The following is a 50,958-nucleotide window of genomic DNA, read 5'->3' as shown; positions in this document are numbered from 1 at the left end:
GGGCAGGTTTAACAGCGCTTGGATTGAAACTCAATTGGTGCATAAAGATAAAAATTCCATTCGTGGAACCTATAATCATGGTCAGTATTTGGAAGGAACAAGGGAAATGATGCAGTGGTATGCGGATATATTGATGAGTTAGAGCATAAATCAAACTGAATAATATCATTTAGCCACCTTTGCTAATATTCGTAAAGGTGGTCATTACCTAGACTTTATTTTTTCCTAATTACTGATATCGAGCTATAATTTAATCTGCTGCGACAAGTACACAGCCACCAGAACATCCACAAGCGACTTTATGGCCTTTTAGCGCGACAGGAATACCATTAATTTTCATTAAATTATCCCCTTCAACGATAGTTCCTGTTTTTTACATGAAAGGCAATAAACCGAGTCGCCCACACAGGCGACTTCTTGGACTTGTTTGGCAAGGGAGGATCCCGTAAGCACTGTACCACCTGTGTTGGTGGTATCATTTTTTAAAATAACTTTACGACCATTAACTGTGCTACGCATGATCATCAACCTTAAGACCTAGTACATAGTTACATTAGTTTATTTATTCTTATCTCAAAATACAATTAATTAGTATATGTACAAATCTAGAAAACTTTCTGCTCCAATACTGCCTAAAAAAGATTTGTCTCAGCAGACCAACCAATCGCAGGTTTTTCATTATCAACAATCTCTATAAATAAGCATAAACTGATACTTGCATTATATAACTCTTTAATTTTAATAAGTTCATTTTTTTTATCCGAAAATTTCTCAAGTATTTTTTTCGTTTGAATTTCCACGTCATAGGATTTTTCTTTATCTGTTCGAACTATCCAGTAACTGGTTGGATGATAAAATTCTCTTTTTACATTTAAATTCCGCTCACCTTTTACGGCTACTTTACTAGGATTAATATTTAGCATCTCAGTTATTTTCACGATATCTAATTTTTCATCACCTGAAATTGAAAACTCCGCCTGAACTGTTGTTTTAGTCATTCTATAACTCCTATCAGTTAATATATTCGCCAGTAGGTATTCCTGAACCTTTTCCACCTTTCCTAAAGATCCAGACTTGTCCAGAATCTTTATCTACATAAAGGTCATATTTTTTATTTCAGCATTACTGCCTAAGAATTCACTTTGTATTTCATGCGCATCAACACCTTTATCTTTTAAATATTTATCATCTAACATTTTACTATTTTTAGGTTTTTCTTCACCATTATCACCCGCACTTTCACTCAGGTAAACATAAACCACTGGTAATGATGGTATTGGCGTAATTAAAATATAATTACGTAAATCTTTCGCATCCGGTACAGGTGTAATGTATATCTGTGGCTGCCCTTCATTAATAGGAAAGCCACCCGCTGACGTAATATCAAGAGCCTCAGGGAGCTGATTGCTACCCGTATGCGGTCTAATATCTAAAGGCAGTGACGGTGGATGCCCTGTGTGAATTCGACCTTCCTCCTCATGGATTTGGGATTGAATACCCACAAAATTACCATTTTTCGCATAACTGATAAAAACGTCTTCCCCGTCATCGGTATAAATTTGTACACATCTGCTGTACTACCCGCATATCGTAAGCCTTCTGATGCTTGATAAACCGCCAATGAACGGACTTTTTGCGCCTCCGCTTCTGAAGCGAGTTCCATCATCCTAACAGGAACTTGGTCTTGCCCACTCTCCGTAGAGGTATGATAGCCGACTACTTGACCATCTTCATCGATTCCCATACGTATTCGAGTGGCCGCGGTTCCCTTAGCGAGCGCCTTTTCTTTTAAATCCTCATAAGTCAGTAAATCACTTGAGTCACTCGATTCTATACGAGTAAAAAACCCTACATATCCCATACTCACAAGGATACTCAGTGCTGATAGTAAAGGAGCATTCACTTTTATTGTAGGTGATACACGAGATGTTGAGTAATCATCAAAAAACTTATCCGAGGATTGCCAGGTATTTTGACTCTGAGCTGCGCCGCCCGATACCGCCATTTGCTGAAGAAATATCATCGCTAACGGGATGAGTATCAATGGATTGGCTTCAGCCGTCGAAATACCAAATAAAGACGCAATGGTAAATTCTGTAGGTTTAGCTTGTTCGGACGGTATCAGTTTGGGTTGTACCTGATCGATGACAATGTAACAATGGTTCTGTGAAAGTGACACGAACCGATCTCCATCAATGTTACTCACCGATCTCCTTCATGGTAATACGCAACAGGCGTTCATGATCCCTTTAAACCGATGAGCGAGAATACGGTGAATAAAGCCGGACATATTGATGAACGTCGATTAATGGTGCAATGGTGGGCAGATTATTTGGATGCGAATCAGGAGAAAACAATATCTCCTTTTGACTTTGCCAAGTTGAATAATCCAATGAATCACTAAGACTTTAGCTATGTCATATAAGAGATCCATTTGCAATACGAGAAGTGAAATGATGCAGTGGTATGCGGATTATGTTGATGAGTTAGAGCATAAATCAAACTGAATAATATCATTTAGCCACCTTTGCGAATATTCGTAACGGTGGTCATTACCTAGACTTTATTTTTTATTCTGAGTACTGATATCAAGCTATAATTTAACCTACTGCGACAAGTATACAGCCACCTGAACACCCACAAGCGACGTTATGGCCTTCTAGCGCGACAGGAATATCATGAATTTTCATTAAGCTATTCCCTTCAACGATAGTCCCTGTTTTTTACATAAAGGGTAATAAACCGGGTCGCCCACACAGGCGACTCTTTGGGTTTATTTGGCGAGAGAGGAAGCCGTAAGCACAGTACCTCCGGTATTCGTAGTATCATTTTTTAAAATGATTTTTCTGCCGTTTACGATACTTCGCATCATTGCACCATTTATCTGATATTTGAATATTCAAATTTTTCTAACTTAGCTAGTTCAAGAGTAACTTCATTAAGTAATTCATTGATATTTAAATCAAATTTTTCCGGAATAAGGTCTAGTACATCCTCAAGTTCACAACCTTTAGAAATGATTTCAGTAACATGTTTGGATACTTTATGCTCTGAAAAAAACTTAACGTAATAAGGTTTAAATATTAAATTATTAGCTTCATCTATAGATAGTGTTTTTGATTTTAGCCCAGTCAAAACACCCAAAATAAATACAAGTGTAAATTTATCTATGCTAGTACTTTCTATTTCATAAAAAAATTTTTGTTTCATATAAATTCCTAATCGATTATAAGGATTATTTTGATTTATATAAAAAATTAGCCGAGTGGGAAGCATTTTATTTTTATAAATCAACATATATTACTAGTATTTTAACATATACTGATAATTATTTTAGGAGGTTTCATCATCAGAAAAATTTGCATCTTTTGCTATTACTATTCCAGAAAGACCTACACTAGAATTTATATAGTATAAAAAACAACCTAAAGGCAATGCTTTTTTTATTCCGAACTCATCTTTAATCCATATAGGGATCTCTTTATATTGCTCTATCTCATATATTATATTTTGTTTTTCGAATTCAGACAAATCCCAATAAATTACTTCTTTAAACCGTATTTTTTTCTTATTTGATAAAAAAAACTCAAGAACTTCTTCTTTATCTGCATAAAAAATTCCATGTATATTTTCATCATGAACATTTACTGTGTTAATCATTGATGATTTCTCCGGGTTATAGTGGCCTTCCATTTGATCGGATTTTATTTGGTGAAAACTCTGATGGATATTCCCAATCATGAACATGCGGGTCTCCTGCGCCTTGATCATAACCATAATCGATATCTTTTACTGGCTTACCTTCTGAGTCATCTTTACTTACTTGTTGTAATTTATTTGTTTCTGGATTTTTTATCAAGGTTGTATTCTTCGGCTAATTTCCCATTACTAGTAATACTGATAAAAAATGCTATTAGCAAAAGAGGTATAATAAACAACCTTACGTTACAAGTTATTAACCGGCCTAAACACATATCTATATTGATAATGCATTATAATGTACCTACCCTAAAATTATAAGATAAGCACACTCTATGTTTATAATTTAAAGTGAACTTCACAATAAAAACCATCGTTACTTGAAAGACATGATATTAACTCATAAACAATTTCATCACCAAGTTCTTTTTTAGAATAAATAGTTAAATAACTATACTCAATAAAATGAACGAAATTTAAAAACACTATTTTTATATCTTCCTCACTTAAACCTTTGGCATTGACCTTAATTACATATTTGTTTCCGGTTTCATTAATTGTTAAAGAGTGAATTTTATCTTTAGTAATATCAAGATCACTAATATTATCTATGGATAAAAAATAATCCGAGATTTCGAAATATAAACCTTCAATTATATCTAATTTCATGTTTTTTAGTGTTTCAAAAATCATTATTACCTCGACTTAGAAATATATTTAGTATCATTAATGTTCTTTGGATGAGAATAAACAGTTATAATACACTGTGAATGCTCATCAGTGAAAACTGTATTACCTCTTTTGTCTTGGTATCGCCATGTCTGTTCTCCTGACATAGGATCAATTTGTTTGGTTTTACTTTTCTGATTATTATCTATAATATTATCAATCTGTTCAGATGAAAACCCTCTTTCTTCAGCTCTTTCTGCTCCATGCTTTGTGTATGTGCGCCCTTTAGGTGTTACATCGCCAGCTTTTTTTACTTAAATAAACATAAATCACTGGCAATGACGGTATCGGCGTAATTAAAATATAATCACGTAAATCTTTCGCATCGGGTAGCAGGTTAATGTATATCTGTGGCTGCCCTTCATGGATTGGAAAGCCGCCAGCTTGTAGTGGTCAATAAAAATTGGTCACGGTTTTAGAGTTTTTCCAATACAATCGCTCTAATTTATTGGGTGTTAATCCACCATTATATTGATGAGGTCTGAGTTGACTATAATACCCGGTCATATAACGGATTATTTGGTACTGAGCTTCAGTAAAACTTCGATAACCTGTCTCGGCACCCACTCTGTTTTTTTAAGCTTCTAAAAAAACGTTCCATTGGTGCATTATCCCAGCAATTACCTCACCGAGATAAACTTTGTTTTATCTGATAACACCATAGTAACTGACGGTAATGACGGCTTGTATAATGGTTTCCTTGATCCGAGTGAAACAGAACATTTTTAGACTTACCTATTGATTCAAAAACTATTGATAGCGCTTTTCGTTAACTGACTATTTGATGATAATGACATTGCCCAACCAATCGATTTTCGGCAAACAAGCCCATCACAACAGCTAAATACATCCAACGGTCACCCGCCCAAACTTGCTCCGGCTTTGTCACTGCAAACTGGGTGCTAAATAATTCGGTATTTCCACATGTTCTTGTGCTGCTTTTTTATACCGATATTTCGATATTTGACAGCTCACTACAGGAAGATCACCAATTTGGCAGGTAAATACGAGTCCTGAATACAGTTTACGATTAGCAATTGCATCGTAAATATCTATTTTCTTAGATTGAGAGAGCTGAGATGCGGTGGACTCAAGAACCGATTTAAGGCGCTGTGGCTCTGGCCTGTTTAATAGAGATTGCCAGTGTTGACCCGCTTTTTCAGCATCAGATAAAGGGTTCTTAGGGATTGATTTTGACATAAGAGGCTTTATCTAGCGATAGCAAAAAGATCAAAAAAATCCCCCAGTAAGATAACCCTACTGAGGGATTGATTTAGCGATTAGCTTGGTTAACCAAGCCTAAGCACAATTATAGAACGTCAACGCAGTTCAGTTCTTTGAACGCTTGCTCTAAACGAACAACCATGGATTCTTGACCTTTACGCAGCCATACGCGTGGGTCATAGTATTTTTTGTTAGGCTTGTCATCACCTTCTGGGTTACCCAACTGACCTTGCAGATAACCTTCGTTCTTTTTGTAGTAGTTCAGGATACCTTCCCAAGTTGCCCACTGAGTATCTGTATCGATGTTCATTTTGATAACACCGTAGCTAACAGCTTCTTTGATTTCAGCAGCGCTTGAACCAGAACCACCGTGGAAAACAAAGTCTAGGCTGTTGTGAGGCAGGTTAAATTTCTCAGAAACATAGTCCTGTGAATTACGTAGAATTTTTGGTGTTAACTGTACGTTACCTGGCTTATAAACACCGTGAACGTTACCGAAAGAAGCAGCGATAGTGAAACGAGGGCTGATTGCGCTCAGTTTCTCATACGCGTAAGCAACGTCTTCTGGTTGAGTGTACAGCGCAGAGCTATCCATACCGGTGTTATCAACTCCGTCTTCTTCACCACCAGTACAACCCAGTTCGATTTCCAGCGTCATATCGATTTTCGCCATACGAGCCAGATACTTAGCACAGATCTCGATATTTTCTTCCAGAGTTTCTTCAGACAAGTCAATCATGTGTGAAGAGAACAGAGGCTTACCGGTTTTCGCATAGTGTTTTTCACCTGCGTCTAGCAAACCATCAATCCATGGCAGCAATTTACGTGCACAGTGGTCAGTATGCAGGATCACAGGAACACCATAATGCTCAGCCATTTGATGGACGTGTTGAGCACCTGAAATGGAACCTAAAATAGCCGCTTGTTGGCCTTCCGCTTTTAAGCCTTTACCTGCGATAAAAGCAGCACCGCCGTTAGAAAACTGTACAATAACTGGAGCACGTACTTTCGCTGCCGCTTCAAGTACGGCATTAATTGAGTCTGTACCGACACAGTTCACCGCTGGCAATGCAAAGTTATTTTCTTTGGCAACTGCGAAAACTTTTTGTACATCATCACCTGTGAGAACACCCGGTTTTACAAAATCAAAAATTTTAGACATTTGAAAAGGTCCTGTGTTAAACAGGCTGCATCGGCAGCCTGTTGTTCATGACAAATTAATTACGCTTTAGCACGTTCTTCCAGCATCACAACTGCTGGCAGCTTTTTACCTTCAACAAACTCAAGGAAAGCACCGCCGCCAGTTGAGATGTATGAAATTTTATCCGCGATACCAAACAGATCGATAGCCGCTAATGTGTCACCACCACCCGCGATAGAGAAAGCTTCACTATCGGCGATAGCACGAGCAACGATTTCTGTTCCTTTACGGAAGTTAGGGAATTCAAAGACACCAACAGGGCCATTCCACAGAATGGTTTTGGCATTTTTCAAAATTTCAGCCAGACGCTCAGCAGACTCATCACCTAAGTCCAAAATCTGCTCGTCATCTTTAATTTTTGAACTGGATTTCAGTGTCGCTTCGGCAGTTTCAGAGAACTCTGTCGCCACACGAACATCAGTCGGAACTGGGATATGGCAGTTTGCCAGTAATTTTTTCGCTTCAGGGATCAGGTCCGCTTCATATAAAGAGCGACCAACGTTGTTGCCTTCTGCCGCGATAAAGGTATTTGCAATACCACCACCAACGATTAATTGATCGGCAATTTTAGATAGAGAATCTAATACCGTTAGTTTTGTTGATACTTTTGAGCCACCTACGATAGCGACCATTGGGCGAGCAGGGTTATCTAATGCTTTACCTAATGCTTCAAGTTCAGCACTTAACAGAGGGCCTGCACATGCAATCGGAGAGAACTTCGCCACGCCATGCGTTGATGCTTGAGCGCGGTGAGCAGTGCCGAAAGCATCCATAACGTAAACATCACATAATGCAGCGTACTGTTTTGATAGCGTTTCGTCGTCTTTTTTCTCGCCTTTGTTAAAGCGTACGTTTTCCAAAACGACAAGTTCACCCTCTGCGATATCCACACCACCAAGGTAGTCTTTTACAAGACGAACAGGATAATCGATTTTGTCGGCTAGATAGTCAACAACAGGCTGCAGTGAAAATTCTTCATTGTACTCGCCTTCAGTCGGACGACCGAGGTGAGATGTGACCATGACTTTAGCACCTTGCTTGAGAGCAGTTTCGATTGTTGGTAATGAAGCACGGATACGTGCGTCAGAAGTAACTTTGCCATCTTTTACAGGAACGTTTAGGTCAGAGCGGATGAAAACGCGTTTACCCGCTAGGTCCAAATCGGTCATCTTAATTACAGACATGGTGAATCCTCTTGTTGATTCTCTATAAAGTTTTCATTAATGGCTGTTTGGGTATCAGTTTACCCTACCGTCTGTCAGCCGTTAATTAGTTGAAACCTGTTGCTGCCATCGCTAATGTTGTATCTAGCATCCGGTTAGCAAACCCCCACTCGTTATCACACCAAACAAGGGTTTTAATTAAATGCTTGCCGCTAACTCGCGTTTGCGTCCCATCAACAATCGCACTGTGTGGATCATGATTGAAATCCATCGAGACTAACGGTAATTCAGTATAGTCTACTATACCACGAAAATGACCATGTGCGGCGCTTCGCAACAGTTCGTTTACTGTAGCCACACTAACATCACTGTGCACGGTAACACTCAAATCGATAGCTGTCACATTGGTTGTCGGCACACGTACTGATATCGCCTCAAAATGGTCTTGGAATTTAGGAAAAATCCGCGTAATTCCTGCTGCCAACTTTGTATCAACAGGAATAATAGATTGGCTAGCCGCTCGCGTTCTTCTTAAATCATGATGATACGCATCGATCACCGGCTGATCATTCATTGATGCGTGGATCGTTGTCACCGTACCCGATTCAATCCCAAAAGCATCATCGAGTAATTTAATAATCGGGATAATGCAATTTGTGGTACAAGATGCGTTTGAAACAATTTTATCTTCAATCGTTAAGTTATCATGATTAACACCATAGACAACTGTCGCATCCAAATCATCCGTACCAGGGTGAGAGAACAGTACTTTCTTCGCGCCTGCTTCAAGGTGTGCTAAGCCATCTGCACGGGAACCAAACACCCCAGAGCAATCAAGTACGACATCAACCCCTAGCTCTTTCCAAGGTAAGGCGCCGATATCAGGCTGATGGAAAAGACGAATGTTATCGTCGCCAACCTGTAACAACGCACCATTAAGACGGACATCCCAAGCAAAGCGCCCATGGCTAGAGTCGTACTTGAGCAAATGAGCAATCCCTTCAGGAGTTGCTAGCTCATTGACCGCGACAACGACTATTTCAGCACGCCGCCCTGACTCGTATAACGCCCTTAGTACACTCCGCCCGATCCGGCCAAAGCCGTTAATCGCCACTTTTATTGGCATCCTACACCTTGAATTTCAACAAAATCACACGGCTGATAAGGATAACTGACTCACACAAACTCTACTGCTGATTTTAACTGTCAAACATCAAAAGTGTGCTTCACTCGACATTTTTGAAATTTTTTATCTCAATCACAGCAAAGACTGAAACGGTTCAGCTAATTAAGAATTAGATTAAGGGATATATTCACAGAACGCAATAGTCAAACCCAATGAAATGCACAAAAAAACAACGCCCCTGCACCAAAATTGATACAGAGGCGTATTTTCACTCGTGATTACTGCCTATCTCTAGGCCGTAACCGCAATTATTTCAGCAATGATTTCGCTGCTTTTACCGCATTTTCAACAGTAATACCGAACTCTTTAAATAGCTCTTCGGCAGGTGCAGACTCACCAAATGAGTGCATACCAACGATAGCACCATTCAGACCTGTATACTTAAACCAGTAATCTGCAATGCCCGCTTCAATCGCAACACGCTTAGTGACGCTTGAAGGTAGAACAGCTTCACGGTATGCCGCATCTTGCTTATCAAATACTTCAGTTGAAGGCATTGAAACAACACGCACTTTATGACCTTCGCCAGATAGTTGATCCGCAGCTTTCACCGCCAACTCAACTTCTGAACCTGTCGCAATAAAGATAAGCTCAGGCTGACCTTCGCTATCTTTCAGGATATAAGCCCCTTTCTCGATTTCAGCTAATTGTTTCGCTGTACGAGGTTGTTGCTCCAGATTTTGACGGGAGAAAATAAGCGCACTTGGGCCGTCTTTACGTTCAATAGCGTATTTCCATGCCACCGCTGATTCAACTTGGTCACATGGACGCCATGTATTCATGTTTGGCGTCACGCGCAGGCTAGCTAATTGCTCAACAGGTTGGTGAGTTGGACCATCTTCACCCAGACCGATAGAGTCGTGAGTGTAAACAAAGATACTACGCACTTTCATCAGTGCAGCCATACGCACCGCGTTACGCGCATATTCAACGAACATTAGGAATGTTGCACCATAAGGAACAAAACCGCCATGCAGAGCGATACCGTTCATGATTGCTGACATACCAAATTCACGGACACCGTAGTGGATATAGTTACCCGCTTTGTCTTCGTTCAGTGGTTTAGAGCCTGACCACATTGTCAAGTTACTTGGTGCTAGGTCAGCAGAGCCGCCTAAGAACTCAGGTAAGACTTTACCGAAGGCTTCTAATGCATTTTGTGATGCTTTACGGCTTGCGATATTCGCAGGGTTCGCTTGCAGATGTTCAATAAATTTTTTCGCTTCTGCATCGAAATTCGCCGGTAGCTCACCCGCCATACGACGTTTAAATTCTTCAGCTAATTCAGGGAATGCTTTTGCATAAGCGGCAAATTTTTCATTCCAAGCATGTTGTTTTTCTTTACCTGCATCACGCGCATCCCAAGCTTTATAGATTTCTTGTGGGATCTCGAATGGGCCATATTGCCAATCCAGAGCTTTACGAGTCGCCGCAATTTCAGCATCACCTAATGGTGCACCATGGACTGATTCAGTGCCTGCTTTATTGGGTGAACCAAAGCCGATCACGGTTTTGCACATAATCAGTGTTGGCTTGTCTGTTTCGCGCTGTGCTTCAGTAATAGCAGCATGAATTTGGTCAGCATCATGACCGTCGATATCACGAATAACATGCCAGCCGTAAGATTCAAAACGCCCTGCCGTATCGTCTGTAAACCAACCTTGTACATGACCATCGATAGAGATACCGTTATCATCGTAAAACGCGATCAGTTTGTTTAACTTCAGCGTACCAGCCAAAGAACAGGCTTCGTGGGAAATCCCTTCCATCATACAACCATCGCCCATAAACACATAGGTGTGGTGGTCGACGATGTCATGGCCTGGACGGTTAAATTGAGCAGCTAATGTACGCTCTGCAATAGCAAAACCAACTGCGTTTGCGATACCTTGCCCTAATGGACCGGTTGTGGTTTCAACACCTGGAGTATAACCATATTCAGGGTGGCCAGGGGTCTTAGAGTGGAGCTGGCGGAAGTTTTTTAACTCATCCATAGATAAGTCATAACCCGTCAGATGCAGCAAGCTATAGATCAACATTGAACCATGGCCATTTGACAGCACAAAGCGGTCACGGTTAGCCCAGTGTGGATCTGCTGGGTTATGATTCATATAGTCACGCCACAGCACTTCAGCAATATCAGCCATGCCCATAGGCGCACCAGGGTGCCCTGATTTTGCTTTTTGAACCGCATCCATACTTAGAAAGCGGATAGCATTAGCAAGGGTTTTACGAGTCGTCATTAGTATACTCCAGGTCGGATAAAAACGTACTTAAACCAATTTTCACAACGCAATATGGAATTGTTGCACTTTTTCACAGACAAGCTATGAAACTAACGCAATTTGCTCCACACAGCAATTATTCGCTACATTCGTGCCCGCGAATCGTCAATAAATTAAACTATTTCAGAGCTGAATCCTTTCCATTGCGCAAAATATCACTTAAAGATGATTTTTTTGCGCAAATCATTACCCTTATTAAACCTGAGTTTACCATCAGGGATCAAGGTGATTTGTCATTCTTATGCATTTAGGGATAACAATAGTGATTATTAGCAAATTTTGCTATGAAAAATTGGTGGATTAGATAAGAGATAAGCGTGGCTCTACACATCGAAACAAAAAATCCCTATTCGTTATACGACTTGGTTATAATCTCGATACAACAGGAGCACGCTAGCCGCCAAAAAATGAGTATATTTAGCTCAAAAGCGCTGAATAATCCAATGCAGATAGGAATGAAGAAGAGATATCTGCTAATAAATAAAAATAATGCATTAGAGGTTTAATTGTGGCATTTGAAATTTTTCGCAATATTGTGCACTACGGCTTTCATTTTTTAGTGACAATCTTATTTGGCTATCTATTTTGGCGAAACTAGCTGAAAATTAGCAGCATTATTGATGATAACAACCATGACAGTCGATTTAGATCATTTACTGGCCTATCCGATTTTTGAGCCTAATCAATAAAGTATTGGTTTCCATTCGTTACACACTGGTTGGGCGGCTATCGCATATGTGATGATATTTTTACTACCATCATGGAAATTAAAAGCAATTGCGGTGGGGTATTTATTCCATCTTTTTACCGACTCACTGGATTGTTATATGGGAAATTTAAAACAAAATACCACCTATATCGTTCTCATTGAGAAATATCATATGCACAGCCCCCACTATCACTATATTAGTGGTTAGCCATATACAAACCAAAATCGGCTATTTATGATAATAAATATCAATAGTCATAAATAGCCAAATTCTACATTTTATTTATATCACTAAAAACAATAAATATCCTTGGAGCTACTTGCCCATGCTCCGATAAAAACCAACATATGCATTAGCAAATAATTGGCAGCCAAATTTGATACCTTCTTTAATCATAAATTGATATTTTGGTTCATCCCAATATTGATTGACTACTTTCAAAAAATCTTCTGAGTGCTCAATATCCAGTTCTCGATGTAAACCATAATGGGTGATCTTATCTTCTGGCAGCCAACCCTCTTTAGTTATAGCTTCAAATATCATGCACGATACATCAACAAACGTTCTCTCAATACCTGCATACATAGAAGCAGCAAAACGAAAATCACAAAAAGCAGAAACTCCACGTAATGCTTCATTAAAGATCCGAGCATTCGGAGGGGGGTTCTGTAAGTCAATACTGGATATATCACCGCCTAAACGTTCGATCAAAGTTAAGATTGTATTTCCATGTACATTTTCCTTGATACCTTGACCATGTTCTTCCCAAAGATTACCCACCAAGGCAATTCGTGAAATGGGGTCGGATATATTGGCAATAATTTGTGCCATTGGCCTACTGAAAAAATAAACCATCGATGCAAATTCTAATTGGCTATTTAAAAATTGTTCATGGGTCATTTCACCAGAAGTCAGAGATTTAAAGTAGGGATTTTCAGGTAGATTTAAATCAAGTATAGATGATTCCAATTGATTTTTTAATTCTATATTCAATGACATACATCAACCTCCAAGTTTATTTTCAGGGAAGAATACGTTTTTTATCAAACAAGATAAAAGTAAATTAATCATTTCCTTTAAAATAACCATGGCATATTTCAGTTACATTGACTTATATTTAATTATATTAATCATTAATAATTTATTACCCTATTAATTTACCAATAAAAATAACATCATGAAATATACAAATTTAAATAATTCTAATTATTAACAAAGTAAAATAACCATTCTAATTACCAATATATAAATTATATTTTCATCACTTTATTTTAATTAAAAGTACATGATGATATTTTGTCGCTTTTATGGACGCTAAGAATAATGACGATAGGGGGGGATTTTTACCGATTCATTGGATTGTGATATGGAAAGAGTTTAATCCTAAACACACCACATAATATTTGAATACGATAGCTTTGGCTCAGTTTTTTAATTATCGCAAGTTGTTCAGGGAGTCTGACATCACCAGAAAAGTAGCCTTCTTTAAGAGCTCGTCATGCTTTTCGAGATGAGCAATTTTCTTTTTTAGTGCACGAATTTCAACTTGTTCTGGTGTCATTGCCGATGCTTTTGGCGAAATACCTTTACGCTCGTTTTTGAGTTGCCGCCCCCATTATCCAATGGTTGATTTACCCACGCCCATGGCATTGGCAGCTTCGGCCGCGGAACAATTTTAATCAATGACAAATTGAGTCGCTTCAAGTTTAAGTTCAGCACTTAAAAATCGTTTTATACGTTTTGCAATAAATGTCACCTGTTTTTTATGAGGTAATATATCACCTCTGACTTGGTAACCAAATTAACTTTACTACTCCAAATTTTCATAAATCCAGTAAATTTCTGAGAAATGGGAACATATTCAATTTCTGTAGCTATTACTTATAAGATTAGTCTAATATGCACTCATTTCTCTAAATAAAAATACCGTTGATAGCACCTGCATATCCAAAATTAGAGCAAATGGCATCACTCAATTTGTAAATAGCAATGAAATTGATGTCGCTTTATTATTTATTGTAAGATGCATTTCAATTAATTGTACCTATTACTACAACACTTGTTTGATATTCCCCTGCTGTAACACTCCCTGTAGACGATTTTAGCTGTCCATCAATTGTGAATGTCACTTCCCCTATCCCCGTATTAACGATCGATGACCCGCCTAATTTCCCATTTATACCAATAGAAGCATTAAAAGGGCCCAGTTTAACTGAATCTCCACCAACCACAGTAAAGGTAATAGATGCATCCTTTGTACAAGATACTGAGCCTATAGATTGAGCCATGTTTCCAGCCCAGTCATTCATGCCTACAGTTCCAAAGTTCAGATCAGGTAAATTCACATTACATACAGCTGGGATGTCAGGAATTAACCCAGAAGGAATATCAGTGCCACGTACAGTATTATAAAATAAAGACCGGCAAGTAGAACTGTTGACTGTATTTGATGTGCAAGCGATTACATCTGCCAAAGCAGTCATAGACCCATTACGAGGTAAAACCCGAGTATGATTATAACTTCCATTTGAGCAAGACCGATTGGCACATATACCAGATATAGCCCGCCAAATATAAAATTTGTTGATGCTTGGTAATGGAATATTAACTGTCGGTAAATCGGATAAAATAGCTTGATTACATGGTTTATCAACCTTTATATACAGATTGGGATCATAAAATACATCACCAAACACATCCCAACGCAGATGCCCGTAACTGTAATCATACCAGCCGTCAGACTCAGAAAAGTATAGAGTTCCATACAAATAACATGATGATCCTCCTGATACGTTAGAAAGTGTATTGTATTTAGCATCAATAGTCACTGCTCCACCGGAGTAGCCATAACTTTCAGCGGACATAACTCCAGTATCATACCCAGCAGAATCGGTTATAGGACGCCGATCAATATTATCTTGGATTTTATATACTGTTCCAAATATTGAAAAAGACCCTTCACCATATCCTATTGCTCTTTGCGGAGTATTGTTCTGATTGAAGTAAGATGCCCCAATAGAAGTTAATGGAAAAGTGAATAGCAAAAGAGCTAACTGAATGCGCATTTATGGATTCCTTGTGTCGCTTGATAATGAATACTCATCAACGAAATCTATTTTGAAATTGAATACCAAGAAATTTGCCACCGCTTAAACTGTTATTGTGAGATAAATACTAAGCAATAGATGGCAAATAAATCACTACTAAACCTTAGCGAGCATTGACGTATATAGTCTTGCACTAGCCTGATAGAAAACACCCCGTCTCTACCCCGTAAAATGGAGCATCGCTTCACTGATATATCAACATATACGTCAGCGTCGCCGTAAAAAAACCCGGCTGAATGCTCTCTACCGTTGCGTCTTCCACTGCCTGTATATATGACCGTAACCGTATCGTCATATCCCCTTTTTTTATCGGCATTAAAGGCTCTACCTGAGTGTTATTAATGGGTAACGCTACCCCACTCGGGGTTTCAAGACCTATCGCAATCCCACTAGCCTGACTTCCAGCATCTACATTCAGTAATCCATTGTCGGTCGTCGAAACACCACTAAATTTCACTGAAATACTATTTCCCAAAGAAGTATCACAATCCGTCAAATGAAATAGAATATCTTCTTTACTGTAACGACGCTGTCCATCCACCAAATCCTTTGAATTAATATTGCCCCCAAAGTCAACTCCAAAGTTCTCATAATTCGGGTCAACCGTGCACGGCAACGCAATCAACGTTCCACTGTACTGAATATCATTACTGTTCGCCGCCTGAGCCACTGACGGTAGAGAACTGCAACACCACAGTATTGCACTCATCGACATCCAGAAAGTTCTCTTGTGATTGAATATCTTCATGGGTAATTCATCTCCACACTGGCCGTCGCGGTAAAATTCCCTTCATATAACATTGCAGACGGGTCAGTATCCTTCACTGGCACCGCATACAAGGGTAAAGTTGCAACGCCATTATCCGACATCGTTATCGGTGTCCCTGTGTTAGGTGGTATGACGACCCCTTGATGGTATAATCGTACCCCCAACCCAGTCTGACTAGCTTGCAAGGCTTTATTATCAAAACTCTCCGCGACCATCCCGCGATACTCAAGATATAACGCCACGGCATTCCCAAGCCCTGTTCCGCAACTCAGCGTCAAGGTAAAGTCTTGGCGATAGTTTTCACCATTAATCTTGGTGATCCCCACCTCGCCAAATGGCACGCGGATCGGCTGGTCAACCCCGTCCGGCCCCACCACATCACACGGTGGATTTTGGATTAAGTTGGCGGTAAAATTCACATCTACCGCATACATCGTCAGCGGCATCAAGCTGCTTAGCCATAATGCCATCACAGATACCTTAGCTTGTCGGTTCATCATCATTGATACTCCACACTCAACGTCGCGGATGCAGTCATCTGACCGTCATTAATCCCCCCAGTCCCACTGCCAATCGGTATCACACTGAGGGTTGGCTGAGTGCTATAATTAAAATGACGCCAGACACCTAAATTCAGATTACTGTTACCCGCCATAAGGCGTAATCCTAAGTTCTTGTCCGAGGTGGACAACACATTCGCCGCTTGGCCACTCATGCGGGGACCATCAAATTTCAGTTTTAAGGCTGGATTACTTGCTGCATCGTCGCAACTTAGAGTATACGGAATGTCAGTTTTCCCGTAGCTAACGCCATCGATGTTTTTTATGATCAGGTCGCCCATCGCCACATTGATGGGCTGTCCAATCCCGTCAGGCCCGTAGATATCACAGGTCTTCTCAACCACTGTGACCTTCACGGTTAAGGTATAGGTTTCTGCAAGGGTCGCCGCTGAACACAGCATCAAGCTGCTCATCAACAGACTCGTTGCCAGCACTTTCGGCAGTCGACATCGTCTCATTGTCATAGTGATGACCACTCCTACTCGTACAACATTTCAAATGCAATCAGCGCCGAATACGCTCCCGGCACAAGCTGCCCCGTTCTCACCGGCGTCACGTAATAGGTCAACTGACTTTGCCCTGAAGGCAATAACTGTGGCTCACTTTCTAACCCCAAAGATAGCAGTGAACCATTTGGCGTCGTGATAGCCAGCCCCAATCCTCTTACCCCATTGACGCGAGCGACATCCGGCATTGATGGCACACTATCTGCTAAAAAACGAATTTTGACTGCTGGCTGACTGGAGCTCCATGCTGTCATTCCCGTTTGTACATTATCTAAACGAGTCTCAGTCTCTAAACAGTCCTCTAACTCAATCTGAAACGGTACGGGTGCTCCTCTACCATTATGCTGCAAGGTACTGGTATCCAAATTCCCCATCTCGACTGATTGGTAACTAGATGTCATCGCTAGCCGACATGGGCTTTCCGTTAATGAACCTGACACGTACAACACACCATGCTGTCCATCGACATTCCAGTTATCTACTGGCCGATAGAGATTGCCATTATTATCAGCCGCCATGCCTGATAAACTGACGGTGCTGCTAAACATCGCTAGAAGTAAGCCGTATCGGAAAACGTTTTTTCTTTGTAAGTCTGTCATGCGTACTCCTTCAATATGGGCACCGTCAGTCGGGTGCTTACTCGAATTATTCGCTTTTACCATTTGGAACAACCTGACAGCTCGACGCCTGACAGCGGAAGGTCAAATTAGGGCGTCCACCATAATCATTGATGTAAGTCAGTACGGGATTATTTCCTAATTGATTAGCGCTGATGCCTAAATCATCCTGCCCAAACGGTGGCACCATGACAGGTGTAAAATCTTTGCCATCCGATGCTTTGCCATTAGTCGTCGCATTAATAATCGTGACGTAATACGGGGTTGGATTTTTCACGATATAACGTTCACCTTGTTTATCTAAGGTTAATTTGTCTTGCCATGGCGCACCGTTTTTTTCAGGTATTATCGCTTTAGGTCGATAAAACAGTTTCACTCGTGTTTGCAGAGCAATTTGCAATGTGTTTGGTTTATCGCTTTTTGGCGGTATTTCTCGTAAATTAAAATAAAATAAAGACTCACGATCTTGAGGTAACGCACTAATAGCAGGTAATGCTTCAATTTTTACTTGGCTTGATTTACCTGGCTCTAAACGCTGTACGGGCGGTAATACAACCAATGGCGATTGGATCTTCTGCCCTTCCGCATTTTCAATCCACCCTTGAGCTAAATATGGTAACTGTTTGTTGTTATTTGAAATATTGAGTGAGATTGACTTTTGTCCACCATCAAAAATAACCCGAGTCCTATCCATTGATACCGCGGAATAAGCTGTGCTGCTAAATAATGCCAAACCAATTAACCCCATGGTTGCACGATAAGAAATCGTTAATTGCATAGTTATTTACCTTTTATTTCTGTGTTCTCTCTTGAGCCATGCTTTTCGTGAATTAGGCTATTCTTGTGCTGCATAAAACTATCTTTTCACTATCACCGTTGATGCAGGTAACGTTGTCGGAATACACGGCAATAGTAATGCTTCCTGTAAAGAACCTAACTGAATAGGAAAGGTGATCTGACAAGCCTTATCTTCTCCCCAAGTCACAGTCATCACACTCTGAGGGTTAATACCACTGATATAAGCACTTCCAGAATCACCCACAATTCCTGTATTTTGCGCTTTACTGTTTTGTATTTGAGCGCCGAATGGCGGGTGGCTACCATCAGGCAATCGCAGTACTGTCATCGCTTTTTGTCCTGATACCACAGCAAAATGACGATAACCTACAGCGCCTTCTGTGAGCGTGGCTTGTACTACCGACTGCTGTGCTTCTACATTGTCTGGTAATGCATTTAAGTCAATTTGAGCCTTACTACGGTAGTAACTACTCACATCACCAACAATGGCTTTACCAAACATATTGGAGGTAATCGGTGCACCAATCCCTTTGATCGGCACATCCGAAACACCATCGGTATCGACTAACATTCGCGTTCCACCTAATGTATTAATACGATGAAGTCCGCCCCCCTCTGGGGTAAAAGTCATTCCACCGCTCATTGATAGACCAAATGCACTATATTGGTTATGCATATAACTCACATTAGCCGTTAAACGTGCGATATCAGCTTGATGGGTGATAAATGCACTCCCCGTTCCACCTTTTTTGCTACTCCCGACACTCAGCTGGTATGTCGTTCGATCATTAATTCGGTCGTAATAGGTCGCCCGATTTGTCGTATCGTAGCGACTACTATTCAGCGAATACCCTACGTTGGCGCCGTTACTTAAGGGGAATGAGGTCGATAGATATATACTGTCATCCTTAACACCGTTATAAACACTGCGGTTTGCCGATAAGTTAACACTGATATTTTTGAGTGAACCAATATCCATATATTTCGACAGCATGATGCTGTAATAATCATTATCCGGCTGATCCCAATAAGTTTGGTGGTTATAGTTGAGGTATAACGACATTCCTAACTCGCCGAAATTTTTATTCAGCGATATCGTATATAACTCTTTACTCCCTCCATAACGCTCACCGGTTTTCAGTGCATTTAAGAAATCAGACATCGACATAAAGTCACGCTCGGAAAAGCGATAACCTGCAAATTGAATAGTGCTATCAATCGCCTCAAAACGTTTAGAGTAATTAATACGGTAGGAACCTCCGTTTAAATTCCCCATACTCGGTAATCGGGCAAAAGATTGAGTAACATCGAAAGATAAAGCTCCAAATGCCAATAAATCACGCCCAATACCCAGCGATACGGCATTGTAATTTTTACTATTCAGGCTACCGCCAAATAGTGACCAGCCATTATTGACGCCCCACGAAAATTCACCCGTGACAAAAGAGTCCCCTTCACTGTGACGCTGATAATTAGTTGGTTGGCCTAATGCTAATTTGTATTGTATTTGCCCTGGGCGCGTTAAATAAGGCAAGCTAGCTGTATCTATTTGAAATTCTTGGGTTGTACCATCCTGTTCTTTAACTGTGATATCGAGTTTGCCACTAACAGCATCACTCAAATCCTGAATACGAAACGGCCCCGGAGCGACTTGTGTTTCATACAACACTCGCCCTTGCTGGCTAACTATTACCGTCGCATTTGTTTTTGCAATGCCTGTCACTTCTGGTGCATAGCCACGCAAATTTGGCGGGAGCATATTCAATTCAGAACGCACACTGGCGCCAATAAAACGAAATGAATCAAAGATATTAGAAACAAGGTAATCCTCCCCTAATACCAATTTAGCAGCGAGTGACGGCAATGCGCGATAGGCATAAAACCGATTCCAGTCAAAGTCTTTATTAACCGAATCACCAGAACCAGTAGCATGATTTAAACGGCCTTGCCAATCAGCGCGAAAGCGCCAAGCCCCTAAGTTCACCCCTGCAATACCATTTCCATTTAACGCATAACTATCGTGACCACCGTTATATGAATTATTGGCATTACCATTAATGTTATAGTCCAGCATCAACGCAGCAATCCCCTCATCCCAACGCGATGGTGGATCCCAGTTAGGCGCAGTGAATTCGAGATAAGCTTGTGGAATACTCACGTATAATGACGAGGTAGCTAAATCACCATGGATTTGCATCCCTGGTAAACTACTTGCTGTCAGACACTGTCCGTCATGCCACCATGCCAACTCTTTTTTTGCCGATGAAGTCAATCCAAATTGATCCGCTACCTCTGGCGATATACAAGCTGTGCTACCTTGTGGATCATCTTCAGGGGGATAAAAAGGCACTGACACTTCTGAAAACTGCTCGCCATTTACCTTTAATGTTAAAGAATAGGTCCCCGGCATGATGTAACCCGCACGAGAGAACTGCTCTAGATCGATGTTATTTTTATCTTCTAGATCTAGCACATCCGTATTGAATTCAATTGTCTCAGTTGCCCACAATGGCGTTGATAGACCATAGAATGAAAAAACAATGGCTAGGCCTAAGCAACTAAGGCGAAAAAATACAGGTCGTGAAGAAGACATAAATAACATCCCTAAAAATCAGGTTCAGGAAAAACGTAAGCTAAAAAGAAAAAATGACTTTTTATTATTAGTAATAATCCAGCTTAAAACGCAGTGCGCTTTGATATTGCCCCGGACGTAAAGGCTCTTTATCGGCAACTAGCCTTAACCCATAATTCAGTACAGTATTTCCCGGTGCGATAGTTTGTTTCTCTGTGGACTTCCCTGGATAAATAGGCTTCCCATCTGCATCTTGTAATAACAGAGCAACGCCACGCGCATCTCCCGACACCGTAAACCAATTACCAGAAGCAGGACCGTCAAAAGTCACCGTAAAAGCTTGCCAAGCAGAACCGGTATATGGCACTAAAGTGCAACCAATTAGCGTAATAGAGAAAGGGTGAACAGGACCTTGTCCTTGTTGGCGTATTGTTCCAACGGGTAATATTCCCATGTCGACAACCTGTTCATAAGAACCGGTATCAATAGCACATGCAGAATCGACAATACTGCCATTCATGTTGACACTTCCCCATAGTGTGGAAGCTTGTGCTTGTACACTCGGTAAAGTGGCAAATTGACTAACAAGTAACATGACTAAAATAGCTTTCATAACCGAGTTCCCCCTCTTTTATATTTCCCCTAATCACGAAGTGACTTAGGGGAATACTTCATTGACAATAACGATTAGTTATAGGCCAATGTAAAGTTGGTCACAGCTTGGAAACTACCCGGAACAACAGTCGCATCTGACATACCTTGTAGCGCAGCTTGAAAACTCAAAATGTTATTACCTGAGGTATAAGCACGCTCAACGGTTGAATCATTGATATTGATTTTTGCACCTGATTTATTCATCAATACAATACCTGCACCAGACGCATCACCTGTAATTTGAATTAATCCAGTATTGCTACCATTGTTTACCCACTCTGTACCTTCAAATTTCACTTCAACCATATTGTTATATTTTTGGGTAACGCCATCTTTATCTTTATATTCTGCGTTCAACGTGCAACCTTCGAGATGGATCTCAAAAGGCTGAGCTGCGGACATACCACCTTTCTGTAGGGTAACATTAGAAACCTGTCCTAAATCAATAGTTTGACTTTCATCTCCTGGAGCGATTGAGCATGGTGCTTCAATGATAGACCCCGTGAAAGTTACTGTGCCTTTTCCTGCATCCACAGCAAAAGCGGATGCACTCATTGCGCCAGAAATTAAGGTTGCTAAAATAATTTTTTTCATGATTGCCTCTGCAATATAAATATATCGTACTTAAAAAATAGGAATGTATTCACAATCCTTCAGACGTGTTTATTCCTAATTATTTAAAGATAAATAATTTAAAAAACTTTAAATAAAAAAGAATGGTGATATAAATAATTAATAGAAAATAACTAACCCCATAAGTTAGTTTGGTCATATCGAGAAAATATTTCGAGCTGTTTCTTCAATTCTTCCGATTGGTCAGTAGAGCTAAATACATTATGATATTGCACACAGATTTTCTTTTCCTTTTCGAATACCTGTAAAAAGACCTGATTAAAGAAATCTGTTAATGAAACATCTAATGCATTTAAAATAACAATCAATGTATCTATTGTTATATTACAAACTCCACATTCATAACGTGATATTTGTTGTTGGGAAACATTAACTAGCTTAGCTAGATCTTTTCCTGTCATCGAACGTTCTTTGCGTAATTTATGTATTTCTTTCCCGATAGCTTTGGTAAAAACAGTTCTTGAATCATCGAGTTTATTTTTCGGCATTTGTACCGCATCTACTCTCACTATTTTTCTCCATGCATTAAATTAATTACACTTACCTATTTAAATGTCACTTACATAAATATATCGAACGAAGATAACTAATAAAAATCGATATGCATAGAAACCCATTCCATTTAAAATTCCATTTTAAAATTGAATAAAAAATCTATCTTCAACATGTTTTATGCAACTTTAAGTCTATAGGTATAAATAATGTTTTATTATGTATTGTCACTGAATCAATGCCTATTAATTTACTTGAGCATTGGAGTAAAATCAAACTTCCCCCCTACCATCTGGCAGCACAGAGATCTCCTGTTTACACCATTAAAGAGTAACTTGAATATCGTAAAACCTAGCTATTTTGCTGGCTTCTAGGGTGAATCATTTTAAGACGGTCTATATAAAATGGACTTTTCAACCATAAAAACACTAATTATGACGCAAATAAAGATGAAAATTTTAAATTTTATAAATAGTCATAATCATTAATGAAAATATAAATTAATTAATTTATTAAACACCTCTTATAAAATAGCAAGAAAAAAATAAATATCTATTTTTCATATAGATACAAAGCAGCCCGCATTATTTTAAATAATAACCAATCTTTAAATATCAGATAAGACTCCTTCAAAAGTTAACGTTATCTTTTGATTTAGGTAATAATACTAACCACGATTTCATAATCACTTTTAAAATAATAATCAGCATAACTAAAAATAAGACGTGTTAATTTTTAGTTAATTTCATAATATTGGAAAACGACTACTAATTTAAATAATATAAATATGCAAGAAAAATGAATATACTCTTATTATGTTTATCTTATTTGAACTTAAATATACTTATAATGAGTATCATAAAGGGATAAAAACAAAATTTAAATTTTAAAACCAATTTAAATTGAAAACCATTATTATTCTCAAAAACACTTAAAGGTAACATTAAAAGCCATCAAGAGATGAATAAGTGATTTATAGATTATGAATTGAACGATAGTGTTTTAATCGCCCACTAAAAGAGGATTAAATCAATATCATTTATTCAGGATGGGAAATACTAAAAGGTAGTGAAGCAAAATGATTCACACAAAAGGATGGGAGTTAAAGTTATCTAACTAATTTTCTCATCGTCATACCTCAATAACGATCATTAATGTCATGTTAGCTTTCATCTGTTTATTTAGATTTATAAATTGCTTACGTGTAATAGTAGTCTTAACTCAAGACTTCGTTCTCTATTTCATAAACTTTATTACTGACTCGCTGCAATAGCCATGAACACAGATTGGGATATCAAGAGCATCCCCTATCATTACATTTATGAGGGATTTTTCTTTTGTGTATTTGAGGGAACAAAGGCATAAATGCAAAAAGCCCTGATTCTAAGAATCAGGGCTTCGATATCTGGCGGAACGGACGGGACTCGAACCCGCGACCCCCTGCGTGACAGGCAGGTATTCTAACCAACTGAACTACCGCTCCGAACATTCCCCTTGGGAACGCGATGCATATTACGAATACTTTCAATAACAGTCAATACTTTTTCTTGAAAAAACGTGCATTTGAACAGTTTTTAGCCTTAAAAGCGAATAACTGCTAATGAACCGTCTCCCCTTCCTCAGGCGATTGACGCCAGAGACAAGGCTTACCACCTTTTTTATCGACGATATCTAGCCGCTTTTCATGTTCAATCAGCTCTTCATCCGTCGCATAAAGTACCCTTAACCCACTGACAGGACGGTCTATCCGTTGTACTTCTTCAACATAACTTTCGTTTGAAGTATCTGCTTCCATTGAAAAAGCCAAAGACGTCTGTCCACCAGTCATCGCTAAATAGACATCAGCCAGTATCTCGGCATCGAGCAAAGCCCCATGGAGAGTTCGTTTCGTATTATCAATCAAATAGCGATCACACAACGCATCCAAGTTATTCCGTTTACCGGGAAATATTTGCCGAGCCATGACTAAACTATCCGTTATTTGGCAAAAATCGGCCGTTGGCGGTATATCTTTATTCAATTTGCTAAATTCGTAATCCATGAAGCCAATATCAAAGGGGGCGTTATGGATAATCAGCTCTGCTCCACGAATAAACTCAATAAACTCATCGGCAATATCAGCGAACACGGGTTTATCTTGTAAAAACTCATCACTGATACCATGAACCTCAAAAGCTTCAGGGTCCACGAGACGATCAGGTTTTATATAGACGTGAAAATTGCGCCCCGTCAGCCTACGATTGATAACCTCGACGGCTCCAATTTCAATAATGTTATGGCCTTCATAATGAACGCCCAGTTTGTTCATACCTGTAGTTTCAGTATCGAGGACAATTTGTCTGGTTATCGCCGTGCTCATAATGGATTTTTGTGTCAAACTAGAGATTGATGAATAAGGTAGAGTTTAACAGAAATGACAAAGCAGGTAGAAATTTTCACTGATGGTTCCTGTCTGGGTAATCCAGGTCCAGGTGGTTATGGCATTCTTCTTCGTTACCAACAGCATGAAAAGACACTCAATGAAGGTTTTTTTATGACAACCAATAACCGTATGGAGCTACTTGCTGCTATTGTTGCCCTTGAATCGTTAAAACGACCATGTGATATTATTTTAACCACCGATAGCCAATATGTTCGCCAAGGGATCACACAATGGATCCACAATTGGAAGCGTCGTCAGTGGCGTAAAGCAGATAAGTCTCCGGTAGTGAATGTTGACCTCTGGAAACGCTTAGATGCGGCTATCGCTCGCCATAAAATTGATTGGCGTTGGGTAAAAGGCCATGCAGGCCATCCGGAAAATGAAAAATGTGATGAACTCGCACGCCAAGCGGCTGAATCACCAACAAAAGAAGATACAGGTTACCAACCTACACAAGATTAAACGGGTTCAATCCCAACTTGCCTACATTTGCCCACACAGTGTAGGCCTTAATTCATATCGCGTGTTTATCGCTGAAATTTATAATTTTTTGGTGCTATCAGAAATACGCTTTGTTGCCCCCAGTGCAGTGCCTATTTTAACTTTCGGTTGTTTAAATTTGAGCAATGTCGGAGTTAGAGGGTAAGTTCGCTTTCTCGCAACAATCACATTTAAAGTACCTACCCCTTTTATGCGCTGATTTAACCAATTTTCAGGGCCATGCCATGGAAACACCTGACAATTGCGATGGTAAAGTACTTCATAATTCAATACACTAAGCCAATCAAATACCCTTAACGTAGGAAAAAGACGGCTACAATAAGGTTGCTGTTTACGAAGGAACGGCACCATTTTACCGATCCCTAATAAGCTAAATGGGTTAAAGCCAGAAATAATTAGCCAGCCATCATCAACGAGCACACGGTCAACTTCACGCAATACCCAATGGGGGTCATGGCTATATGCCAACATGTGTGAAATTAAGCATGCGTCGATTGATTTGGCCGTAAAGGGAAGCGCTTGTGGTTCAGCGATAACTTGAAAACGAGGGTCACCATTCCCCAAACAAAACTGATGCGATACCATACACTCTTCGGTATCGACCTCAGTACTGAGGTGCCCAAGCTTAAGCAAATGAAAGCCAAATATTTTTGGCCACCAAGGGCGAAGCTGATATTGCAACGCTTGGCGATAGTGTTCCCCAAAAGGAATATCAGACCAACTCACAGGCATCTGGAACTTTTTTTCAATACGCGCTGGCTTCATCAAATTCCCCTTAATCAAAATAGAGAGGTCATTATGGAGTTAATACGAGTCCCTGCTTTAAATGATAACTATATTTGGATTCTGTCTGATAATAACCAACAGTGTATCATTGTTGACCCCGCGGAGTCAGAGCCAGTCCTCGAAATATTGGCGCAAAAAAAGCTTACCCCAACGGCTATCTTACTGACCCATCATCACAATGACCATACTGGTGGTGTAAAAGGTATTCTGAAAAACTTCAGTAACCTACCTGTTTTTGGGCCTCAAGAGACTCAAGTTAAAGGAGCAACACAAATCGTTGAGCAAGGTGATCGTGTCAAAATTAACGATTTTAATTTTGATGTTATTGGCTTACCTGGACATACCCTTGGTCATATTGCTTTTTATCAAGCTCCTTATCTATTTTGTGGCGATACCCTGTTTTCTGCTGGGTGTGGAAGGATATTTGAGGGTACACCGGAGCAAATGTATCAATCCATTCAGAAAATTGCTGCTCTCCCTGATGACACATTAATTTGTTGTGCCCATGAATATACTCAATCTAATTTGAAATTCGCTCACCATATTTGGCCTGAAAACACGCAAATTAGCCAATATCAAGAAGAGGTTGCCGCTAAGCGAAACAAAAATCAACCAACTGTACCTACCACGCTAAAAACAGAACGAAAAGTGAATATTTTTTTACAGTGTGATAATGCACAATTGCAAAGAAAATTAAATATAAATCAAGCTAACCCACCACTTAGAGCTGTTTTTACCGTTCTACGTCAATTAAAAGATCATTATTAACGTTTAATTATTGTCTTCTTTGTGTCGGATAAGTATTATTGTTCGACTTTTACACATACAACAAAGAACCAAGACACAATGAAGACAATAGCGACTATTATCGCCATTGTTCTGCTGGCCGGATGCCAATCTTCGCCTCAACAAACCAAGCAGAACAGGTCTTCAGCAAACCACACTATAGAAACCGTTGCTCCACATAATCAGGCAGCAAGCAGACAAATCTCAACGGTAGATAACGACCTTTGGGGTTATATCAGTGATGAGCTGAAGATGGATATACCTGATAATGCTATCATCAGGGAACAGGCAAGTAATTACTATACAAAACAAAGTTTTCTCTACGACGTCACATTAAGGGCCGAACCTTATATGTACTGGATCGTGGACGAAATCGATAATCGTAACTTACCCATGGAATTGGCCCTGATTCCAATCATAGAAAGTTCATTCAATCCAAAAGCAACCTCACCTGCACAGGCGGCAGGATTGTGGCAAATTGTTCCTATCACCGCACGCTCTTATGGCTTAAAACAAGATCAATGGGTCGATGAGCGCCGTGACTTAGTCACATCGACTAAGGCTGCTTTTGATTTGCTCGAAAATTTAAATATCATGTTTGGACATGATTGGGAATTAACCTTAGCCGCTTATAACTGCGGTGAAGGCTGTGTACTGAATGCGATTAAGAAGAATGAAGAAGCTGGGTTGCCAACTGATTTCTGGTCGTTATCTTTACCTAAAGAAACAAAACAATATGTGCCTAAAATATTAGCGCTTAGCCAAATATTAAGAGCACCTGAAAAATATCAAATTAAATTACCGCGTAGTAACCGAAATAGAGCGTTAACTCAAGTCGATGTTGGGCAGCAAATTACATTAACCCAAGCTGCCGAGCTAACAGGTATTTCGGAAGAGTCGCTGAAAATTTATAATTCTGGCTATAAGCGTGGTGTAACATCACCTAATGGCCCACATTATATTATGTTACCGACAGCAAAAGCGGAGCAATTAAAAGTATCACTTTCTGACCAAGCTGTTTTAGATAATATCCGTCTCGCCGTGGCTAAAAATCAGCATCAGAGATCAACCCAACCCGCCAATAATTTCACTTATAAAGTGGCTAAAGGGGAATCGGTTGCAAGTATTGCCAAAAAATTCAATACGACAAGTAAAGAGATAAAGCGGCTTAATGGAATGAAAACGGCCACTATCTATCCGGGCCAAACCCTTAAGATAAAAGGTTCAGCCCCTACTGCCAATAGTCGTAAAACCAAAACTTATAGAGTGAAGAAAGGTGACTCTTATTACAGCATAGCCAAAAGGCATGGGATCAAACTCAATGATTTAATGAGTTGGAATTCAGGTGTCAAAATGGCAGATCTAAAACCTGGTGTCACATTGAACCTCTACTTATAAAATAAGTCTCTGTCATGTACCTACCGATTAATCGGTAGGTATTACTTATTTGGTATTAAAAATTAATTATGCTTATCAATATTGGTATCATATTCAATTACCGTTAATCTTTTCTCTATTTTGTTAAAAAAACCTCTTCAAATTATTTTGCATATCGTTTTTAAGTTAAAATCATCGTTATTTTTTGTAAACAAACGAAAAGTATCTCTAATTGGATATAAAACTCCTTTAAAACTGCGCTTAATTGATATAAATAGCACTATAAGTCCTTTATCCTGCTTTATTTTTGAAAAAAAACCGCGGTCAGGTGGTGACTTATGTAATAAAAGTGCTATATTATTAGCACAGCGAAAACTGTTAGCGCTGCTAGCCCGTATTTGAATATTACTGATATAATTATTGATAATTCTAAAAATTACACCTACTTTGTTACAAAGTATATATAACCTAATGCGTTGATTAGTAAATGCTTATGTTAATAACCAAGGTGTTTTATTTAGTTTGTACTAGATTATTTAGATATAGAAATACACATAGCAAAGGTTAGTCTCGCCTGCGGAGGTGATTATGGATGAATATTCACCCAAAAATTATGATATATCTGAGTTAAAATACTTGTGTAACAGTTTGAATCGAGAAGCAATGTTAAGCTTACAGAAAACTAATACACACTGGGTCAATGATTTAAGTTCACCACAAAGTGCTAGACTTAATGAACTCATTGAACATATTGCAGCCTTCGTGTGGCAATTTAAGATAAAATATCCCAAAGAGAATCTCGTTATATCATTAGTTGAAGAGTATCTTGATGAGACTTATGATTTATTCGGAAGCCCTGTAATAACTCTAAGTGAAATTATTGACTGGCAGAGCATGAATCAAAATCTAGTTTCCGTACTTGATGATGATTTAAAGTGCCCTGCAAGCAAAACATAAAGATATTATTCGTCGCTATATAAACTATAACATAGCATGTTATAAAGCTTTTTTAATTATCAATAAAAGAAAGGGTATTATGACCAAAACTGATTATCTGATGCGTTTAAGAAAATGCACAACCATCGATACACTTGAGCGTGTTATTGAGAAAAATAAGTATGAGCTTTCTGAAGATGAGTTAGAATTGTTCTATTCAGCTGCTGACCATCGCCTTGCAGAACTCACTATGAATAAACTTTATGACAAAATCCCTGCATCGGTTTGGAAATTTGTTAGGTAACTACTTATTAATATGCACAGATAATAACTGGTTATAGCCGATAATTCATTTTATCGGCTTAATGTGTATATTGTCTTTCATTCTATTATTATACATTGTAAACAATGTATCCATCGTGCTCGTATTTTATCCAATTAAGCTTTGGATATTCATAATTAGACAACTTCTCAATAGCGCTACGCTTATTCATAAAGAATTTATAAAACCTTACAAATAATCGTCGCTTTATCTTATAAAAATAGCATTAAAATTAATAATACTCATTTCAAATTTACGATTTTGCTATTTTATCTGCCAATGAATATTAGCTTAAGTTATAAGATGAAAGAGGGGGGAAATAAACAGATAGGTTACTTAACTCATAATTGGGTGGGGGCCCTGCCAGCGACATCCCGGCACACACATCTCCTGCTGTGGCTGCTTCTTTCCAGACCTGACCAAATTAACAAGTTAGTGTTGCGGGAGAACCAACAGAGCCCCCATAGATTGCTTCCTAAAAAGCAGGAGGCATTATGCTTGATGACAACTAAAATAGCAAGAAAACTACTGCCAAGTGCTGATTTCTTGCACAAAATACGTAATTAATGATATTTATTAAAAAATAATCAACTGGTGGGTTCAATAACTAACCTAATTTCTTTGCTCGTATCATCACTAGTAGAGAGATTTTCTACTTTGGAAATCAGCAAGATATTACCATCAACAGATACTGTCGCTCTCATCGCAAGATGGGCATCTGGGCGTACTTCATTCTTTTGATAGCTTAATTCAAAAGGAAAAGGAGACTGTTTGCCTAAAGTCTCATAATATTTTTGTGATAAGATCAACGCAGGTAGTTCCGCGATTGAAATATCCGCTAAGGTTACTGTAATCACGGCATTCTGAGGCAATTTGACCTGCTGCGGAATGACAACTTGCCCTCTAATGACGTCAGTGTCTAAATGCTGCTTTGCATTATGGCTGTGATTGTTAACCTTCGTCTCTTTTACATTATTATTATTACCTTCACAACCGACCAAAAAAGCAGGCAGAACAAAGCCAATTATGCATAGGTGTAGTTTCATAATAAATGTCCAAAAAACAATTTGTTGTTAAGTATTTTTATACTAATCAGAGTGTGATTTTTACTGAAGGCGAATTGATTATAGCTAAAAAATACTCACCAACAAAATATTCTTTCAAAATGTAACAAACAACATCAAAATGTAATCAACTGTTGAACATAGCGGCCTAAACGGTAGTCATCGCCTATTTAAAATCATAGCCAGCCATGCTTTCTGCTATTGATATATAAAAGCGATAAGACAAAAAACGCTCTACCTATTTTTATGTATTAATGGGAAAATACCCGCATCTGATAAATATTAATCAACTTTCAAGGTTGCTATGAGCCCAGAATTGCAAAATTTAATCAGCCTATTGGAGCTGGAAAAAATCGAAGAGGGTATTTATCGAGGTCAAAGTGAAGATCTTGGATTACCTCAAGTATTTGGGGGGCAAGTTGTTGGTCAAGCCATGTACGCAGCGGAACAGACTATCCCCGAAGGTCGCGTAATAAATTCATTCCATAGCTATTTCTTGCGCCCTGGTGATAGCCAACGCCCTATTGTCTATGATGTCGAAATATTAAGAGATGGTGGCAGCTTTAGTACACGACGCATCAGCGCAATACAACATGGCAAGCCCATCTTTTTTATGACGGCCTCTTTCCAAGCACAAGAAGAGGGGTTTAATCACCAGAACCTCATGCCAGATGTTCCTTTACCAGAGACACTGGCATCACAGGATGAAATCATTCAACGTTTGGCAACCCAATTACCCGAGTCGGTCAAAAAGTATGCTTTGCGCCCAAATCCTTTTGAGTTTCGGCCTATTCAATTTTACAGCCCATTTAATAACCCACCGCAAGAGCCTTTTCGTTATATTTGGTTTAAAGCCAAAGGCCAATTGCCTGATATTCCCTCATTACACAACTACTTATTAGGCTATGCGTCTGACTATAATTTTTTACCTGCAACCCTACAGCCACATGGCCGTGGGTTTATGGAGAGAGATTTGCAAGTCGCAACAATCGATCACTCAATGTGGTATCACCGACCATTTAAAATTGATGATTGGTTACTCTATGCCATTGAAAGCCCTTCCGCTTCTGGAGGACGAGGCTTTGTTAAAGGGCAAATTTATGACCGACAAGGGGTCTTAGTGGCAACAGCGGTTCAAGAAGGGGTGATCCGTAAAAGAAGGCCTCGCTAAGTCAACTATAGCTAATTAGTGCGAGTACTCACTAACTATTTTGTGAGTTAAAAAACGCCCCCAGTAATGGCTTATCCAATTATTGGGGGTCATTCACTATTTTCGCTTTAGTTTGGGATATTGTAACCGCACTCATCTATCATTATGTTTATCAAGATATTGAGATGTAGGTGTTGAACAGCTTTAGTTTGATAAACTTCCTTGTATGTTAGTACCAACTCACTTTTTGGCTTCGATCAATTATAGGCACTCTCTCCATGATAAGTGATATCAAGCCCTTCTCGCTCCTGTTCAACATCAACACGTAAGCCTGTTGTCTTATCTGCGATTAAAAATGCAAGGTAGGCAACAATTGAGGTCCAAACAACACAAATAAGTATGCTAAATGCCTGAATGCCAACTTGTTTTATCATTGTTATACCTTCTGCATACCCCATCCCCCCGAGAGCCGCCGAAGTAAACACACCCGTGAGTAAACACCCAACCACCCCGCAAACACCATGAACACCAAAGACATCACAAACATCATCAACTTTTAACCAACGTTTTAAAACCACAACCCCCCATAACCCAGCAATACCTGAAAGTAGGCCGATAATTAATGCTCCTGCAACTCCAACCGTTCCTGCTGCGGGTGTAACACCAACCAACCCCGCTAAGCACCCTGAGCAGGCACCTAACAATGAGGGCTTATCCCTAAATATCCATTCAGCAAGTACCCATGAAAGTATTGCTCCGGATGCCGCTACCACCGTATTAATAAATGCCAAGGCCGCGACGGAATTCGCACTTCCCGCTGACCCCGCATTAAAACCAAACCAACCGATAAATAAGATTGCGGTACCCATAAACACCATCGGCAAGTTGTGAGGCTTTATGACTTCTTTACCCAACCCTGTTCGCTTTCCAAGTAAGTAAGCACCAACAAGCCCAGCAACAGCGGCATTAATATGAACGACAGTGCCTCCAGCAAAGTCCAAAGCACCATCTTGGGCAAGGAGTCCTCCTCCCCACACCATATGAGCAATAGGCAAATAAGCAAAGGTTGTCCAAATGACAGTAAATATCAGTATTGCAGAAAATTTAACTCGTTCGCCTAACGCACCAACCACCAGCGCAACCGTCAAACAAGCGAAAGCACCTTGGAATGCGACATGAATAAATTGAGGGATGGTGGCAGATAAGCTGTCAATATTGATACCCTTGAGCATAAATTGGCTTAATCCCCCAAAAAAGCTATTACCCTCACTAAATGAAATACTGTAACCATAGATGACCCAAATCACTGAAACAAGTGCAAAAATAACCATAGTTTGCGCCATCAGTGCGAGGACATTTTTGCTTCTCAGTAACCCGCCATAAAATAAAGCAATACCCGGAACGATCATGAATAGGACTAATGCAGTGCAAACCATCATAAATGCGTTATCTGCTTTATCGACACCGTCATCAGATGCAAACACTCTTGCAGGAAAACTTGCTATAAATAGCCAACACAAACGTTGAAACAGTTTACTCATCGCTACTCTCCTATAGTGCTTCATCTTGTTTCTCGCCAGTACGGATACGTATGGCTTGCTCAAGCTCTAATACAAATATTTTCCCATCACCTACTTGCCCTGTATTGGCTGCTTTTTCTATTGACTCAATAACGAGATCGGCAAATTCATCGGAAACAGCAATTTCTAGACGCACTTTTGGTAAGAAGTCGACGGTATATTCTGCACCACGATATAATTCAGAATGTCCTTTTTGCCGCCCAAAACCACGCACTTCAGTCATCGTAAGGCCTTGTATCCCTATATCTGAAAGAGCCTCTCTGACCTCATCTAACTTAAAAGGCTTAATAATTGCGATGATATATTTCATTTTCCCTCCGGATAATATGATCCCCTACCTATCCAGCTAAAGACGTACGACAACATCATCATTGGCTGCAACTACACTAACAGCAAATAGCATGCCAAAATTAATTATGCTTATAATTCAAATAGTCATCGCAAAAGAAAAGGCCACTCATCCGAGTGGCCTTTTGACGATGCGTTAAAAATGTGCAAACAGGCTAATTCAATAACGCTTCAGGCTCCATATCATCATGCAAATTCAACGATTCACCGACCTGTTGAAGCTGATACATTTGATAATAACGCCCTTTTTGTTGCAGTAGCTGTGTATGACTACCTTTTTCAACAATTGCACCACGATGAAGCACAACAACCTGATCGGCATCGACAATTGTGGATAATCGGTGTGCAATAACCACAAGTGTAGTCGTTTGGCGGATTATACGCAGTGCTTTTTGAATAGCCTGTTCTGTACCTGAATCGATATTGGCTGTCGCCTCATCCAGAATTAATATTTTGGGTGTTGCAACTAAGACCCGAGCCATCGCGAGTAGTTGCCTTTGCCCGACAGAAAGCGTATTCCCCTGTTCTCCTAGTAGCGAATCTAATCCTTCTGGCAGTGATCGGACATGCTCAGCTAACTGTACAACATCGAGAACCTGCCAAACTTTTTCTTGGGTTATCTCACGCCCTAACGCGACATTATCAAAGAAAGATGCCGCTAGAACGACAGGATCCTGTTGCACCATCGCGATCCCATTACGTAAAACTTGATGTGAAAGTGTGTGTAAGGAACGTCCATCAAGTAGGATCTCCCCTTGCTGCCAAGGGTAATAGCCCATAATCAGGTTTGCGATGGTACTTTTCCCACTTCCCGTGTGACCAACTAAAGCAACAAAGCTATTTTCAGGAATATGAAGATTGATATCCGTTAACACTTTTTTGTCATCACGATACGCAAAAGATAACCCCTGAATATCAATAGCACCACTTTGTAATGGCTGTATATTATTGCCATAAGCTTGTTTCGGACTATCCATTAATTCAAACACTCGCTCACCTGAAACGACCGCTTGTTGCAACATAGATTGTTGAGAGGTCAATTCGATGAGAGGCTCATTTAAACGTCCAAGATAGTTGATAAAAGCATATAAAACCCCAACACCAATTGTGCTCGTACCATCAAATCCAAACAATAACAGTAACCCACAAAGCACCGATGCCGAGATCAAGCTAAGCAGAGGTCGAAGTAATAACCCATCCAGTTTTAATGCCTTCATGCGTGCAAGGTAGTGATCTTGACTAGCCTCTAACATTTTCTCGCCAAACCGAGCTTGTTGGCGAAATTGCTGGATCACTGTCATGCCATTGATCACTTCATTAAAGCCATTATTTATTTCAGCAAGATAAGAACGAACGCGGCGCACAATCGGAGTACTTAGCCGTTGATACACGAGCATCACCACCATCACGGCTGGAAAAATCATGACTGCCACTAAAGCCATGCGCCATTCAAGGGTAAACATCGCGATAAGCATCGCACAAATTAGCGCTAAACTACGGAAGACTGTCGGCACAACCATCACAAATAGGTCTTTAATAACTTCGGTATCATTAGTAACACGGGAAATGATTTGACCTACAGGTTGTTTATCAAACGCACTTAATGGTTGTCTTAATGCTGAGTTCATTACGTCGGTACGTAAAGCCTGAACCACGCCAACAGCCGCTTTGTTAAATAAGATCGTTTGATAATAATGTAAGAGTGCAGCAGCAATCTGTAATAACACAAAACCAACCGCTAAATATAAGGTTAACGGCATGATGATCTGTTTCTTAGCCACCATGTTGTCAATAAAATAACTAATCAGCAAAGGCCCACTGACTTCAGCCGCAGCAGCGACCCATAGCATAACAATGGCAACCGACATTGTACCGCGGTGAACTTTGCCATAGCTAAGTAAGCGTTTTAACGCTGGCCACAATGGTTTTTTCTGACTCATAAATCACCATCCAAAGTGGCTTCGATTTGTTGATAATGGTACATATCTTTATACCATCCAGGTTGGACTGATAACGTTGAGTGAATACCTTCCGCCGCAATGCTTCCTTGGGATAACACGAGAATATTATCAGCGTCGACTAACGCAGATAGGCGGTGTGCACTAATGATTAATGTTTTACCCTCTCGCCAGCGACTTAAATTTTGTAAAATAGTAAATTCAGTCTGCCCATCCACCGCCGATAACGCATCATCTAAAATTAAAATTTCGGCATTTTGCAAAATAGCGCGCGCAATAGAAATTCGCTGTTTTTGCCCACCAGACAACATTACGCCACGCTCACCCACTTGGGTTTGGTAGCCTTCAGGTAACCTCAAAATATCATCATGTACGCAAGCAATACGCGCAGCTTCCTCAATCTGCTCTACTGTGGCTTGTGGGTTGCCTAATGCGATATTCCCTGCAATCGTATCAGAGAATAAAAAAGGTGATTGGTTAACAACGGCTAAACGACCTCGCCACTCATCTAACCGAATCTCAGGTAACGGTTTCCCCTGATAAGAAATCGCGCCTTCAGTAACATCGAATTGGCGTTGGATCAGCGTAATAAGTGTTGATTTCCCTGAACCTGTCGGGCCACATAGTCCTAAAAATTGCCCCGGTTTGAGGTCAAATTGAATGTCGTGGAGTGCGACTCTATCTGTTTCAGGGTAGCTAAACGTTTTAATTCTCGCGCTCAATGCCCCTTTTTCAGCACCCAGTGATTGATGCCCATCTTCAATATCGAGCGGCTCATCAAGTAAACTTCGGATACGAATATATGCAGCACTACCACGCTCTACGATATTAAACATCCATGCCAATGCCAGCATAGGCCAAATCATTAGCCCCAAGTACATCACAAAGCTAGTCAGTTCACCGAGCGTCAATGTTCCTTGTAATACCATCCAACTGCCACCGCCAATAGCAAGCAAGTTAGCCATACCGATAGCGATAAAAATGGTTGGGTCAAAGCGTGCATCAACTCTGGCAACATGCATATTACGCCGCCCTGCTTCTGTCGCAACCTGCTCAAATTGGTTTGATTGGTGATCTTCAAGACCAAAAGCTTTAATCATGCGAATACTGGTTAAACTCTCTTGAGCATGATTATTTAGGGATGAAAATGCGCCTTGGGCATGTTTGAAACGATGATGTAATTGGTCGCCATAGCGTTTAATAACTAGTGCCATAATTGGCATAGGAATTAATGCTAATAACGTTAACTGCCAACTGATCTCCACGCTCATCATGATCAATACCGCACATCCCATGACTAAGGAATCAACAAACGTCAGTACCCCTTCCCCCGCTGCAAAAACAACGCGGTCAACATCATTGGTTGTACGCGCTATTAAATCCCCCGTTCGATAGCGTAGATAGAAAGACTGATTTTGTAGGCTTAATTGGCGATAGAATTTTTGTCGCAATTGTACGGCTAACTTATAGGATGCTCCGAATAACCAAATCCGCCACACATAGCGCAGCCCATACACAACGACAGCGATAAATAACATCAAGGCGACATAAGATACTAGCTGGCTCGTAGCCATCGTCTGGTTGCTAATACCATCAACAACAACGCCCACAAGCCGTGGAGGAACAAGCTGTAAAATAGCAATAATAATGAGAAAGCAAACCGCGCCAACATAGCGCCGCCATTCACTAAGAAAATACCAGCTTAATTGTGAAAATAATCGCACTGAGTTACTGCCTTGAATAAGATTTAATATTTGCCATTATGTGGCATCCTAACGATGCAAAACAATTGAGAAAAGCAGAACTAACAACACTAATCAGGAATAGGTAGCACTGTCGTATACTTGATTTTTTCCATTGCAAAACTAGAGGTTACATCAATCAGACCATGAACGCCATTAACCAGTTTCTTATAAAATAGATCGTAGGATTTCATATCTTTGACTTCGACTTGCATCAGATAATCATACTCTCCTGCCATACGGTAAAACATAAGGACTTCAGGGAGTTGGCTAACAAAAGAGACAAATTGTTCATACCACTCGCTGTTATGGTGTTGCGTTTTGATCATAACAATAACCGTTAGACCGAGACCTAATTTTTCCCCATCAAGCAAGGTCACTCGGTGGCGAATGTACCCTTCATCCTCCAAGCGTTTCAACCTTTTCCAACAAGGAGTCGACGTCAAGTTAACGGCCTCTGCAAGTGCATTTAAAGATAGACTACTGTCATTTTGCAACAAGCGAAGCAACTTTTTATCTATCTTATCTAACATAGGTATTCTCTTTTTATTTATAAAAAAATATCACTGTCGACTTTATATAATAGAATGATTTTACCTAAATAGATTTACGACAGCATAAATAATTCATCAATAACCACAAAAAGACAAAAATTTCCCTGTTCATCACACGCTAGCATCATTACCATGACCCATCAGTTAAGTATTTATATTTTTGAGTAGGAGAAGTGTTTATGAAACGTGCTGTTGTTGTCTTCAGTGGTGGTCAAGACTCGACGACTTGTCTCATTCAAGCTTTAAAAATGTATGATGAAGTCCATTGTGTCACCTTTGATTATGGACAACGTCATCGGCTTGAAATTGAAGTGGCTCAAAAGCTAAGCCATTCACTGGGTGCAGCCGCGCATAAAATCCTTGATGTAAACCTACTCAATGAGTTAGCCGTAAGCAGTTTGACCCGCGACAATATCCCTGTACCCGACTATAACGAAAGTACAGCTAATGGGCTACCTAGCACTTTTGTTCCGGGTAGAAACATTCTCTTTTTAACGCTTGCAGCCATCTACGCTTACCAAGTCCAAGCAGAGGCGGTTATCACAGGCGTATGTGAAACCGATTTTTCAGGCTACCCTGATTGCCGAGACGAATTTGTTAAAGCACTTAACCATGCCGTAAACCTTGGGCTAGCAAAAGATATCCGCTTTGAAACGCCTTTAATGTGGCTCGATAAAGCACAAACATGGGCACTTGCAGACTATTATGGGCATTTAGAAACCATACGTGAGCAAACGTTGACTTGTTATAATGGTATACAAGGTGACGGTTGTGGGGAGTGTGCTGCATGCCACCTTCGCAGTAAAGGCTTGGACTATTATTTAAGCCATAAAGAGTCGGTGTTAGCTTCTCTAAAAAAACTCGCTAATCTCGCTTAGTACTTTGCTTGCTAACCACACCGGAGAGTTAGCAACTTTCCGGTGTTAATGATTAAGCGGCAATAAAATCTTCAGTACTGCTTTTGGATAATAACTCAAGTTTTTCGCGCAGTTCCCCTTCAATCTTAATGGATTTATTCAGCGCTAAATCAATAAAGACAAAAGTCACCTTTGCATCTGATACCACTTCTCTCTTACCTTGCCTTTCGCGTGTTATTTGCTGATAGCACAACGCACTTTTAGTACCAATTTTTTCAATACGCGTCGTCACTGTTAGCTCATCGCCAAGTATGGCACCATGAAAATAGTTCACATTGATATTAACCGCCACCATGGCAAGCTGGCTTTTTAGTGCCCAGCCCAGAAAATTGTGCTCATCCATACAGGCCCATCTATCTGATTCATAAAACTCCAGATAACGTGCGTTGTTCACATGTTGGAAAACATCAATATGATAACCACGTACTTTAATTTGCGTTGCCATAACTACTCCGACCAGTTGCTATTCGTTACAAAAATATAACAAACAATCATGCTATTTGCTGAAATGTTCTATTTTCTTCGATGCTGATCGCGTTTTTTATGTACCAAGGCAAGTATTACAATAATAGGATCGTCTTAGATCACACTATAATATTGGTATTCACCACAAATAAGATTAAGTGCCCACAACAAGGTGGGCACACAGCTCACTATAGCGCTAGCTTGCCTCTGTTTTTCTCTAAAAATGCAGGCCCTATTCCACGTACTTCCAAAATATTTTCAAGAGTATTAAATGCGCCATATTTCTCCCTATACTCAACAATAGCTTTCGCTTTTTGTATGCCAATTCCATGAAGCTTTTTCGCTAACTCTTCGGCACTCGCTTGGTTGATGTTCACTTGATTTGTCTCTTTCAAATTCTCCGATGGTTTTTCCTCCTTAGTCTTTTTACTAACCACCGCTGCCACTGGCTTATCAGCTTCTGCTTTTTTTGCTAGCGCCGATTGTGAGCACATTAATATCGTCAGAATAACGGCAGCGCTGCCTAATGATTGCTTTATAAATTTCATCCATGTCATTGATGTTCTCCTGTTTAAATTGAGATGCCACAATGCCAAATTTATTATGCAAAAGCTTTTTTGTGATGATAGAAATGAGAAAGGCCACCCAAAGGTGGCCTCAACTTATTTTTGTTGCACTTAGAATTACGAGCGGCTTCGCAATTTAGTCTAAATTAATCACTTCAATTTTGGCGTTATTACGTAAGTTCTGAATCAAAGCTTCATTTACCGCCATTCCCATCATACCACGGTAGTTTGCGGTTAACTGCTCAAGCTCTTTATCTGAAGCTTTGCCTGGGATCACTTTATCAAGTTGAATAATGACTAAATTATCTTTTTCATCACGCACTGTTGTATAAGTTGCTTTGCCGTCAGCAGGTTTCGCCATTGCCATTGCCGCGCCAATAACTGGCGTTTGAGGCATCAAGCGTGAAACCTTTTCAGGTGCAGAAAACTGAATATTCGCAGTATCGCCTTTACCTTCTTTCAAGGCTGCAACTAATTTCTCGCCTTCAGCTTTTAATGCTGCATTCGCTTTCTGGCGCTTAACGAGTGTTTCAACTTGAGATTTAACAGCTTCTAATGGTTGAGTTTGCTCCGGTGCATATTGTGATACACGGACAACAAATGCACGGTCACCTTGAACGTCGATAACATCTGAGTTAATCCCCGTAGAACCATTTTGATCCACTAAACGTTCACTGAATATTTCGTTGATCACTTTAGGGTAATTAAGCGCTGCTGGCGGATTATTTTTATCAAACCAATCCGTTGCCACCACTTTTAAACCTGATACTTCTTCAACTGAAGCAAGTGACTCATTATCATTTGTGGCCGCTTCACTGACTTTCTGCTGTAAGTCATAAAACTGCTTACTATTTTTGTCCTGAATCAGTTTATTTTTAATCTCATCCTTCACCGAGTCGAAAGGCTTAATACTTTCAGGTTTGATATCATCCAAACGGAAAATCACAAAATTTGAATCTGACTTAATAGGTGTAGAGATTTGCCCTTTTTCCGTTAAGTTAGCGTTAACGATTTCAGAGGGCGTCGAGGCTTCTTCCATCCAACCAATGATACCTTTATTACCCGCACTAAGCTTATCGGTTGATTTCTCAGTCGCTAACGCCACAAAATCAGCACCGGCTTTTAGCTCATCAATGATAGCGTTAGCTTCTTTCTCTGACGCCACTTGGATCATGCTGTAGTGCTTTTGCTCAGCTTGAGTGTAGTTTTTTAGGTTTTGCTCATAATACGTTTTTACCTCTTCATCAGTGACTGATTGTGGAGATAAAGCTGCCGCGTCTATTTCTACATAGCTAACTTGCACTTTCTCAGGAGCAATAAAGCTATCCTGATTCGCATTATAGTAAGCTTTAATTTCATCTTCAGTCGCCGTCTGCTTTGCTTGTTCATCGGCTAACGAAAGGGTCGCTACACGAATTTCGCGCTCTTGTAAAACAAGCTCTGCATATGTTTTCACTTCTGAAGGTAGCGCAAAATCGGTTTTAATAAATGAATCAGAAAGCTGAGAAAGAATTAAATTAGCACGGACTTGTTCCGCTAAGTTATCAGCACTGTAGTTATTTGCTGCCAATATCTGACGATACTTATCGCCATCAAATTTTCCATTAGTTTGGAATACTGGCATTTCAAAAATTGCATCCTTTACCTGCTGATCACTGGCAGATAAGTTTAATTCATTAGCATACTCAGCCATTAACGTACTGTTAATCAAGTTATTTAAAACCTGATTACGCAAAAATTTCATGCTCTCTTCATTGCCAGCAATTTCAGAGAACTTATCACCCAAGGAATCTTGTAAAGACTGACGCTCTTGCGAGAAAGCCGTTTGGAATTGCTCCCTGCTAATTGACTGTCCATTAACTTTAGCAGCATCATTACTTGAACCGCCAATCATGTAACCAGCAACCCCTGTCAGCACGAATGACAGGATAATAATAGCCAGTAGCACTTTGATAAAAGGACTGTTCGCTTTCGTGCGTAGATTGTCCATCATAAAAAGGCTTAACTCCGCTTGTTAAATTCAATTTCCTAATAATACGCTAATCTTAACCCAGATTGAAAAAAAAGCGCACCATTTCCATGATGCGCCTCTATATTAGCTGATTAATATTATTCAGTCAGTGTGTGTTTTAGAAAAAATAAAACAAAACCAAAAGAAAACTGAATTAGCTATTAACCGCGTCTTTTAAACCTTTGCCCGGACGGAAAGCAGGTACTTTCGCCGCAGCGATCTTAATCTCTTTACCTGTTTGTGGGTTACGTCCTGTACGAGCGGCACGCTCACGAACAGTGAATGTACCAAAGCCAACTAAAGCAACATCGTCACCTTTGCTTAGTGAAGTCGTTACAGATGCAACAAACGCATCAACAACGCGACCAGCTGCAGCTTTAGAAATGTTCGCTTCAGAAGCGATTTGATCAATCAGTTGAGACTTATTCACTCTTATCATCCCCATATTAGTTTTGACTATGATCTTAATTAGGCTATTAAGCTAATTAATGATGCAGCCGTTATATCAATCCTGAATGCCAATGGCAAGAGAACAGATTACATCCAAATAATTATCAGAATCATCGTTAAATTAGCGACGAAAAAAAAGACTGACAACCCCTAAATTAGCTGTCAGTCTCATTTTTATGTAAACTTCTTGATTCAGCTCACTCTTTTTGACTTATTTTTTACGATTTCCGCACCAAATGGTGGGTTCGCTAGTGCTAAAGAGAGTACCTCTTCAATTGTTTTAACCGGATGAATTTCCAAATCTGCAATAACGTTTTCTGGAATTTCTTCCAAGTCACGTTTATTCTCAAATGGAATTAATACTGTCTTGATGCCACCGCGGTGTGCCGCAAGTAATTTCTCTTTCAGACCACCAATCGGTAAAACAAGACCTCTTAAAGTAATTTCACCCGTCATTGCTACATCAGCTTTAACAGGATTCCCCGTTAAACAAGACACCAACGCGGTTGACATTGCAATACCCGCACTTGGGCCATCTTTTGGCGTCGCACCTTCCGGAACGTGTACATGGATATCGCGTTTTTCATAGAAATCGCTATTGATACCCAGTTTTTCTGCTCGAGCACGTACTACGGTTAATGCCGCTTGGATGGATTCCTGCATAACTTCACCGAGTGAACCGGTATATGTGAGTTTGCCTTTGCCCGGAACACAAGCTGTCTCAATGGTTAATAAATCACCACCTACTTCTGTCCATGCAAGACCTGTCACTTGACCAACTCGGTTTTCAGTATCTGCTTGCCCGTAATCGAATTTGCGCACACCTAAAAAGTCTTTTAGGTTGTCAGCGTTAATTTCGATATGTTTAAGCTTTTTATCCATCAATAAGGCTTTCACCGCTTTACGGCACAATTTCGAAATTTCACGTTCGAGGCCACGCACACCAGCTTCACGCGTGTAATAACGAATAATACCGATTAATGCACTGTCATCGATGGTTAGCTCACCTTTTTTCAAGGCATTACGCTGAACTTGTTTTGGCAATAAGTGTTGCTTAGCAATATTCAGCTTTTCATCTTCCGTATAACCGGAAAGACGGATCACTTCCATACGGTCAAGTAACGGCGCTGGGATGTTCATTGAGTTCGACGTAGCAACAAACATCACATCTGACAGATCGTAATCCACTTCCAAATAGTGATCGTTAAAGGCGACGTTTTGCTCAGGATCTAATACCTCTAACAATGCGGATGCTGGATCGCCACGCATATCAGAAGACATTTTATCGATCTCATCTAACAGGAATAGTGGGTTTTTTACCCCAACTTTTGCCATTTTCTGGATCAATTTACCCGGCATAGAACCGATATAGGTACGACGGTGACCACGGATCTCCGCTTCGTCACGCACACCACCTAACGCCATACGGGTATACTGCCGCCCTGTCGCTTTCGCAATAGATTGCCCAAGAGAAGTTTTACCAACCCCCGGAGGCCCTACCAGACATAAAATAGGCCCTTTAATTTTGCTAACACGACTTTGTACTGCCAGATACTCTAAAATACGCTCTTTAACGCGCTCTAAGCCATAATGGTCTTTATCAAGGACTTCTTGCGCCTTAACAAGATCTTTTTTCACTTTGCTGCGCGCATGCCATGGCACCTGCACCATCCAGTCAATATAGCTACGTACGACGGTGGCTTCAGCCGACATCGGAGACATCATTTTTAGCTTCTGCAACTCAGCTTCCGCTTTTTCATGAGCCTCTTTTGGCATCTTCGCTTCTTCAATTTTACGTTTCAGCGCTTCGTATTCATCTGGCGCGTCATCCATTTCACCAAGCTCTTTTTGAATCGCTTTCATTTGCTCATTCAAATAGTATTCGCGTTGGCTTTTTTCCATCTGTTTTTTAACACGATTACGGATGCGTTTTTCAACTTGCAGCAGCTCAGTTTCTGACTCCATCATGGCCATCAGGAACTCAACACGCTCGGCGACATTCGCCATCTCCAATACGCGCTGTTTATCTGCCAATTTCAATGGCATATGAGAAGCTATTGTGTCCGCTAGTTTATCGAGTTGATCTTGTTCAATCGAGTGTAGCGAGGTCAGCACCTCAGGCGGAATTTTTTTGTTCAGTTTGATGTAGCTTTCGAACTGACTGACTATCGTGCGATAAAGAACCTCTTGTTCTTTTTCATCAAGAAGCTCTGCAACTTGCGTTTTAGCACCCGCTTCATTGTAAAAGTTATCAGTTCCCGCAACGTGTTTCACTGATTCAGGCTGTAACAGTTCAGCTTGTGCTAAGAAATATTCACCATTGTCAGTTAAACTGCTTATGCGTGCTCTTCTTAAACCTTCAACTAATACTTTAACTGTGCCATCGGGCAATTTCAGCATTTGAATAACTGAAGCAACGGTGCCAACAGAAAATAAATCGTTAACCCCAGGCTCATCAGTTGAGGCCTCTTTTTGGGCTACCAGCATTACTTGCTTGTCATGATCCATCGCTGCTTCCAGACTGTGAATGGATTTTTCACGTCCAACAAACAGTGGGATCACCATATGTGGGTACACCACTACATCACGCAGAGGCAATACTGGTATTTCTATGCGTTCGGAACGCTCAGGATTCATAAAGCTCTCTCTTCGTTTAGCTTACGCTAGTTTAAGGGTTTCCAACTATTGTTTAGAAAGTAATTATTTTAAAAACAAAGAAACCACACTCAGAATATAAACTATATGGGGATAAGATTTTAGCATTCAATGGGTACTTGAAGATAAAAAGTGAAATGAGGGGAGGATCCCTCATTTCACTGATAACTTTTTGGTGCTAAATCCTAGGCGCTAATTATCACCAGAGGCTTGGGCATCAGGCTTGCTGTAGATCAGTAATGGCTCTGATTGTTCATTAATCACATTCTCATCAACAACGACTTTTTCAACACCTTCCATAGAAGGCAGATCGTACATTGTATTTAGTAATGCGGCTTCAACAATTGAGCGTAAGCCACGAGCCCCGGTTTTACGAGCCATTGCCTTTTTAGCAATCGCTTTTAAGGCTTCTTCACGGAACTCTAACTCTGTCCCTTCAAGGCTAAATAGCGCTTGATATTGCTTGGTTAATGCGTTCTTCGGTTCCTGCAAAATCTGAATCAATGCTTCTTCACTCAATTCAGTTAATGTCGCAACAACAGGCAAACGACCAATAAACTCAGGGATCAGACCAAATTTGATTAAATCTTCTGGTTCTGTTTGCGTTAACAACTCACCTTCACTGATTTTGTCAGATTCGCCTTTGACTTCCGCAGCGAAACCAATACCTGAACGTGTGTTTAAACGCTGACCGATGACTTTATCAAGCCCTGCAAACGCACCACCACAGATAAATAAGATTTTAGAGGTATCAACCTGTAAAAACTCTTGTTGAGGATGCTTGCGACCACCTTGTGGAGGAACCGCCGCCACTGTTCCTTCAATGAGTTTCAGTAGCGCTTGCTGTACCCCTTCCCCTGAAACATCACGGGTAATGGATGGGTTATCTGATTTACGCGAAATTTTGTCAATTTCATCAATGTAAACAATACCGCGTTGAGCTTTTTCTACATCGTAGTCGCATTTTTGCAGTAATTTTTGGATGATATTTTCGACATCTTCCCCCACATAACCCGCTTCGGTTAATGTGGTTGCATCAGCCATCGTAAATGGCACATCCAAGTAACGAGCCAACGTCTCAGCCAACAGTGTTTTACCGCTACCTGTTGGGCCGATCAGCAAAATATTACTTTTACCAAGCTCTACCCCTTCAGCAGTGGTATCTCCATTACGTAAACGCTTGTAATGGTTATAAACAGCAACAGAAAGTACTTTCTTCGCTTGTTCTTGACCTATGACGTAATCATCAAGATGCTCTCTAATTTCATGGGGAGTAGGCAGTGCACTACGCTCACGATGAGGAGCTAACTCTTTGATCTCTTCACGGATGATATCGAGGCATAAATCGACACATTCATCACAAATATAGACTGACGGACCGGCAATCAGCTTGCGGACTTCATGCTGACTTTTTCCGCAGAAAGAGCAGTACAACAGCTTACCTGACCCCTCTTTGCGTTTTTCTGTCATCAGTTGACCTCACTTATCGTCAAACTACCCTGTTTATTTGCTGGATAAACAACCTAAAACAGGATAATAAATTTCTTTAATATTAATTAAGTATGGATAAATCCTAGCTAATTAACGGCTAGTATAAATATGGTCGACCAAACCATACTCTTTGGCTTCATCTGCAGACAAGAAACGATCGCGTTCAGTATCACGATTAATCTCTTCAACTGATTTACCTGTGTGCAATGCCATTAATTCATTCATTCGAGTTTTCACTTTCAGAATTTCCTGAGCGTGAATTTGAATGTCTGTCGCTTGCCCTTGATAACCGCCCAATGGTTGGTGGATCATCACACGAGAGTTCGGCAAGCAGAAGCGTTTGCCTTTAGTCCCCGCAGCCAGCAAGAAAGAGCCCATAGAGCAAGCTTGCCCCATACAGATTGTGCTGACATCCGGCTTAATAAATTGCATTGTGTCATAGATAGACATACCTGCGGTGATCACACCACCAGGGGAGTTGATGTAAAGTTGGATATCTTTTTCTGGGTTTTCCGCTTCCAGAAATAGCATCTGTGCGACAATTAAGTTCGCCATATGATCTTCCACCTGACCTGTCAGGAAGATAATACGTTCTTTTAACAGACGTGAATAAATATCGTATGAACGTTCACCCCGAGAGGTCTGCTCAATGACCATTGGCACTAGAGCCATTTGGGATGCTAGATTTTCCTGACCGCCAAAATATGACATCGAAATCTCCTATTAAAAACTATCTGGTGCTTGCGCCTAAATTTGCTGTTTGTTCGACTTTTAAGCATTCTAAGCAGCAAACAAACAGTTTGTCTTTAAAAATTCTCTATCTTGCCTATTTCCACTATTATCTCATCTCGTTATTTCTTTTAAGTTAACTAAAAAGCTGTTAATAGAGATGAGCATGAACACAGCGAATGACGCCGTAGAAAACAAGACCCACTATAAAATAGTTTAACACAAGTCTGTAAGGATTCACGGATTTGTTCTTTCAGATAACCGAGAACCAAACAGCCTATCTTATGTGAATATACCGCAGCGCTTATAATAAAATTAGGGCGAAAATGTGATTTTCAAGACGATTGGTGCGCCTACCTTAAATAATTCGAGTGGTAATAAAGCGACAAGTAAGCCATCTTAGGCAGCACAAATGGCTAATAACCCCCAAGCTCAGCCTCTATCTAGGCACCCTCACCCTAACTTGAAATGTGATAACTCTAATTGGCAAAAAACCCGCAGCGCAATGCCACGGGTTTATTATTTGCACAACTGAAAAAGCGAAATTAACCCGCTTGAACTTGGTTCATCAGTTCTGTGAAGTTAGTTTCTTTTTCAGTCACTTTCGCAACTTCAAGAACTTTCTCAACCGCTTGTTCTTCTAATGCTAAGTTACGAACACTATTCATCAGCTCATTATTTTTGCTGTAGTATTCGATAACTTCTGCTGGATCTTCATAAGCTGACGCCATTTCTTCGATCAATGCTTTAACACGATCTTCATCAGCTTTCAGCTCATTAGCGCTGATCACTTCACCTAACAGCAGACCGATAACAACGCGACGTTTTGCTTGTTCTTCGAACAGTTCACGTGGCAGTTCCATCGCTTGCTTCTCGTTACCACCAAAGCGTTGAGCAGCTTGACGACGCAGAACGTCAATTTCGCCATCAACCACAGCAGCAGGAACTTCGATTTCGTTTGCGTTAACTAGACCATCTAAAACTTGCGCTTTAATACGGTTACGAACTGCATTTTTCAGTTCACGTTCCATATTTTTATGAACTTCAGCACGCAGACCTTCTAAAGTACCATCAACGATACCGAAACGCTTGATGAACTCTTCAGTGAATTCTGGCAGTTCACGTTGCTCAACTTTCTTCAGAACGATAGCAAACTTAGCTGCTTTACCTTTCAGGTTTTCAGCGTGGTAATCTTCTGGGAAGTTAACTTCGATATCAAACTCTTCGCCTGCTTTGTGACCAACGATGCCATCTTCAAAGCCAGGGATCATACGACCTTCGCCCATAACCAGTGCGAAATCTTCTGCTTTGCCGCCTTCGAACTCTTCACCATCGATTGAGCCAGTGAAGTTAATAGTGATACGTGAATCCGCAGTTGCCGCTTCAGAAACTTCTTTCCACTGAGCTTGTTGCTTACGCAGCGTTTCCAGCATGTTTTCCAGATCTTCATCTTTTACAGAAACAACTGGTTTTTCAACTTCGATAGTTTCCAGACCTTTCAGCTCGATTTCTGGATAAACTTCGAATTCAACTGAGTAAACAAAATCTTTACCATCTTCCAGCATTTCAGGTTTGTAGCTAGGCGCACCTGCTGGATTGATTTTTTGTTCGATGATCGCGTTGATGAAGTTACGTTGCATCACATCGCCCAGAACGTCTTGCATAACAGACGCGCCGTAACGCTGTTTAACGATGTTCATTGGTACTTTCCCTTTACGGAAACCATCAACACGTACTTTCTTCGCGACATTAACCAGCTCGCTGTTTACTGCTTTTTCAATATCGGCAGCAGGAACGGTGATTGTTACACGACGCCCAAGGCCTTGAGTCGTTTCAACAGAAACTTGCATCTTCTTACCTCAAAAAAAATCTTAGTGATCGGTCTACTCCAGAGTTTGGTCATTAAATCATAACGACCTTCTCCCTTCCAGAACCGGGGGCGTTGCTTACACAACGGTCATCCCTGATATCAGAAGCGTCCCGAAACCTTACTGAAAATTAGACGCGACATTATACCGATGCAGATGCTCCGAGTCGAGAAAAGCTGATAAAAGAAGCGATCAATCCGCTTTATTTGTGACTTTTCCGACTAAAAAATGTCTTCTCCACGCAAATTGGAGAAAAAATGCTCATCGAAATTAATGTCAACATCGTAAAATGATGTGAATCATTTCATCACAATGACAGTAAAACAGAGAATGAGTCAATCAGCCGTTTGTTTTACCACCACCACGACATGCAGGTGAATTTAATGCCGTATCCGCCAATTCCCCCCATTCTGTCGGGGTATACGTATGGAGCGCTAATGCGTGGATACTTCCTGCTAATTCGTCCGCCAAAATAGCATAAATTTCGCGATGACGGCCAACCATACGTTTATTTTCAAATTTTTCACTGACTAAAACCACCTTAAAGTGGCTTTCTGAACCAGCAGGCACATTGTGTTGATAGCTTTCATTGATCACTTCAAGATGAGCAGGTTCAAAGGCTGCATGCAACTTTTGCTGAATACGTGACTGCATATTCTGCGGTGCATTTATCCCCATAAAAATAACTCCTTTCTTCAACCTACATTTACGTTTTTTTTGTTATCTTTTTTTGTCACGGTAGAGGACAATCACTCTACAATGATATGATAAATACCCGCTTTGGCGAATTTTTTCTAAAATGGTTGTCTAACCCTTTAGAAAATCCGTCACAATGGCACTATACCCTATAAAACATAACAGGGTTCGTTAGATTGCACCATAACGGAACAGACTCAATTAGGAAAGATTAACTGGAAAAAATTATGTTAAGAAAACTTTGTTTTCCACTTTTTGCACTATTTCTTCTAGCAGGTTGTGCAACAAGCAATAACACTTTATCGCTCGAACCCAAAATCACGCTACCTGCGCGCAACCCGACACTCAATGCAACCGCAATTAGTGTGAGTAGCGTTGATAACCGACCATCAAAATCACTTACGGAACTCAACCGTAATGGGAGTTTAGTGGTCTTGTCACCTTCGCGTGATCCTCGCTATTTAATGCAAGAAGCGGTTGAGAAACAAATGGCAGCACGTGGTTTTATGGTGTCGTCACCCGCGAGTGTTAACTTAGTCGTACAATTAAATCAATTAAACGCCCAAGTCACTGAAGGTAGTCTACGTCACAATATCACGGTAAACACCAGTGTGACCGTTAATGCGACAGCGCCTAACGGCTCGACGAAATCACGTACTTTTACGCGTAATTACAACAA

48 protein-coding genes, 1 tRNA gene, 1 other RNA gene and 7 pseudogenes (1 of these 57 only partly in view) are annotated in these 50,958 nt (G+C 40.2%); 11 read left to right on the top strand and 46 right to left on the bottom strand.

The genetic code is table 11. The features are described 5' to 3' along the window. A pseudogene (locus PR675_RS10680) lies at positions 1-142 on the top strand (integrase); the annotation flags it as partial. A 108-nt stretch (positions 143-250) separates the two neighbouring features. On the opposite strand, the pseudogene PR675_RS10675 reads toward PR675_RS10680, so the two are convergent. The 5 genes and pseudogenes from PR675_RS10675 to PR675_RS10655 form a co-directional block, all read right to left on the bottom strand. Continuing rightward, positions 251-519: pseudogene (locus PR675_RS10675) on the bottom strand (PAAR domain-containing protein). Positions 520-632: 113 nt separating this feature from the next. Next, positions 633-998: a DUF4279 domain-containing protein gene (locus PR675_RS10670; protein ID WP_230089034.1), complete on the bottom strand. Its 366-nt coding sequence runs from the start codon at positions 996-998 to the stop codon at positions 633-635. A gap of 13 nt (positions 999-1,011) precedes the next feature. After that, positions 1,012-1,068, bottom strand: coding sequence for a hypothetical protein (locus tag PR675_RS10665; protein WP_080739801.1), 57 nt, complete (start codon positions 1,066-1,068; stop codon positions 1,012-1,014). 23 nt (positions 1,069-1,091) lie between these two features. Next, complete coding sequence (locus PR675_RS10660; RefSeq protein ID WP_040132849.1) at positions 1,092-1,502, bottom strand: hypothetical protein; 411 nt, start codon at positions 1,500-1,502, stop codon at positions 1,092-1,094. Next, entirely contained in the window at positions 1,430-2,044 is a 615-nt protein-coding gene (locus PR675_RS10655) for an S-type pyocin domain-containing protein (RefSeq protein ID WP_272582743.1), read from the bottom strand. Before PR675_RS10655 ends, PR675_RS10660 begins: the two co-directional genes overlap by 73 nt. A gap of 228 nt (positions 2,045-2,272) precedes the next feature. Between PR675_RS10655 and PR675_RS10650 the strand changes: the two are divergent. Beyond that, positions 2,273-2,404 (top strand): annotated as a pseudogene (locus tag PR675_RS10650) (tyrosine-type recombinase/integrase); the annotation flags it as partial. A gap of 196 nt (positions 2,405-2,600) precedes the next feature. On the opposite strand, the pseudogene PR675_RS10645 reads toward PR675_RS10650, so the two are convergent. The 10 genes and pseudogenes from PR675_RS10645 to tkt form a co-directional block, all read right to left on the bottom strand. Next, a pseudogene (locus PR675_RS10645) lies at positions 2,601-2,869 on the bottom strand (PAAR domain-containing protein). Positions 2,870-2,880: 11 nt separating this feature from the next. Next, complete coding sequence (locus PR675_RS10640; RefSeq protein WP_040132847.1) at positions 2,881-3,210, bottom strand: DUF3969 family protein; 330 nt, start codon at positions 3,208-3,210, stop codon at positions 2,881-2,883. Between the two features lie 123 nt (positions 3,211-3,333). Next, complete coding sequence (locus PR675_RS10635) at positions 3,334-3,660, bottom strand: hypothetical protein (protein WP_101495235.1); 327 nt, start codon at positions 3,658-3,660, stop codon at positions 3,334-3,336. A 16-nt stretch (positions 3,661-3,676) separates the two neighbouring features. Then, positions 3,677-3,859 carry a hypothetical protein gene (locus PR675_RS10630; RefSeq protein WP_101495236.1) on the bottom strand — a complete coding sequence of 61 codons (183 nt, stop codon included), beginning with the start codon at positions 3,857-3,859 and terminating at the stop codon, positions 3,677-3,679. Positions 3,860-4,038: 179 nt separating this feature from the next. Next, complete coding sequence (locus PR675_RS10625) at positions 4,039-4,392, bottom strand: hypothetical protein (protein WP_040132845.1); 354 nt, start codon at positions 4,390-4,392, stop codon at positions 4,039-4,041. Positions 4,393-4,821: 429 nt separating this feature from the next. Next, positions 4,822-5,412 (bottom strand): annotated as a pseudogene (locus PR675_RS10620) (IS3 family transposase); the annotation flags it as partial. A gap of 325 nt (positions 5,413-5,737) precedes the next feature. Further along, positions 5,738-6,814 carry a class II fructose-bisphosphate aldolase gene (gene fbaA / locus PR675_RS10615; protein ID WP_004927260.1) on the bottom strand — a complete coding sequence of 359 codons (1,077 nt, stop codon included), beginning with the start codon at positions 6,812-6,814 and terminating at the stop codon, positions 5,738-5,740. A 59-nt stretch (positions 6,815-6,873) separates the two neighbouring features. Further along, positions 6,874-8,037 carry a phosphoglycerate kinase gene (gene pgk, locus PR675_RS10610; protein WP_004927258.1) on the bottom strand — a complete coding sequence of 388 codons (1,164 nt, stop codon included), beginning with the start codon at positions 8,035-8,037 and terminating at the stop codon, positions 6,874-6,876. A gap of 85 nt (positions 8,038-8,122) precedes the next feature. Further along, a complete protein-coding gene (gene epd, locus PR675_RS10605; RefSeq protein WP_004927255.1) occupies positions 8,123-9,142 on the bottom strand; it encodes an erythrose-4-phosphate dehydrogenase in 1,020 nt (339 codons plus the stop codon). A gap of 308 nt (positions 9,143-9,450) precedes the next feature. Beyond that, a complete protein-coding gene (gene tkt, locus PR675_RS10600; protein ID WP_004927251.1) occupies positions 9,451-11,445 on the bottom strand; it encodes a transketolase in 1,995 nt (664 codons plus the stop codon). Positions 11,446-11,995: 550 nt separating this feature from the next. Between tkt and PR675_RS10595 the strand changes: the two are divergent. Further along, positions 11,996-12,404, top strand: a pseudogene (locus PR675_RS10595) (DUF6122 family protein). 108 nt (positions 12,405-12,512) lie between these two features. On the opposite strand, the gene PR675_RS10590 reads toward PR675_RS10595, so the two are convergent. The 14 genes and pseudogenes from PR675_RS10590 to dnaQ form a co-directional block, all read right to left on the bottom strand. Beyond that, positions 12,513-13,196, bottom strand: coding sequence for a TenA family transcriptional regulator (locus PR675_RS10590; protein ID WP_004927246.1), 684 nt, complete (start codon positions 13,194-13,196; stop codon positions 12,513-12,515). Between the two features lie 365 nt (positions 13,197-13,561). Next, positions 13,562-13,944, bottom strand: a pseudogene (locus PR675_RS10585) (transposase); the annotation flags it as partial. 283 nt (positions 13,945-14,227) lie between these two features. Beyond that, entirely contained in the window at positions 14,228-15,262 is a 1,035-nt protein-coding gene (locus PR675_RS10580) for a hypothetical protein (RefSeq protein ID WP_060560630.1), read from the bottom strand. Positions 15,263-15,488: 226 nt separating this feature from the next. Beyond that, on the bottom strand, positions 15,489-16,052 hold the full coding sequence (locus PR675_RS10575; protein ID WP_060560631.1) for a fimbrial protein: 564 nt from the start codon (positions 16,050-16,052) through the stop codon (positions 15,489-15,491). Beyond that, the gene (locus tag PR675_RS10570) at positions 16,049-16,576 is read right to left on the bottom strand and encodes a fimbrial protein (RefSeq protein ID WP_239686432.1); all 528 of its coding nucleotides are present in this window, start codon (positions 16,574-16,576) and stop codon (positions 16,049-16,051) included. Before PR675_RS10570 ends, PR675_RS10575 begins: the two co-directional genes overlap by 4 nt. Next, on the bottom strand, positions 16,573-17,097 hold the full coding sequence (locus PR675_RS10565) for a fimbrial protein (protein WP_231405893.1): 525 nt from the start codon (positions 17,095-17,097) through the stop codon (positions 16,573-16,575). The genes PR675_RS10570 and PR675_RS10565 overlap by 4 nt, the downstream gene beginning before the upstream one ends. 14 nt (positions 17,098-17,111) lie before the next feature. Next, positions 17,112-17,801, bottom strand: a complete 690-nt coding sequence (locus tag PR675_RS10560) for a fimbrial protein (RefSeq protein WP_432694565.1) — start codon at positions 17,799-17,801, stop codon at positions 17,112-17,114. Beyond that, positions 17,785-18,534 (bottom strand): fimbria/pilus periplasmic chaperone, encoded by a 750-nt coding sequence (locus PR675_RS10555; RefSeq protein ID WP_060560633.1) that lies wholly within the window; start codon positions 18,532-18,534, stop codon positions 17,785-17,787. Before PR675_RS10555 ends, PR675_RS10560 begins: the two co-directional genes overlap by 17 nt. A 78-nt stretch (positions 18,535-18,612) precedes the next feature. Continuing rightward, positions 18,613-21,147, bottom strand: coding sequence for an outer membrane usher protein (locus PR675_RS10550; RefSeq protein ID WP_060560634.1), 2,535 nt, complete (start codon positions 21,145-21,147; stop codon positions 18,613-18,615). Positions 21,148-21,214: 67 nt separating this feature from the next. Continuing rightward, entirely contained in the window at positions 21,215-21,739 is a 525-nt protein-coding gene (locus PR675_RS10545) for a fimbrial protein (protein WP_060560635.1), read from the bottom strand. Between the two features lie 74 nt (positions 21,740-21,813). After that, positions 21,814-22,374, bottom strand: coding sequence for a fimbrial protein (locus PR675_RS10540; RefSeq protein WP_004927218.1), 561 nt, complete (start codon positions 22,372-22,374; stop codon positions 21,814-21,816). Positions 22,375-22,526: 152 nt separating this feature from the next. Continuing rightward, a complete protein-coding gene (locus tag PR675_RS10535) occupies positions 22,527-22,922 on the bottom strand; it encodes a helix-turn-helix domain-containing protein (RefSeq protein ID WP_004927213.1) in 396 nt (131 codons plus the stop codon). A 1,389-nt stretch (positions 22,923-24,311) separates the two neighbouring features. Then, positions 24,312-24,388 (bottom strand) — tRNA-Asp (locus PR675_RS10530). A 114-nt stretch (positions 24,389-24,502) separates the two neighbouring features. Beyond that, positions 24,503-25,264 (bottom strand): DNA polymerase III subunit epsilon, encoded by a 762-nt coding sequence (gene dnaQ, locus PR675_RS10525; RefSeq protein WP_004927092.1) that lies wholly within the window; start codon positions 25,262-25,264, stop codon positions 24,503-24,505. Positions 25,265-25,318: 54 nt separating this feature from the next. On the opposite strand from dnaQ, the gene rnhA reads away from it, so the two are divergent. After that, complete coding sequence (rnhA, locus tag PR675_RS10520) at positions 25,319-25,789, top strand: ribonuclease HI (RefSeq protein ID WP_014656762.1); 471 nt, start codon at positions 25,319-25,321, stop codon at positions 25,787-25,789. Positions 25,790-25,867: 78 nt separating this feature from the next. Here the strand turns inward: rnhA and PR675_RS10515 are convergent, their stop codons facing one another. Next, positions 25,868-26,593, bottom strand: a complete 726-nt coding sequence (locus tag PR675_RS10515; protein WP_053110025.1) for a class I SAM-dependent methyltransferase — start codon at positions 26,591-26,593, stop codon at positions 25,868-25,870. 33 nt (positions 26,594-26,626) lie between these two features. On the opposite strand from PR675_RS10515, the gene gloB reads away from it, so the two are divergent. The 4 genes from gloB to PR675_RS10495 all read left to right on the top strand — a co-directional run bounded on the left by gloB (position 26,627) and on the right by PR675_RS10495 (position 30,017). Then, a complete protein-coding gene (gene gloB / locus PR675_RS10510; protein ID WP_060560972.1) occupies positions 26,627-27,382 on the top strand; it encodes a hydroxyacylglutathione hydrolase in 756 nt (251 codons plus the stop codon). Between the two features lie 78 nt (positions 27,383-27,460). Next, the gene (gene mltD, locus PR675_RS10505; protein ID WP_004927077.1) at positions 27,461-28,798 is read left to right on the top strand and encodes a murein transglycosylase D; all 1,338 of its coding nucleotides are present in this window, start codon (positions 27,461-27,463) and stop codon (positions 28,796-28,798) included. 567 nt (positions 28,799-29,365) lie between these two features. After that, on the top strand, positions 29,366-29,734 hold the full coding sequence (tomB, locus tag PR675_RS10500) for an Hha toxicity modulator TomB (RefSeq protein WP_004927067.1): 369 nt from the start codon (positions 29,366-29,368) through the stop codon (positions 29,732-29,734). 79 nt (positions 29,735-29,813) lie between these two features. Then, positions 29,814-30,017: an HHA domain-containing protein gene (locus tag PR675_RS10495; RefSeq protein ID WP_004927064.1), complete on the top strand. Its 204-nt coding sequence runs from the start codon at positions 29,814-29,816 to the stop codon at positions 30,015-30,017. A gap of 376 nt (positions 30,018-30,393) precedes the next feature. Here the strand turns inward: PR675_RS10495 and ffs are convergent. Further along, an RNA gene (ffs, locus tag PR675_RS10490) (signal recognition particle sRNA small type) lies at positions 30,394-30,490 on the bottom strand. A 132-nt stretch (positions 30,491-30,622) separates the two neighbouring features. Next, on the bottom strand, positions 30,623-31,081 hold the full coding sequence (locus PR675_RS10485; protein WP_004927062.1) for a YbaY family lipoprotein: 459 nt from the start codon (positions 31,079-31,081) through the stop codon (positions 30,623-30,625). A gap of 322 nt (positions 31,082-31,403) precedes the next feature. Between PR675_RS10485 and tesB the strand changes: the two genes are divergently transcribed. Next, positions 31,404-32,270, top strand: a complete 867-nt coding sequence (gene tesB / locus PR675_RS10480; protein WP_004927058.1) for an acyl-CoA thioesterase II — start codon at positions 31,404-31,406, stop codon at positions 32,268-32,270. Between the two features lie 236 nt (positions 32,271-32,506). Here tesB and amtB read toward each other — a convergent pair whose 3' ends face one another. The 5 genes from amtB to PR675_RS10455 form a co-directional block, all read right to left on the bottom strand. After that, positions 32,507-33,790: an ammonium transporter AmtB gene (gene amtB / locus PR675_RS10475; RefSeq protein WP_014656764.1), complete on the bottom strand. Its 1,284-nt coding sequence runs from the start codon at positions 33,788-33,790 to the stop codon at positions 32,507-32,509. A gap of 10 nt (positions 33,791-33,800) precedes the next feature. Beyond that, on the bottom strand, positions 33,801-34,139 hold the full coding sequence (locus tag PR675_RS10470) for a P-II family nitrogen regulator (protein WP_004927053.1): 339 nt from the start codon (positions 34,137-34,139) through the stop codon (positions 33,801-33,803). Between the two features lie 193 nt (positions 34,140-34,332). After that, positions 34,333-36,117 carry a SmdB family multidrug efflux ABC transporter permease/ATP-binding protein gene (locus PR675_RS10465; RefSeq protein ID WP_004927051.1) on the bottom strand — a complete coding sequence of 595 codons (1,785 nt, stop codon included), beginning with the start codon at positions 36,115-36,117 and terminating at the stop codon, positions 34,333-34,335. Then, on the bottom strand, positions 36,114-37,859 hold the full coding sequence (locus PR675_RS10460) for a SmdA family multidrug ABC transporter permease/ATP-binding protein (RefSeq protein ID WP_060560971.1): 1,746 nt from the start codon (positions 37,857-37,859) through the stop codon (positions 36,114-36,116). Before PR675_RS10460 ends, PR675_RS10465 begins: the two co-directional genes overlap by 4 nt. Before the next feature lie 89 nt (positions 37,860-37,948). Then, a complete protein-coding gene (locus PR675_RS10455; RefSeq protein WP_060560970.1) occupies positions 37,949-38,410 on the bottom strand; it encodes an Lrp/AsnC family transcriptional regulator in 462 nt (153 codons plus the stop codon). A 200-nt stretch (positions 38,411-38,610) separates the two neighbouring features. On the opposite strand from PR675_RS10455, the gene queC reads away from it, so the two are divergent. After that, positions 38,611-39,309, top strand: coding sequence for a 7-cyano-7-deazaguanine synthase QueC (gene queC, locus PR675_RS10450; protein WP_014656767.1), 699 nt, complete (start codon positions 38,611-38,613; stop codon positions 39,307-39,309). 52 nt (positions 39,310-39,361) lie between these two features. Here the strand turns inward: queC and PR675_RS10445 are convergent, their stop codons facing one another. From PR675_RS10445 to bolA, 9 genes are all read right to left on the bottom strand, one after another. Further along, on the bottom strand, positions 39,362-39,793 hold the full coding sequence (locus tag PR675_RS10445) for an acyl-CoA thioesterase (RefSeq protein WP_004927043.1): 432 nt from the start codon (positions 39,791-39,793) through the stop codon (positions 39,362-39,364). Positions 39,794-40,001: 208 nt separating this feature from the next. Further along, positions 40,002-40,370, bottom strand: coding sequence for a ComEA family DNA-binding protein (locus PR675_RS10440; protein WP_060560969.1), 369 nt, complete (start codon positions 40,368-40,370; stop codon positions 40,002-40,004). Between the two features lie 145 nt (positions 40,371-40,515). Beyond that, positions 40,516-42,372 (bottom strand): peptidylprolyl isomerase, encoded by a 1,857-nt coding sequence (gene ppiD / locus PR675_RS10435; protein WP_272582741.1) that lies wholly within the window; start codon positions 42,370-42,372, stop codon positions 40,516-40,518. A 172-nt stretch (positions 42,373-42,544) separates the two neighbouring features. Beyond that, a complete protein-coding gene (hupB, locus tag PR675_RS10430) occupies positions 42,545-42,820 on the bottom strand; it encodes a nucleoid-associated protein HU-beta (RefSeq protein ID WP_014656769.1) in 276 nt (91 codons plus the stop codon). A gap of 212 nt (positions 42,821-43,032) precedes the next feature. Further along, entirely contained in the window at positions 43,033-45,477 is a 2,445-nt protein-coding gene (gene lon / locus PR675_RS10425) for an endopeptidase La (RefSeq protein ID WP_004927032.1), read from the bottom strand. Positions 45,478-45,687: 210 nt separating this feature from the next. Beyond that, positions 45,688-46,965, bottom strand: coding sequence for an ATP-dependent protease ATP-binding subunit ClpX (clpX, locus tag PR675_RS10420; RefSeq protein WP_004927031.1), 1,278 nt, complete (start codon positions 46,963-46,965; stop codon positions 45,688-45,690). Positions 46,966-47,076: 111 nt separating this feature from the next. Further along, a complete protein-coding gene (gene clpP, locus PR675_RS10415; protein ID WP_004927029.1) occupies positions 47,077-47,697 on the bottom strand; it encodes an ATP-dependent Clp endopeptidase proteolytic subunit ClpP in 621 nt (206 codons plus the stop codon). 563 nt (positions 47,698-48,260) lie between these two features. Next, positions 48,261-49,565, bottom strand: a complete 1,305-nt coding sequence (gene tig / locus PR675_RS10410) for a trigger factor (protein ID WP_272582740.1) — start codon at positions 49,563-49,565, stop codon at positions 48,261-48,263. 357 nt (positions 49,566-49,922) lie between these two features. Then, a complete protein-coding gene (gene bolA, locus PR675_RS10405; RefSeq protein WP_060560967.1) occupies positions 49,923-50,261 on the bottom strand; it encodes a transcriptional regulator BolA in 339 nt (112 codons plus the stop codon). 245 nt (positions 50,262-50,506) lie between these two features. Here bolA and PR675_RS10400 point away from each other — a divergent pair, with 245 nt between their 5' ends. Then, positions 50,507-50,958, top strand: partial view of a YajG family lipoprotein gene (locus PR675_RS10400; RefSeq protein WP_014656771.1) — the 5' portion only. The gene runs 127 nt beyond the window's last position; 452 of the gene's 579 nt are visible here — the first part of the coding sequence; the start codon lies at positions 50,507-50,509; its stop codon lies off the right edge, out of view.

Source organism: Providencia sp. PROV261 (assembly GCF_028477945.1).
GTDB lineage: Bacteria > Pseudomonadota > Gammaproteobacteria > Enterobacterales > Enterobacteriaceae > Providencia > Providencia stuartii.
Note: the sequence above shows the minus strand (reverse complement) of the source record. Positions and strands in the feature narration are given on the sequence as shown.

Excerpts from the sequence above, each read along its gene's own strand:
- PR675_RS10575 (WP_060560631.1), bottom strand. The coding sequence starts at position 16,052 with ATGAAGATATTCAATCACAAGAGAACTTTCTGGATGTCGATGAGTGCA.
- PR675_RS10590 (WP_004927246.1), bottom strand. The coding sequence starts at position 13,196 with ATGTCATTGAATATAGAATTAAAAAATCAATTGGAATCATCTATACTT.
- clpP (WP_004927029.1), bottom strand. The coding sequence starts at position 47,697 with ATGTCATATTTTGGCGGTCAGGAAAATCTAGCATCCCAAATGGCTCTA.
- rnhA (WP_014656762.1), top strand. The coding sequence starts at position 25,319 with ATGACAAAGCAGGTAGAAATTTTCACTGATGGTTCCTGTCTGGGTAAT.
- tomB (WP_004927067.1), top strand. The coding sequence starts at position 29,366 with ATGGATGAATATTCACCCAAAAATTATGATATATCTGAGTTAAAATAC.
- PR675_RS10625 (WP_040132845.1), bottom strand. The coding sequence starts at position 4,392 with ATGATTTTTGAAACACTAAAAAACATGAAATTAGATATAATTGAAGGT.
- pgk (WP_004927258.1), bottom strand. The coding sequence starts at position 8,037 with ATGTCTGTAATTAAGATGACCGATTTGGACCTAGCGGGTAAACGCGTT.
- dnaQ (WP_004927092.1), bottom strand. The coding sequence starts at position 25,264 with ATGAGCACGGCGATAACCAGACAAATTGTCCTCGATACTGAAACTACA.
- PR675_RS10640 (WP_040132847.1), bottom strand. The coding sequence starts at position 3,210 with ATGAAACAAAAATTTTTTTATGAAATAGAAAGTACTAGCATAGATAAA.
- tkt (WP_004927251.1), bottom strand. The coding sequence starts at position 11,445 with ATGACGACTCGTAAAACCCTTGCTAATGCTATCCGCTTTCTAAGTATG.
- PR675_RS10555 (WP_060560633.1), bottom strand. The coding sequence starts at position 18,534 with ATGCAATTAACGATTTCTTATCGTGCAACCATGGGGTTAATTGGTTTG.
- lon (WP_004927032.1), bottom strand. The coding sequence starts at position 45,477 with ATGAATCCTGAGCGTTCCGAACGCATAGAAATACCAGTATTGCCTCTG.
- fbaA (WP_004927260.1), bottom strand. The coding sequence starts at position 6,814 with ATGTCTAAAATTTTTGATTTTGTAAAACCGGGTGTTCTCACAGGTGAT.
- epd (WP_004927255.1), bottom strand. The coding sequence starts at position 9,142 with ATGCCAATAAAAGTGGCGATTAACGGCTTTGGCCGGATCGGGCGGAGT.
- PR675_RS10440 (WP_060560969.1), bottom strand. The coding sequence starts at position 40,370 with ATGACATGGATGAAATTTATAAAGCAATCATTAGGCAGCGCTGCCGTT.
- PR675_RS10470 (WP_004927053.1), bottom strand. The coding sequence starts at position 34,139 with ATGAAATATATCATCGCAATTATTAAGCCTTTTAAGTTAGATGAGGTC.
- queC (WP_014656767.1), top strand. The coding sequence starts at position 38,611 with ATGAAACGTGCTGTTGTTGTCTTCAGTGGTGGTCAAGACTCGACGACT.
- PR675_RS10485 (WP_004927062.1), bottom strand. The coding sequence starts at position 31,081 with ATGAAACTACACCTATGCATAATTGGCTTTGTTCTGCCTGCTTTTTTG.
- PR675_RS10515 (WP_053110025.1), bottom strand. The coding sequence starts at position 26,593 with ATGAAGCCAGCGCGTATTGAAAAAAAGTTCCAGATGCCTGTGAGTTGG.
- PR675_RS10560 (WP_432694565.1), bottom strand. The coding sequence starts at position 17,801 with ATGGTAAAAGCGAATAATTCGAGTAAGCACCCGACTGACGGTGCCCAT.
- PR675_RS10455 (WP_060560970.1), bottom strand. The coding sequence starts at position 38,410 with ATGTTAGATAAGATAGATAAAAAGTTGCTTCGCTTGTTGCAAAATGAC.
- gloB (WP_060560972.1), top strand. The coding sequence starts at position 26,627 with ATGGAGTTAATACGAGTCCCTGCTTTAAATGATAACTATATTTGGATT.
- clpX (WP_004927031.1), bottom strand. The coding sequence starts at position 46,965 with ATGACAGAAAAACGCAAAGAGGGGTCAGGTAAGCTGTTGTACTGCTCT.
- bolA (WP_060560967.1), bottom strand. The coding sequence starts at position 50,261 with ATGGGGATAAATGCACCGCAGAATATGCAGTCACGTATTCAGCAAAAG.
- PR675_RS10465 (WP_004927051.1), bottom strand. The coding sequence starts at position 36,117 with ATGAGTCAGAAAAAACCATTGTGGCCAGCGTTAAAACGCTTACTTAGC.
- PR675_RS10565 (WP_231405893.1), bottom strand. The coding sequence starts at position 17,097 with ATGACAATGAGACGATGTCGACTGCCGAAAGTGCTGGCAACGAGTCTG.
- mltD (WP_004927077.1), top strand. The coding sequence starts at position 27,461 with ATGAAGACAATAGCGACTATTATCGCCATTGTTCTGCTGGCCGGATGC.
- amtB (WP_014656764.1), bottom strand. The coding sequence starts at position 33,790 with ATGAGTAAACTGTTTCAACGTTTGTGTTGGCTATTTATAGCAAGTTTT.
- PR675_RS10635 (WP_101495235.1), bottom strand. The coding sequence starts at position 3,660 with ATGATTAACACAGTAAATGTTCATGATGAAAATATACATGGAATTTTT.
- ppiD (WP_272582741.1), bottom strand. The coding sequence starts at position 42,372 with ATGATGGACAATCTACGCACGAAAGCGAACAGTCCTTTTATCAAAGTG.
- PR675_RS10670 (WP_230089034.1), bottom strand. The coding sequence starts at position 998 with ATGACTAAAACAACAGTTCAGGCGGAGTTTTCAATTTCAGGTGATGAA.
- PR675_RS10570 (WP_239686432.1), bottom strand. The coding sequence starts at position 16,576 with ATGATGATGAACCGACAAGCTAAGGTATCTGTGATGGCATTATGGCTA.
- PR675_RS10445 (WP_004927043.1), bottom strand. The coding sequence starts at position 39,793 with ATGGCAACGCAAATTAAAGTACGTGGTTATCATATTGATGTTTTCCAA.
- PR675_RS10540 (WP_004927218.1), bottom strand. The coding sequence starts at position 22,374 with ATGAAAAAAATTATTTTAGCAACCTTAATTTCTGGCGCAATGAGTGCA.
- tig (WP_272582740.1), bottom strand. The coding sequence starts at position 49,565 with ATGCAAGTTTCTGTTGAAACGACTCAAGGCCTTGGGCGTCGTGTAACA.
- PR675_RS10580 (WP_060560630.1), bottom strand. The coding sequence starts at position 15,262 with ATGCGCATTCAGTTAGCTCTTTTGCTATTCACTTTTCCATTAACTTCT.
- PR675_RS10550 (WP_060560634.1), bottom strand. The coding sequence starts at position 21,147 with ATGTCTTCTTCACGACCTGTATTTTTTCGCCTTAGTTGCTTAGGCCTA.
- tesB (WP_004927058.1), top strand. The coding sequence starts at position 31,404 with ATGAGCCCAGAATTGCAAAATTTAATCAGCCTATTGGAGCTGGAAAAA.
- PR675_RS10495 (WP_004927064.1), top strand. The coding sequence starts at position 29,814 with ATGACCAAAACTGATTATCTGATGCGTTTAAGAAAATGCACAACCATC.
- PR675_RS10545 (WP_060560635.1), bottom strand. The coding sequence starts at position 21,739 with ATGAAAGCTATTTTAGTCATGTTACTTGTTAGTCAATTTGCCACTTTA.